Below are 42237 nucleotides of genomic sequence, written 5' to 3' on the forward strand. Positions count from 1 at the left end.
ATTTGTTATTTTTAATCTATTTATTCTTCGAATTCTAAATCATCAAACATTAAATCATCATCATTTTTATAGTTATTTTGATTTGCATCTTCTTGAGAGTTTAGATGTCTGTATCTTCTTATTACAAAAATTACTACCGAGAGTGCTATGAATATGATTACTATGTATGTTGTAAGACTTAATCCTTCTTCAGGTTCAATTGTTGAGATTTTCAAAGGAATTTTTTTGACATAATCTTCTTCTCCTTTAATTACTATATATGAGTTTGAAGTGTTTGCATATGTAAATAATATTTCTTCATTTGTTATTGAGAAGTATATTTCTCTTGTTTCATTTTTTGCTATAACTTTACTAGGTTCAGAAGGAATCACAATACCTTCTAGATCTCCTTCTATTGAAATTTCAATTACTTGTCTATCTGGATTTATATTTAGCACATTTATTGAAAAATCATTACTTCCAAAAATTATTTTTTCAGATTCTATAACTTCAAGAGTCTTATTAGTTTTTATTACTTCTAAATCAAATTCTGTTTTGAATTTATCTTTATCATTGTATATGCATTCAAATTCTAATAGGAATTCTCCTGGAGTTTGCAGAGGATTAGAAATTAATATTTCATTTAATGGAAATAAGAGTAATGCTTCTTCTTGTGTATTTGTAAAAGGGTTCTCGTATAAACATTTGAAATTGTAATTTGGTATTGTTGAGCTAATTTCTAATCTTATTACAGTTTCATCATCTGATAAAGCTATATTTTCTTGAGTTATTGTGAAGAGTTCTTTTCCAACGACATTTATTGGTGCATTAACTAATTCAATTTCGTTATTTTTTCCATCAATACCCGTAATTATAATTTCTCCACTTTTTGTTCCAAATAATTCTTCATCAACATTAACACTAAATTCCATTTTTTCTTCTCCTTTTAGATCTCCTAGACTTTGGGTGTATGACAAGTATTTGTTAATGTCTTCACTAAATATAACTCTTAAATTTCTTAATTCATAGATTGTAGGATTTTCTATTTCAAAACTTGTTGTATTTTTTATTTCGTTTGTAGATGAAATTTTAAGATATGGTTTTAGACTGTCTTTTATTGCAATATATGCAAGTGAGTTCTTTTCAATACTTCCCCATCCTGAATAGGGTTCATTGTAATAAATCCAATTTTTACCATCAGTTACATATTCAGAAGTAGACATTGAAGTTTGTAAACCAATTATTGCCCAAGCTGTAGAAATTATTTTATCATAATTAGAATCTTCTCCCCATGAACCATCATTATTTTGTGTGTATTTGATATAATTTTCTAATTCATCATTTTTTTTGTAATATAAGTATTTACTTGAATCAACTATTCTGTCTTCATAGTTTATGAAACTTTCTCCATCAAATTTTAGTATTAGTGTGTTTGCATAGTTTTCGATTAGTTGTGAGTCTTTTATGGTAGCTTTATATATTGCAAGAGCATTTATTGAGGCGTAATAATTACACTCACTCTCACCATTACAGGAGAATGGTTCTAATTTATAAGTGAATGAACTTATGTCATCATGGTCTTCGTTAATGTTAATATCATCATCAATATTATATAATTTGAAATTAATTGTGTCAATTGTTGTATTACATTCAAAGCTAATGTCAGTGGATGCTTCTTTGCTAATTATAAATCCTTCATCATCTAAATCTTCATCAAATTCATAAGTTCGTTCTTCATCTTCATCAATTATTAGGTCACAAGAAATTTCTTCATTTGATTCGAAAGTATGTTCAATTTCTATTTCAAATTTTTGAGGATTGTTTTCATTGTTTATTAAATTTTTTTCTAGATAATTTTTACCATCTTCAAGCATTCTTGTATTTAGATCATAGTTTGAAAATTTTAGATTGTTTAATATGTTTGTAGTTGTTTCAATTTCACAGTCATTTTCTGGCCAACATTTGTCTTCATTATCTCTATCATTTTTTAATTTTTCATATATATCATTATTTTCTTTACTGTTTTGATCTTGTATTTCATTTAAGACAATTAGATAATAACTTAAATCTTGTGAGTTTAAGTCTAAGGAATCTTTGCTTAGTATGTGATTAATTAATAGGGATTGTTTTTGACTTTTGAATTCTCGAGAGATTTGCCTTTTTTTATTATTAACATTATAATTTATTTCAAGTTCAAAGTTTGTGCAAGTTAGTTTTTCTAAATCATAATTTGAAAAGTAACATCCATCTTCTGCTTCGAATTTAAAAACTTCTAATTCTTTTGGAATGTTATTGCATGTAATTTCAAATGAGATATTCTTTGATTCTTCTGAAAAAAATTTAAATGATAGTTGTTCATTTGCCAAATAATGGATTTTATCATATATGTTTGTTTGTTCGTTAAAATATTTTGGAGAAAATATCTTTAATTGGTCGTCTACTGCAAAATTTACATTGATTAAGCTAAAAAGTAGCAATAAAAATAAAAGAATTTTCATATTAATCATAGGTTTCATAATATTCTTTAATATTATTTGTTTATGATTGTTTATTATTACTTTAATAAGGTGAATTTAAATTTGACAAGTAAGTTTTTTAAATGAAGTTTGATTGAGATAATCTATGGGTAAAAAAAAAATAAAATCTAATAAGGTTTTAGATAGTACATTTTTAGCATTTTATAAGAGAAATTATAAGAGATTAATTATAGTTCCTGCATTGATTTTTATTGTATCCTTATTTTTTATTTTTCAAGCAGTGATTAATGATGGGACTCCTGTTTATAGGGATGTTTCATTGAAAGGTGGATTAAGTTCTATAGTTGAAGTTGATAGCTTATTTTCAGATGCTGAACTTTTAGATTCGCTTGAGAGAAATTTTAATGATAATTCTTTTGGAGTGTCTGAACTTGTTGATGAGGGTTCAAGAGTTGGATTTATTATTGATACTGATTTGGAAGAGGATTTATTGATTTCATTTTTAGAAGAGTATTTTGGCGAAAATTTAGAATTGGGAGAGAATTATAATTCTAATTTTATTAGTTCTACTCTTTCAGGAACTTTTTTCAAACAAGCAGTTTATATTTTATTTGTAGCTTTTGTTTTAATGTCTATTGTGATTTTTTTATATTTCAAAGAGTTTGTTCCATCTGCTGCAGTTGTTCTTAGTGGAGTTTTTGATGTTGTAGTTACTATTGGAGTTTTGGATGCTTTTGGAATTAAAATTTCAATTGCAGGAATTGGAGCACTTTTAATGCTTATTGGTTATTCAATTGATACTGATGTTTTACTTACGAATAGAGTTGTAGTTGAGAGGGGTGAGAATTATTTTGAGAAGTTAAAATTTGCTTTTAAAACTGGAGTTTTGATGACTGCAACTACTCTTATTGCAGGAATAGGTGCATTAATCTTTACTAATTCTCCAATCATTTTTGAGATTGCATTGATTTTAGTTATTGGTTTATTGGTAGATTTTATCTCAACTTGGTTTCAAAATGCTGGAATCATTTTATGGTGGATTGAGAAGAATAAAAATAATTAATTTAATTTAATTTTCATTTTTAGTACAGATTTTTATTGAGTGAATATTGTTTCACAGTTTGCAAAGTTTTTTTAATTATGAATTACTATTCATAATGTGGTAAGACCAAAAAGATTTAGAGTTGTTAGCGGATTGCCTAAGTTTAATTATTATAAACCAAGTGGAGTTATGCTTAACGAATTAGAGGAAATAATAATTACTGTAGAAGGTTTTGAAGCTTTAAAGTTAAAAGACTATCATAATAAATCGGAGATAGAAGCTTCAGAATTAATGGTAGTTTCACAACCAACTTTTAATAGGCTTTATGTAGATACTAAACAAAAATTAATTAAGGCCTTAGTTGAAGGACTTGCTATTAGAATTGAAGGAGGAAATTATAAAATGCCAAATAGGGATAGAACCGGACCGCAAGGAAAAGGACCTAAAACTGGAAGAGGTTTAGGTCGTTGCAATAAAACAAATGAAGATAATTCTTCGCAAGAAGAAAATGCTAAATCAAATAATGATTTTGTTAGAGGCCAAGGTAGAGGTCAAGGAAGAAATAGAGATTAAAATTATTTTTTTATTTTTTAGAATTTTTCAAAATGGATTAATTCTTTAGGAATACCTTTTTCTTGTAATTTTTGTTCAGTAGTTTCAATCATTGCTGGAAGCCCACACATATAAACTTCTGAGTTTAGTACATCAATCATGTCTAAATTGTCTTGAACATATCCTTTTCTTCCTTCCCAGTTTTCAGTTGGTCTTGATATTATAGGAACATATTTGAAATTTGGATTTTCTTTTTCAATTTTTTCAAATTCTTCTTTGTATAAGATTTTGTCTTCTTGTCTTGTTCCATAGATTAGTATTATTTCTTTTTCTAAATGTTTGTCAATTATTTCTGCAGTCATGCTTCTAAATGGCGCAATTCCTGTGCCTGTTGCAATGAATACAATTTTTTCTTTTTGACATTTTTCGAGTGTAAATAATCCGAAAGGTCCTCTGATTATGACTTCATCTCCTTCAACTTTTTTAAAAAGATGAGGGGTTACTTTTCCTGTATCTATTTTCTTTATACATAATTCAACTTGTTTGTTGTTTGATGAGGATGAAGCAATTGAATAAGGCCTCATAAAATCTTCATCTTTATCGTGGAATGATAAATTTAAGAATTGACCTGCTTTAAAATTGAATTCCTGGTCAAATGTTATTACGAAATGTCTAGCATTATCACCAATGTCTTTAATTTGTGTTAGTTTTCCTTTGTATTCTGTTAGGGGCATAGAAAAAAAAAGATTTATTTTTTTATAAAATTTAGGTATATTTTACTCGAGTTCATTTTCAATTCCTTTTTCTTTTTCTAGTACTTTAAAGTATGTTATTCCATATAAAATGAAGATAAATCCTACGGCTGTACTTATAAAAGTAGAAGGGAGGATTAATAATTGTTGAATATAATAGTTTTTAATAAAAGCTAAAGCAAAGTAAAGAGGGATAAGAAATAATCCTAAAATAAATTGGATTCCTTCAATAATTAAGAGTATTACAAATGAATATCCTACTGTTCTCCACCAATTTTCTTTAATAAGATCTTTACTGTATTTTAATGCTTGAGTGTAATCTTTATCTCTAATTATTACTGCATATAAATATAGTCCCCAATATACTGCAAAAATAATTCCAGGGATTATGAATAATAAACTTAAACCAAATACGAATATTCCAAATATGATTTGAGTTAGAAGTAAAATCCAAATTTTATCTATAGCTTTTAAGAAAGAATCATTTAAGCTTATTTTATTATTTAGGTGATCATTGTTTATATAAAATATTAATGTTGATGTTAACAGCAAATTTACAATTAGACTAACTATAATGATTGTAATGATAAAGAAAATATAACTAACTAATTCACTAATATGTATTCGAAAATATTCTAAAATCTCTGCGGCTTCCATTGAAGCAAAATCAAGATTAGTAAATATTATGTTGTTAATATAGTGAGTTAAAGAATTGATACCTAAACTTAAAATTGTTGATATTAATGCAATTATTAATATTTCTTTGATATATTTTTTTGTTAATTCAACTGTCTTGTTTAATACGAATGAAAAATCGTATTCAGGATTTTGAAGTGTATTTAGTATAGGATTGTTTTCCATAATGAGGATTTATGAAATTATTATTTAAACTTTTGTTTTTATTAGAATAAAAATACTTTATAAAATTTTTAGATTTTAAATATCTAAATCTTTTGCGAATTCAGCATTTTCGATGATGAAGTCTCTTCTTGGTTCTACTTTGTCTCCCATTAACATTGAGAATACCATTTCAGCATCGATTGCATCTTCAATTGAGATTTTCTTAATGAATCTTTTTTCAGGATCTAGAGTCGTGTCCCATAGTTGGTCAGGGTTCATTTCTCCTAAACCTTTATATCTTTGAATTTCAAATTTTTCATCTTTATTTTCTTCTTTGTATTGATCTAACTCAAATTCGTTGTAGAGATATTTTTCTGATCTTCCTTTTTTAACTTTATATAATGGGGGCATTGCCAAATATACATGTCCTCTTAATATTAATTCTTTTAGATGTCTAAAGAATAGAGTTAATAATAAAGTTGCGATATGAGCACCATCAACATCTGCATCCGTCATTATTACAATCTTGTGATATCTTAATTTTTCAGCATCGAAGTTTTCTCCAAATCCAGTTCCCATAGCACTAATTAGTGTTTTGATTTCTTCATTTTCTAAAACTTTTACTAGTCTTGCTTTTTCAACATTGATGATTTTTCCTTTTAGAGGAAGGATTGCTTGTGTTTCTCTTAGTCTTCCTTGTTTAGCGCTTCCACCTGCAGAGTCTCCCTCTACGATGAATATTTCACATTCTTCAGGTTTTTTTGATGAACAGTCTGCAAGTTTTCCAGGTAATGAAGAGAATTCTAAAACATTTTTCCTTCTTACCAAATCTCTTGCTTTTCTTGCAGCTTCTCTTGCTTTTTGTGATTGAGATGCTTTTTCAATTATAGTTTGAGCAGCTTTAGGATTTTCATCTAGGTATGTATAGAATTGTTCAAAGAAAATTGTTGATACAATGTTTTGAACTTCAGGATTACCTAATTTATCTTTTGTCTGACCTTCAAATTGAGGTTCTGGAACTTTTACTGAAACGATTGCAGTGATTCCTTCTCTTATATCGTCTCCACTAAGATTTAATTTTTTATCAGCAGCTTTACCATGTAGAGCTAGATAATCTTTAATTGCTTTAGTGATTCCTAGTTTAAATCCTGACATATGAGTTCCTCCACCAGGAGTTGAGATGTTATTTACAAATCCATCAAGAGTTTCATTGTATGAGTCTGTATATGTTAATGCTACATCTACTTGTACATCTTCTTTTTCTCCAGTAATTGCAATTACATCTTTGATTACTTTTTTATTGCTTCCAATAATGTATTCTACAAATTCACTAAGTCCACCCTCGTAGTGGAATACTTCTTCTTTATTGTTTCTTTCATCTGTGAATACAATTGTTACATTAGAGTTTAAGAATGCAAATTCTCTATACCTCTTTTTCATAGTTTTGTAATCAAATTCAATAGTTTCAAAAATAGATGCATCTGGCCAGAATGTAACTTCGGTTCCACTTTGCTTAGTTTCCCCTATTTGTCTTAAACCTTCTTTGGATTTTTGATTTTCAAAATCGATTTGGTATTCAAATCCATCTTTGTAAATTTTTGCAGTCAAATTTGTTGATAGAGCATTTACAACTGAAGATCCTACTCCATGAAGACCACCTGAGACTTTATATGAGTCTTTATCAAATTTTCCTCCAGCATGAAGAACAGTGAACACAATTTCTACTGCAGATTTCCCTTCTTTGTGTTTATCTACTGGAATTCCTCTTCCATTATCTTTTACAGTTACAGAATTATCTGTATGAATTGTAATGTTAATTTTATCACAATGCCCTGCTAGGGCCTCATCTATTGAATTATCAACTAATTCTTTAACAAGATGATGAAGACCATCAACTCCTGTTCCACCAATATACATACCCGGTCTTTTTCTTACGGCTTCAAGGCCTTTTAGAACTTTAATGTTGCCAGCTCCATAATTACTATTACTCATACTTTTTACTAAATATTTCGCTTTTTAAAGTTTTGTTTTTTCTATGAGTCCTAAAAGTATTTTTTATTTTTATCACTTTGAAAAAGTAAGAAATCTCTAAATAGCTTTTTATAAATAAATTTACTATGTTAGCTAAAAAATTACAAAAAAAAGAGTTTGACTTGCTAGATAGTGCAGTTATTAATCTAATAGTTGAGAAAACTAAGTTGAATAAGGAGAAGTATAGTTTGATACTTTCAAAAACAGTTATTGTTTATATTTTAATTATTGCTCTTGCAATGTATTCTGCAGTTGTTGAGTTTATTTCAAGAGAAATTTTAGCAGTAGCTTTAATTGTTGGAACTTTATTATTGTTTGTTGTTTATTTATATGTTATTGAACATTTTAACAAAATGGATAGAGATATAGATGAAGTTGTCTCACTTTTACAAACTAAAGCAATTGTTCATACTAAAAAAGAATAAAATATAATTTGTTATTTTTTTTTTGTAATGTAAATATCCATTCACACCTTTTCTTTAACGCTCATTTGCAAGTCGCTAAAAGTATGTACAAAAGAATAAAAGTGTTATTTTTTTTGTAATATAAATATATAATCTTTTTCTTCTTTTATTTCTTCTATAATTCTGAAGTTGGATTTTATTTCTTTAATTAAAATGTCTATCCCTTTTGTAAGGTGTAAAAAACTTAATATTAAAATTCCTTCTTTTTTTAGAATTCTTTTTGTTTCTTGTATTGCTTTTTTTTTATCGGGTATGTCTTGAAATACTGTAAATGAGGAAATGTATTTGAACGATTCATTTTTGAATGGGATATTTAGAATTGATCCTTGAATTTTATTTTTATTTTTGTTTATTTTTAGAAGTTCGAAACTTAAATCAAAAGAGATAATTTTTATTTCTTTGTTTAGAAATTGATTTAATATTCCATCACCTGAACCTAAATCAAGGATAGTTCCTTTTTCAGGTAAGAATTGTTTTATTTTGTTTATTTTTAGAATTTGTTCTTCGTGATATAAATTTTTGTATCCTTTAGCTATTGCATTGTAATAGTTGAGTGTTTTAGATTCTTTTTTCACTTTTTATTATTATATATTATCTCCAAAACTTTATAAAATATTTCTTGTTTAAATTATCTATGAAAGATAGTTTTTTTACAAATATTACTGACATTTTAAAGAGTGTTAGATTTTGGATATTGGTTTTTTTTGTTCTTATTAGTGTTTTAACGATTAATTTTAATTTTAAAGATCAAGGAGTTGTAATCAATGGAGTTACCGTTGGTAGTTTAGCAGATAATTCTGGGTTTGAATTTAATTCAAAAGCAAATCCTAGAGATTTTGAAAGAGTACTTAGTGTTAATTCTAATCAAATTATAATTGTTGATGATTATTTTAATGCACTTAATGGTGTTTTAGAAGGAGATTTGGTTGATATTGTGACTGATCAGGGTGAGTATAATTTTCTTTTGTCAGATTTAGGAAATAGAAGTGTTGCAAATTATATTGGTTTGAGTGTTAAAGAAGGTGCCATGTCTAATTTAAGATTAGGTATTGAACTTGAAGGAGGATCAAGATTAATTCTAAAACCTGTAGATGAAATTTCTGAAGAGCAGTTTGATTTACTTGTTTCTAATTTGAAGAATAGATTAGATATATTTGGTGCATCCGGAACTAAGGTCAATAAGCTTGTTGATTCTTTTAGTGGAGAAAAATTTGTTATTGTTGAGAGTATTTCAACTAATAAAAATGATATTTTTGATTTGATTTCTAAACAAGGTGAATTTGATGCTAAAGTTGGAAATGTTACAGTTTTTACTGGAGAAAATGTTTTAATGGTGAAAGATGATCCTTCCCATTTAAGATATGAGCTTGTTTCTGATGATGAGGATGGTTATGTTTACAAAGTTAGTTTTTCTTTAGAGATTGATGAAGAAGGAACAAATAATTTTTTTGATAAGACAAGTCAACTTGATGTTGTTTCAGGTAGTTATCTTAGTGAAGAAGTTGCATTTTTTTTAGATGGACAAGAGATTACTTCGCTTAGTATTTCTTCTGCATTTAAAACTCAAAAGATTTCAACACCTCAAATTTCAGTTGTTGGAGATCCTGGTTCTACACAAGAAAAAGCAATAGATAATGCTAATAAAGAAAAAGATTTACTTAAGACTCTTCTTTTGACTAAATCTCTTCCAACAGAATTAAATGTCGAACAAAGTTATTCTGTTTCAAGTTCTACTGGTAGCAGTTTTTTGAAAAATTCAATTATTGTTGGAGTTCTTGCAGTTCTTTTAGTTTCTTCTGTTGTTGCTTTAAGGTATAGGCATATCGGAATTTTTATTGGAATTATGATTGCTCTTGTTGGAGAAGTTATTATTGTATTTGGTGCGTCTGCACTTTTAGGTCTGAGTATTGATTTAGTTGCAATTGGAGGACTTATTGCTGCAATTGGAACTGGAGTTGATGATCAAATTATTATTACTGATGAGTATTTTAGAGATAGAGATAAGAAATTAACAAGTAAAACTAGAGTTAAGAATGCATTTTATATTATTATGATTGCATATTTTACAACTATTGCAGCAATGGCTCCGTTTTTACTTGCAGCTGGTTCAAAGATTGTAATTTATATGGTTATTACTATACTTAACATTTTGATTAGTGTATTATTTTTGGTTAGATTAAATAGTAAATTTAAATATAAGTTACTTATGATTGTTGCATTTTGGACTTTTACTTTTACCATCACTCCACTTTTCTTTAGTCCTGTTTTATTATTACTTAAAGGGTTTGCATTTGTGATCATTATTGGTGTGACTATTGGTGTGTTTGTTACAAGGCCTGCTTATGCTACAATGCTTAGAATTATTATGACTTCTAGAGAAGAAAGGAAAGAAGAAGCACAAGAAGACGAAGATTAAAGTAGTTTAGTTTTAATTCACATCTTATGGAAAAATTTATATACTTCTTTTTTTGTTCCTATTTATGGGAAGAAATAATCCTTCAGCATATTCGACAAAGAGTCGGCAAGAAATATTAAGCTCTATTATTGATTTAGAGATGTTTGGGAGAGTTCCAAAAAGATTTTATGGATTACCTAATTCTAAATTTAAAGTAGTTCCATCTTTATCTCGAAAAGAGAAAGAAATTAATAAGGCGTACAAATTAAGAGATGCATCAATTTTAAAATATGAAGTTGAGAGTTTTATACAATTAGAAAGAGAAATTAGTGAGAATCCATTTAATAAAATTCAAGATAGTTATTTGTTACCTGTATTTACTTCTAAAAGATTTACTAGAAAATTAGGAGAATTTGGTTTTGATGAAAAATTTGCTTTTGAAGATATTGAGAGATTAAGAAAAGTTAAGAAATTAGAAGATTTAGCTAGTGCGTATGGTGAAGATAGGCATTTATTTACTCAATTTGCTGAGAGTGGAGTAAATTCTGATTCTAAGGATGCATTAGATTTGAAACCAGAATTTTTAGATTATTTGGGAGTTCATCCAAATTCTTTTGAAAAACTCTATAAAAGGTCTGCTTGAGTTTAATATTTACAAATCATAGTTACTCACTATGTTCGTTTGGTACTATTTAATATCTTATTAAATAGTTCAGTCATTAGCAATACTTATTCACAAGTATGTGTACCACATACAAATAAAAATTTGATATTATTAATCAATTTAATCTTCGATTAAATAGTTTTATAAACTTTTTATAACTTTTATTTCTTAGATGGTCTATATAGACACACATGCTCATTTGGATTGGAATAGTTTTGATTCTGATCGAGAGCAGTTAGTTAAAGATATGAAGAGTAATAATGTAATTGCTTTAACTAATACTATTAATTATAAGAATTATATGTATACTAAAGGGCTTTTTGAGTCTAATTCTGATGTAGTTAAAGTGTGTCCTGGACTTTATCCTGAAGATGCTCAAAATATTTCAGATGAGGATTTTGAAGAGTATTTAGGAATTATCAAACAAGAAAAGGACAAGTTTGTTTTAATTGGTGAAGTTGGGCTTGATAAAAAATATGGAGATACTGAGGAATTGTTTGCAAAGCAAGTCTCAAGATTCAGAAGAATTATCGAGCTTGCAATTGAACTGGATAAACCTTTGTCAATTCATACAAGAAAGGCTGAAATTGAAGTATTAAATATACTTAGAGAGTATGTCGAAAAATATAAGTTCACTAAATTTATTTTACACTGCTTTAGTGGGAAGAAAAGATTAATAAGTGAAATTAAAGAGTTAAAGATATATTGTTCAATTCCATTAATTGTTTTAAATACTCAAAGTTTTAGAATGTTAGTTGAGGAAATGCCTATATCAAAGTTATTAGCGGAAACAGATAGTCCTTTTTTGAATCCATCAAAGGAGCGAAATTCGTCGCTTAATATACCTCGAGTTTACGAGGAGATAGCAAATATTAAAGGTCTTGATAAGATTGAGATTGAAAATATTATTTATCGAAATTATGTGAAATTAATTATGTGAGAATGGTGCAGTCATTTACTTTGTTTGTTCGGTACCATTTTAAACAATAACAAATTAAAAATGGTAAAAATTACAACGATTCCTTCCCAGAAGGAAGAATTAAAAGTTAATGAGAAAATTGAGGCTGTTCTTTTGGACAGAAATAAAGTTATTGCTAAAAGATTTGGCGTTGAACCTGAAGTAGTTGATGTAGAGCTTTATTATAATACTTCACAATTGGTTTCAAAAGTTGGTTCTCATGATCAAAGGCTTGGAGTTTTTAGTGGTTATATTGATTATCAAAATTATATTTGTTTAGCACATCCTACTGCAGTTGGACCAATTTTTGGAGAAAATATTGACAAACAAATTAGCATTATGACTGATTATTGTTTAATCAAATTATATTTGTGTAAAAATTATTATCCTAATCCTGTTGATTATAATTTATTTTATAAACATTTTAGTAATGCTCTTTCAAAGATTACTTCTGGAAATTTTCAAAAAGCTGGAATTAATTTTATGATTAAAAATTATTCTGAACATAAAATGTATAAAAAGGATGAAGAGATTTTACTTTCTTTGTATGTTATGTTGGAGAAATCAGGAGTAGATTTTATTTATGAAAATTTGAAAGTTTTTATGGAAGATTGTAATATTAAAAAATCATTGATGAAAGTTTATAAAAAAGAATTTAAGGAATTAGTTGGACTTTACAAGAAAGAACTTGATGATGTTGAAAAGAAAATGAAGAAAGTTTAAAGTTTTTATTTTTTCGGATTTATTTTTGCACTCATTGAAAATGTTTATAAACTTAAATTGTTAGTAACTTTTTAGTTACGAATGAAGTCTTCAGAGAATTTGGATGAAGTATTGAAAAGATACCCTGAGTATCAAAGTTTTATTGATTCTATTGAACATGGAGTAGATTGGATTTATTCTATAGTAAATGATTTTTCTAAAGAGGAAAATATTAATATTGTGTCTCATTTGGCTGATGCAGATGGATTTGGTTCTCAAATTGTTTTTCAAAAAGGACTTGAGAGAGTTTTAGGATTTCTAGGTAATACTACTAAAACTGTTCAATCTGAGAGAATTATGAGTTTTTCTAAGGATGAAAATAGTTTGTCTAGTTTGAAAGGTTTGCAAGATAATTGGTTTGGAGAGGGAGGTAAGTGGATTATTTCGGATTTAGCATCTTTTGAACCTAGTGATGCTAATAAATATTTAGAAGATGCACTAGTTGTTGATCATCATAAACCTAAGGAAGGTTTAGATAGTAAGTTTAAGATTGTTAATCCGCATTTACAAGGAATTGATGGTGGAAAAGAACTTTCTGCATCTATGATTTCAACTTTTATTGTTAATAGATTGTATGAGAGAATTGAAGATGATACTCAATTGGATATTGAAAATGGTGTTTACAAAGGTAATGAAGTTAAAACTAATTTAGTTTCTTTGAGAAAAGATTTGGATTATATTTCTATGTTTGGAATTGCTGGTTCAAAAGCAGATATGCAAGAAGATACTGGTTTGAATCGAGCTGCTTATGAGTATTTTGAAAATAGAGGAGTTTTGAAAAAAATTGATTCTCCATTTTTCGGATATTATACTAAAACTTCAGGGAAAGTTTTTGCTCAATCAGGCCCAACATTTAATTTTAAGTATCAAATTCCTGATATTAATCAATTAAATGGTGGTTTTGTTAATTCTTTTAAAGAAATTTCAGATAAACGAGCAGATTTGATTGTTGATATATATAATGATTTTAGATATGCTTTTACTAAAGAGGCAAAAGGTTTTTGTGTTAATGCTCATTATTTGGAGAGTTTACCTGATAAAGAAATTTCTAGATTAAATGATAAAGTTTCAAGTTTAGTTGGTAGGCCTGTTGTAAATATTACTTATGAAGATGAAGAGAGAATATTGGAAGTTGTAGATGGATTTGCTAAATCAGGTTTTGAAATTTTTGATGATGTTAAAGTTATGGAGAAAAGGGTCCAGGCAGCAGAAGGTTTAATTAGGGATTTAGGGCATGATCCTAAAAATCCTTTAGCATATGAGAGTAGTCTTAATTCTAGTTTAATTAGTAGATTTAGGGATTCAACAATTGCGTTTGGAGATAGAGAAGATTTGGAAAGAAATATTGACAAATTATCTCAAGGACAATATGTCCCAATTAATGGAAAAGAGCTAGCAAATACTTCGATTCCTGAGATTGCAAATCTTATGACTTCTATGTCTAAACTTAGAGTTGGAGATATTTTTTTAGATGCAGTTGATGAAGTTTTTAGGGGACAACCCGGAGATAATGTTTCAGCTGTTCATAGTAAATGGGCAGAGTATAAATTATATGTTCATAAAGGAATGAGCGCTCTTGAGGGTGAGATTTTATCTAGAAAAAAATTAGTTGAACTTTCAAAGGGAGTATATTTTATGAATGTTGATTTCTTAAAACCAGTTGGGGAAGATTTTGAAATTGATTTAAGACAGATGAATGGAGTTTTTGCAGGAATTGCTTGTGAAACAAATTTATTACCTTCAGGAAAAGCAATATTTTTGACAGGAACTACGTATTCTGAAGATGGAAAAGGCTTTGGAAAAATTTCCGGAAGAGCTACAGGTAGCGTAAGGTATGATAATATTAGAATTGATAAGTTTATGAGTTATTATGGAGGTGGAGGACATAAAGCTGCAGCTGCAGTAAACACACTTCCAATTAAAAAGCTTGACGATTTTATTGAATCTATTGGAAAATTTGATTTTTATAAAGGTGAATTTTGATGTCTAAAAAGAATAAAGAAAAAAGATCTCGTGTTTCTGAGTCTAAAGATTTAGAGAGGAAAGTTTTTGAAGCTTTTTCGAAAACTAATTCTAGTATTGATCCAATTTTTGTAGATAAGAGAGTTTATTTGAGTGTGAATAAACCTTCATCTAATCAAGTAATTGTATCTAATGAGTTGCTTTTGAATCCCTTTTTTTCTTCTTTTAAAAACGGTATGATTGTACCGTTTGATTATGCAGAGATTCCAAGAGAGGATTTTGTAGGATCTCAAGGAAGAGGTGATGAGTATCAAAAATATATTGCAAGACCTGATTTTTTGTATATAGAGTCTTTAGAAGGGAAAGCTCATATTTTTCCAATAGATGTTAAGACTGGCAGAGGTGAAAATAGGGGGATTAGTAAAGTTAATCAAATAAGTATGTTGAATTTAGCAATGTTACATTTTCATTCAAAATATATGAGAAAGATTGTAGATTATTTAAGAAAAGACAATGAAAAAGTTGTTTTTGAGAATGGTTTCTTTTTGTTTGGCGAAACTCCTGATTCTTGCAGAACTTCATTAGAAGATTATATTGGAAAAAATTTACCTAATTCTGTAAAGAAAAGGGATAGAGACCAAAATAGATTAAGAGTAGAAATTGTTAATGAGAGACCAGTTATGAAAATTGGAGAAGGAAACTATTTTGATTCTAATATGGAGTTTAATTTCAAATTAATTTCTGAACCTGAGCTTATTAATCATTTTAGTTTTGTTAAAAATAGATTTGGAGAAAAGGTTACCTATCCTAATGTTATTTTGTCTATTGATGGATTTAATGGTGGAAGACGACCAGTTTATAGGCTAGATTATGATCCTTCTTCCCATATTAGAACTTTTAATCCGATGATTGAGATGATTGAGAGAGATATTTCAGATTTAGTTGAATTGAATGATGAAGATATATTTGAATTTTCTTCAGTTTTAGAAGGATATTCTAATAAAAGAAATCTTAAAAAACTTGAACTTGAAGTAGAATCGAAAATAATTGGAAGAGATTATTTGATTGAAAATAGGTGTGCAGCATTATCTTCTGAAGATATTAGAGATAGATATGCTAAGGCTAGACATGATAGATTTGTTAAAAAATTACAAAGTGTTGATTTGGAGATTGAGAGTAAAGAAGAAAAACTTAGGACTTTGAAAAATAGTATAGTAATTAGAGAGAATAGAGAATATTTTTCAAGATTAAAAGTTGGTTCGAGAGAATGGAAGACTGAGGCTTTGAAAATAAAGGATGGATTAGTTACAAAACTTAAATTTGAACTTACTGAATTAGTTAAAAAGGAAATTGTTTGGGAAAAAGAAGATTCTAGTAATAGAGAGACTATTTTGAATTTTTATTTGAAATCTCTTAATGGAAATCCAAATTTCACTTTAGCTGTTAATCCAAGATATTCTCTACCAATAGAACTCTACATGCAATTTAGAACTAAGGATGTTGGGAAAGTTTTGTTATATAATTCTTTTAGTTTGAAGGATTAAAAAGCAAAAGATTGCTTTTTAATTCTAGAATATGTTTTGTAATCAAGATTTTGTTTTCTTTTTTCATAAAATTTTCCTCGAATCCAACCACCTTCAATTTCTGGCATCTTTTCTTTAATTTCAGGTAAGATCTTCTGACTTTCCTGTATTTTTTTAATTAATTCTGATTTTGACATTATTGAAGAATCTTTATACATACTTATCTCATTTTTATCAAATAGTCTTAAAGTATATGATTCATGTTTGTTTTCCATATGTGTTAATTGAAGAGTATATTCTTCATCTTGATGTGGAAAGGTGACATAGATTTCTAGTTTTTCAGGAACATCTAATGGAACATCTAACATAATCTCTAATTTTTCTTTAGGGATATTTAAAGTTTGTTGTATCAAAGGAAGAGCATCTTCTAAAGGTAACTTTTTCATTATTAATATTTCATATTTGAAGTATATAAACTTTTGTTATAGGTTCCAATATTATTACTTTTAAAATCAATTTTTTTTAACAATTTTTCAAATTCTTAAACTTTCACTGAAAGTAAAATTTATAAATGATTCTTAAGTTCTATTAGTATTGATGCACTTGTGGCTTAGTGGCTATAGCGGCGGTCTTGTAAACCGCAGGTCGAGGGTTCAACTCCCTCCAAGTGCTTACTTCTTAAAGATGAATTATTTTTAGATACTTTTTTAAATTCTCAATGTATGATTGTCTATGGCAAAAATTGTAATTTATACTAAAATTGGATCTTCTTTTTGCGAGATGTCTAAATCTATGTTTAATAATTTAAGTGAAGTTTTTGAGGAGATTATTGTTAATGGTAAGCAAGAAGTCATAGCTGAACTTTTTAGTCGAACCAAGTCAATGACATTTCCTCAAATCTTTATTTCTGGAGAATTTATTGGTGGTTATGAGGAATTAAGAATACTTTATGATTCTGGGGAACTTTTTGCAAAATTGAAGAAGTAAAATATAATTTATTTAATTGTTTTTATTTCGTTCACATTAAATTTTTGATCTTTAATTCTTTGTTTGATTAAATAATCTCTTAATTTTTTTGGATCTTCAAATACTTCGTATTTTTTTAGAGCAATTTTCGAATCTTCTTTTAATTCATTAGCTTCACCATCAAAAATGTCTGTTTTTGATAAGTATAGTACGATTGGTTTTTCTGAAGCTTTAGTTTCTTTTAATAATTTTAATTGTTGACTTATTGAAAATCCACAAGTTTCAGTAAAGTCTAGCACAAATACTATGGAGTCAGAGTATTGTGTTAGAATTATTTGAGCTCTTTTTTCAATGTTATTTGATTTGTTTTCTCTTCCTAGAAGACCTGGAGTGTCAATTAATTGAATTATTTTATTATCATTAACTTTGATGTAACTAAACATTAAACCTTTTGTTGTGAATGGATAATTTTGAATTTCAACTTTTGAACCTGTTAATTTGTTCATTAAAGTTGATTTTCCTACATTTGGGAATCCTCCAATTGAAGTTGTGTATAAGTCTTCAAAAGTTGGCATTTTATTCATAAATCTTCTGGATTCTTCTAATATTTTAAAGAATTCTTTGTTTTTTGAAAATAATGAATTAACTCTTCCAAGGTATTTTTTCATTAAGAAGCCAGTTGTTTCTTGAGTTCTTGCTTTTTTAATTTTTTCTTCAGTTTTTTGAGTAAGTTCATCTACTGTTGAAGCAATCCAATTTAATCTTTTAAGTGCATCTTCAATTGTTGCTACGCTGTGCTCATTAGTGTCGATTAGTTTTTTGTAGATGTCTTCTACTCTTCTAAATTTAGGATATTTCAGAATTATTTTTTTTAAGGCAATATTTACTTTGTCATTTAAATGCCTGATTTTTTGAAGTTCTAAGGCTTTTCTTTTATTTAGTCTTATTTCTTCTCCAGATTTTTCTTTTTGTTTAGGATTTTTATTCTTTTCATATCTTTCTTCAATATTATTTCTTTCTTTTTGAGCATATTGTTGCATATCATTCATTGCTTGATCGATATAGAAAGTAGGTTTTTCGATTCTTGGTATATTAAACATAGTAAAAAGAATAGATTTTTATTAATAAAGCTATTTATAAATTAATGATTTGGAGAGAGTCTTGTTATAATGATTTCTGAAATGATTTTTTTATCATTACTTACTTGAGTTATATTGGTGAATCTTCGTATTGGGTTTTTCTTTTTATCAATTTTTTTTGTTGTTATTGTATAATTTGTTGTTGGCATTTTCGCAATTTTTATTTCATTTTCTAGAGTTTGATTTAAAATTAATAGATTTACTGTAGGTAATTTTTTAGTGTATAATATTTGTGATACATTATTTTCTAATTCAAATATTTGTAATTCAATTTCGAAAAATATCGTACTTATACTGTTTTGCGATATTTCTTTAATGTTTAAATTTGTTATGTTCATAATATTTTTTTGAGATTTATTATTTATAAATTTTAGTTGATTTGAGTTACTTTTGCTTAAAGTTTAGTGTCTTTGCTTAAATATAACACAAAGTTTTTTAAATGGTTAATGCAGAAATCTTACTAACATGGCAAATTTTAGTGAAACACCGCTAATGGAAATGACTTTGAGAAGGTATGAAGCCCCTCATAATTTGAATGAAAGAGATACATTAAAGAAGATTTGTCTATCTTTGGGTTTGTTACAACCTGGAGATTCAAGAGATGTTATCGTTGACATCCTTCTTGTTTTGGAGAGAGCGAAAGCTCTTAGAAAAGAACTTCTTGCAACTGAAATTAAAGATGAGTTACTCTCAATTAGACAAGAGAATGGACTTTCTTTAAATGGTACTGCTGATTCGAATATTAGAAGACAACTTAAGAGATTAAGAGATGTTTTTTTAGTTGAGAAGGTAAAGAATAGTTATAGAATTTTAGAGTTTATGGACTTACATCAAATTTTTGATGAAAAAATTAAAAAAATTATTTTAGATGCAGTTCTTATGAGAAATGATGAGTATTTTAAGTATTATAATAAGTATGAAAAAAATGGAGGAAAAAAAGAAAAATGAATAGGATTTTAGTTATTGGTTTAGTTAGTTTGATGATTTTGTTTGCAGGATGTTCTGCGGATACTGGAGATGCTCAAACTAGTGGTTTTTTGGGTTCAGGTTCATCATCTAAAGGTGGAGTTGGAGTAGGACTTAGTTTTGCTGAAGGTAATCCTAAATCTGAGATGATTAAGGAACAACCAGGAACTTTTGCGTTTGTTTTCACGAATTATCAAGAGCATGAGATTTCAGATTTAGTAGTTAGAAGTAAAGGTTTTGATTGGAATTATGTTAATGGGTTAGATGAAGAATTTTCAATTGATACTATTCCAAAAGCTACTACTCAAACAGGACCTGGAATTTATGCAGGATATATTGTTTCAGGTGTTAGTGTTTCAGGTTTTACTGGAGATTATAATTTTAATCCTAAGTTTGATTATTGTTATAGCGCTAAAACTTTATACAGGGAACAAATTTGTGTTCCTTCAGTAAATAATCAATGTGATACTGATGTTACAAAGTCTTTAGTACAAAATGGTCCGCTTAGTGTTAAGTATGACAGGATTAATTCAATTGAAGATGAAATTAGAATTGATTTTACTGTGAATGATAATGGTGGTGGTAAAGTTGTTAATGAGTGTTTTAATGATGAGGATTATGCGAATTCATATGAACTTGTAGCGACTCTTGGTTCTGATCAAGGTTCTTGTGAAGCAGTTTCAGGACAAAATATGATTAATGGTAAGTCTAAATTTTATTGTACTTTTTCAAGGTCAGGAGATGACTCTTATGCTTCTCAAATTGTTGTAGAATTAGATTACAAATATCAACAAACAAAAGAGCAAAAAATTACAGTTAAAGATTTGAATCAAGGATATAATTAATTCTTCTAGAATTAATAGACACTTTTTACAAAGAGTATAATTAATTTTCTATGAAAATTAATGGACTTTTTCTTATTAGTCGAATAATCCTTTTTTAGAAATTATATTTTTTTATTTTAAATAATTATTGTGAGAGATTATATTTTTTTCTATCTTCTTCTGGAGAAACTAACATAGTTTTATTTGTATCAAATAAGCCCATAAATCTATAATTCTCAACATCTACTCCTTCAAAGAAAATATTTTCTTCTCCGATTTTTTTTACTAATGATTGATATTGTTCATGGTTAAGAACTTCATCGATTGAATTGTATAATTTCATACTTTTTGGCATATGTGCTATATCTTCTTTTTTTGTAGTTAATGAATACATTATAGTTCTAATACTTCCATCTTCTTTTTTATTGTTAAAAGTTAGCATATACATTATACCATCTTCATCAGAATTGTTACAAGTGTAAAATTTAGAAATTAATTCAAACAAATCTTTCTCAGTTCTAAAATTTGCTTGAGTTCCAACTCCTTGACTGTGTTGATAGGGGTTAATTCCTAATTTTTCTTTATCTTGTTCAGTAACACATTCGTTTTGCTCCAGTCTTTTTGGAGTGTATGATTTGTCTACTAAAAGAGCAGATTGTGCAGGTGTTGTTAGAGATAAACCAGCTAATAAAAGAACTGAAGTTAGTGTTAATTTTGGCTTTTTCATAGTTTATAAAGTATAAGATTATTTATAAATTTAACTTATGTTATTACTTAGGTCTAGTAACAATTTAATTTAAACAATTATTTTAGTAAAATCTATATGTTAAATGCGATAAAGAGAGTTTTTAGTTTATTTCTAATTTTAATTTTATTTTTTAGTTTATTTGGATCCGTTTTTGGAGAGGATTTAATTAATACTGGTAGGTACGATAATACTTATTTGGAGATGATTCCAGGGGAAACTGAAGGTATATTTACGATGCCAACAGATTATTATAGTAGGTTTTATGATGAAACTACAGGCACTCAATTTACTAAAGCATCTGAAGGTGAAACTACAACTTTATCTAATGTTCGTGAATCTTTATCTATCATAGAAAATAGTGGTATGTTGATTAATTCTCAAAGTTTTGAATTTGAGACTGTTGATGGAGATAAATATAAATATTCTCCAGTTAAAATTGGTGATAATGAAGATATAGTTTTTAATGTTGAAAAGGTAAATTCGTGGTATATTCCAAATGAAAATTTAGGAACTTATAATGAGAATATTCCTATTTCTGCTGATGAACAGTCACTTTCTTGGAATATTTATAAGGCAACTACTGGTTTTTTTGTTTCAAATGCAGAGGCTAGTGAGTTTGATACAACTAAACATTATGTTCCTCCAATTAGTCCAGAGATTAAAATTTCAGATGGTGAGGATGAATGGACAAATACTGGAGAATTTGCAGATATGGAAAATAATGATGAAAAAACTGAAACTGTTGCAGGAATAGATAAAATTGTCGTAGATAGTCCTGGAAGAGATTTTGATGTTGATTACAAATATAATGAGGAAAATGGAGAGTGGGAGTATAGTAGTGGAATTGCCTGGTGGTGGACCTCTGTGTCTGAAATGCCCGATTCTGCAACGGAGACTAATAAAGCAATTGCAACAAATTTAGATAATGCAGACAGAGAAGAAGGATTGAAAGTTTTTGAAGAGTTAGGTGAAAAAGATTTAGAAGCAATGTATTATCATTTAAATTCTGATGAAGAAGGACAGTCTGTTGTTAAAAAATCATTTGAAAATGGAGAAGAGGAATTAATAGTAACTAAAGGGACTCAAGAGTTATTGGGAGGAGTTGCTAGTATTGATGAAAAAACTGGAGAAGTATCAATTAGTGGAGATAATGAAAAAGTACTTGTTTCTACAGATAAATCATTGATTCTAACTAACTCTCAGGCTGCAAGAGTTTTAGATGAATTTGAAAAGAATGATATTGTGAAAGTTGAACCTAAATCTAGAGCTTCAAATCTAGAAGATGAAAATTTAGTTCAAGAAACTAATTCACAACAATCAGCAGCAGAACTTAAAGCAGAAGAAAAAACATCTTTAACAAAACAATTAGAGACTTGTGCTAAAACTCAAAAAAATTGTCCTAATGGGTATTCTTATGATCCTAAATCTGAATCAAGATTAAGTCAAATAGTTGAATATAAGGACAAGTCAGGAATAGTTATAGGTACTTATTTAGTTCCGGTGAAATTAGATGGTTCTGCACTACCTGATTATGATCCTAAAGTTTTAGAAGCTAAAATTAAAACTTATAGTAATATCTTATTAAATAAACCAAGTTTTGAAATAGATGATAAGTTGCCTGAAGAAGATAAATTAGTATTTAATGCTTTGAAAGGAAAAGATATTAGTGATCAAATAGGAAATTTACCAACTGAGTCTTTATTGATTTTTGGAAATATAGAAAATTTGCCTCAAAGTTCTATAGAATCTATTGCAACTAAATTGATAGAGAATAATTTAATATTTGATGATTTAAGTACAATTTACAAAGGCGTGACAAATAAAGTTTTGGCTGATGCAATGATGGGACAAGCTTTGAAATATACGCAAGATGCCCTTAATGTAGGAATAATGGAAACTGATTATTCCAAGATTGAAGCTTTATGTAAAGGAGATTCTGAAAAATGTGGTCAATCTTTATTTGATGTTGCTTTAGCTGAAAGCACAAAGACTCAGCCTTTAACATCAGAACAAGAGACAGCGAAACAATTGGCACAAGATTTAGCTTTTAGTTTAATTAATGATGGAACTGTTAAATGGACTGTGGGAGATATTTCAAATTTTGGTTATCAATCAGGAGAAGCTTTAGCTGATGCTGAAAATTATAGAGAAGCACTTACAAAAATTCAAAAGACTGATTGTGATGGTTTTTTTGGTTCTATGTGGTGTTCAGTCTCAGATGGACAAAATACTAAAGAGAATTATTTGAATGGATTAAAAACTAGTATTGATAAAATTAAATCGGATTTTGTAGTTATGCCTAGTGATGGTATTGTTATAGGCTCAGAATCTAAAACATTAGGTTATTTTGGTAAAGATGTCGAAGGCGTAACATTTGATTGTAATTCAGTGACTGTAAAAACTTGTATTGATAACAATAAAGTAAATATTGAGAATTATTGTACAAAAAATAAGATTAAAGGAGATTGTAATGAGTTTTTTACTTCTGAGCTAGAGAAGCTTGCAGTTATTAAAGATGGGACTGGACTTCAATCTGAGGGTAAAGCTTTGGATAAAGATGGTTATAATGATGCTTTATATAATAATTTTTTGGGAACTTTAGATGCTGAAAGTTGTAAAGGATTAGTAGATTGCCAAGAAAAAGCAGATGCAGCAGTTGAGGCTGCTTGTCCTGATGGGGCATTTATGGATCCAACTTGCATAAAAGCAATAGCTGGTCAAAAAGCAATTGAGCAATATGAACAACATACATATAGTGTTGGTATGGTTTCTCTTATGGGCGCTTTAACACAGTCTGATCCTAAAGCACTTGATGCAGCTAAAACCTTGTTTGGTGCAGAGGCTGATTATTCTGGTTTAGGTAAATTAGGTCAAGAAATTCCTGCTGGAATTTGTGAAGCAAAAATTGAAGGATATTTAGATAAGACAATTGAGAGTGCTGGTACTGCAACAAAGTATGGTTGTTTGGATAATCCTGATTTTGAAGAGAATGATCCTTCAAATCCTTGTCTTAATGTTATTGTAGATTTGAGAGCAAAAAGGACAGAAGTTACTCCTGATAATTTTACTGCGGTTTCTTTTTCATATTATATTCATGCTCCTGAGGATGAAGCAATTAAATTTGTAGTTGCTATGTCTTATGTTGCTAATGGAAAGAAAGAAAAAGAATTATTGTTAAATGTTACTAATGTTGATGAAAATGGAGTTGGGGCTGATTTTCATAATTTTGATATTGAATTGACAAATAAAGATGCAACAGATTTTAGAATAGCTATTGCTGCATTTTACTCTGATGATAGTGTTTATGAGAATGTTGGAGCTACAATAATTTTAGCAACTCCTGGCGCGTATTATTCTGAGGAAGGAAATACTCATGGTAATGAAGAAGAACAGTCATCAAATCCCTCTCAGGACTTGTCTCCACAAGAGATGCTTGATTTAGCAAATATCTAAAATGGTACAGTCAAAAATTCAACAATCAAAGATTTTTTGTACCCAAGGAATTAAAAATAATTTCTTCGGAACAATTTTAAAAAATATAAGGAGATTTTGTTAAAATGGTAAAAAAAAAAGAGAGGTTGGTGATTGGTCTTGTTGAGACAGTTATTTTAGAAGGTAAGAAGTATAAAGCAAAGATTGATACTGGTGCGGATTCTTCTTCAATTGATGAGAGTATAGCTTTTAAATTGGGTTCTAAGGAGATAGTATCTCATAAAATAATTAGGTCTGCTTTAGGGAGAGTTAGAAGGCCTACAGTTATGATTGATATTGAGTTTCAAGGTAAAATTTTTCATGAGAAGATTACAATTGCTAATCGGACTAATCTTAAATATAAAATTTTAATTGGACAAGATATTTTGAAGAGAGAAGGATTTTTGATTGATCCAAATAAATAATAAATTGTATTAAAATTCAATTTATAGTCATTGTTTTTTTAAGAACAATAAATAATAAATTTTCATTTTCAATAGTTTTTTAAAGGATTAAAGATATAATTTAATATTAAAGATGGTACAGTCAAGAATTATGATTCTTTCGGTACGATTTTAAAATTTGGTATGTCAAATTTATAAAATGGGATTAAAATTTGGTCTAATTAGTTTGGGAAGTGTTTCTTCTAAGATGCTTTTAGAGGAGGCTAAAAATTATTTTGATGTTGTTGATCATATTGATTTGAGAAAGATTGAAATCAAACTTGATACGAAAACTACTGTATTGTGTGATGGAGAACCATTAAAGGAGTATGACTGTTTGTATATGAAAGGGAGTTATAGGTATTCTACTCTTTTGTATGGTTTAAGTGAAGTTTTTAAGGATAAATGTTTTGTTCCTCTTGATTCTAATGCACATATTATTGCTCATAATAAATTTATGACTCAGTTATTTTTTGCAAAGAATAAGAATTTAAAAATGCCTGGAACTTATTTTGCTGCAAAGGTTTCTGAGACTAAACAATTTTTGAAGACTCTTAATTATCCAATGATTTTAAAATTCCCTACAGGAACGCATGGAAAAGGAGTAATTTTTACTGAGAGTTATCAGTCTGCTTCTTCAATGATTGATGCATTAGATATATTTAAGCAACCTGCAATTATTCAAGATTATATTGATATTAGATCTGACATTAGAGTTATTGTTGCTGGTGATAAGATTATTGGTTCTATGAGGAGAATTGCAAAGGATGGTGAGATTAGGGCAAATGCTCATCAAGGTGGGAATGCAGAACCTTATGTTGTGACTAGTCAAATTAAGAGTATGTGTTTAGAGTCTGCAAAGATGATTAAAGCAGGAATTTGCGCAGTAGATATTATTGAGAGTGATTATGGTCCACTTATTTTAGAGATTAATACTTCTCCTGGTCTTCAAAAAATTACTGAAGTTACAAAAAAAAATATTGCTGGTGAGATGGCAAAATATTTGTTTGAGGAAACTGAGAAGTTAAAGACTGGAAAAGATAAAGTTAAAACTAAGGATATGATGTCAGATTTGGGTGTTTCAGAGATTGGTTCTAGAGATATTGAGACTGAACTAATTATTAGGAATAATAAAATTGTACTCCCTGAATTTGTGTATAAGATGTCTAAATTTATGGAAGGAGAAGATGTTACTATTAGAATTTCTAATGATAAAATAGAGATTCTCAGAAATTGAAAATATTTTTTGTTTTTATTCTTTAGTTTATTTCTCAACACCTTTTAGAGTTCCAGAGATTCTTATTATTTCAAGTTTTATCTCATCATTGTCTATTTTGTTTATTAGTGTAAGTGCAGCTAGAGTTTTGTCCTTAAATTTTGTTGATACTTTAATTATTGCAGTTTGGTCTTCAAAATTGAATTTGTCTTTTAGTATCCAAACTCCTCCTTTTCCAAAATCAATTGCACCAAGATAATATAATATTTGGTTGTTTAGTGAGTATGATAATGTTTTAAAATCATATTTTTTTTTTGATTCAAGTTTTATTTTAATGAATCTTTTTTTCTCTCTGAGTACTGGTAGAATTGGTTTAAGTTTTGTTTCTTTTATTTGAGAAGGTTTACCTTGTTTCATTTTTCTACTATATATAAAAATGAAGAAATTTTTAAAAATTTCTAAACAACGCAATACTTAGTATTTTACCTTGTTTCATTTTCTATACTAATGAGTATTTGTTGTTTATTATAAATTTTTACATAATTAATATGAAATAATTCTCAGTCATTGTTTTGTTTATTCCAAAACAATAAAATAAAAGTTTATAAAGATTTATTGTAGTATTTTTATTATGATTTTTGACTATGTTAGATTTAAAATTGAAGAGTTGAGAGATTTATTGATTATTAATTTAGTTTTAGCACTTTTGTTTTCTTTAACTTTTGCAAGATTTAGTTTTGAACAAATTTCATTTTTTAGGGTTTTTGTTTCATTTTTTAGTTTTTTGATTATATTATTTATGTTGAGACTTCTTTTTATGAAATATATTGCTTATCGAAATGGTTTTGAGCTAAGTTTAAAACTTACATATTTTGATAGGTATCATTTGAGAAATTATGATAAATTGTCTTATACTACGGATTCAGCGCAAAAATTTGTAGGTCTTAAAGAGATTAAAAAAATAAAAGGTATTCCTATGCCAGTTATGGGTATTATTTTATATATCTTGACACTTGGTCTTTTGATTTTTCCTTCATATTGGATTTATGATAAAAAAAAGATACAGCACAGACATTTAGGTGTTAAAAAATTTTATGAGAGTCAGGCCTTTTTTAATATTACTGATTATAGGTATGCTAAGGTTTTATTTGCAGGATTTTTATTTTATTTTATATTTGGACTTTTCCTTAAGGCTTTTTATAGCTTAATTGGTGCTAGTTTTTATAATGGGTTTATTTTTGCATTGTACTGGATTGCATTTTTCACAATTATTCCAATTTTAGGAACTGAGGGATATGAACTTTTTACAAGGCATTGGTTTATGTGGATTAATGTTTTAACAATATTGATTTTGGGAATGGTTGCACTTCTTGTTTTTGAGAGTATTGAGTATATTTTAATTGTAACAGCAGTTAGTTTTGTTATGGTTTTTATAGTTATTGTATATAAGGAGTTGATGAAGTAGAGTGGAAAAAACTAAGAAATCGGAGATAGGAATTGAGACATTATTTTATGTTTTTATGGCTATAATTTTTGTTTGGATTTTAATTTTTGGTTTTCAAAAGATTTTTCTTGTTCAAGATGTATTGAATGAAAACGATAGAATTGAAATAATGAATGATATTAAGGATTCAATTGAGTATTGTGATGATCCTCTCAATAAAGGTACGGTTAAAGTTATTGATTTTAAAAATAATTTTTTTAATAGTATGTGTCTTGTTGATGTAAATTTTGAGTTTGGAGATTTAGCAATAATTCCAAGTGATGATTTTGTTGAGGACATTAATTTGATAATGGAGAATACTGGTTCAAAGAGTACTATTTTACTTTTGAAGACTTCATTTATCAATAATGATTCACTTGAAGATTATGTAATTATTGATGCTGAAGAGGTTGAGACTAATGTTTTGCCTTTTTGTAGTTTTGATTTTGGTGGACAAGGTGAATTTAAAGCTGAAATTGTTTGTTGATAGATAAAATAATAGTGTTGAATATAAGTGTGATTTTATTAATTAATATATTTAATATATTCTAAAGGTTTTTAAATAAATTATTCTTTATTTTTTTATGGTCGATAAAGAAGAGATTAAAAAAGAAGCAAAACAAATTATGGATAATTTTATGCAAGCTTTGTTTGATATTGACGTAGAGGAAGATTTTTTATTAGAAAGAAAGAGTTGTTATCGTGAAGAAAAGAATGGTGATTTACCTGATAATGATTTTAAACAAAGGTTTTTATCTAATGCTAGAAAAACTTCTGGAGATGCAGTTTTAGCAAATAAGGGTGAGTGGGTATAAAAAAATGAGTAAAAATAATAAAGAAATTGTAAAAGGTAGAATTGAGAAGAAAGAGAAGAATAAAGTTTTAATTCCAAGTATTGTTCTTTTAGTTATCATGGTTTTTTCCATGTTTGGATTTGCCCTTAGTGGGTCTGGTGGAAGTTCAAGTTCTGGAGATGGTAGCGATATTGCTTTTGGACAAAATTTTCAAAATCCTCAAACAGGAGAGCTTTATTATGGTACAGTTAAAAATGGAGAACAGTTTGTTTATAACACAATTGATGGTTATGATGCTGCTTTAGTTGAAGCAGGAATTGCAAGAAAATTAAAAGAACTTAGTTATGTTAATCTTTATGTAGATTCAGATTTTAATTCATCAAATGCTAGATATTTAATTGAAAAAAGTTTAAGAGCTAATGATATTGTTTATAATCAAGTTTTTGATGGTGAATGTAGTGAGAACACATTAGTTTTAACAATTAATCCTTTGTACAATGGAAGTGAGTGTATTAAATTCATTGCTTCTAATAAAGATGCAGAAGAGAGAGCAAAGATATTATCCTACCATTTAGTTAAATAAAATTTTATTTTTTATTCTTTTTTAGATTTAGTTTCTTTAGCAGGCGCTTTTTTCTTTGCTGGTTCCTTTTTCTTAGCAGGAGCTTTTTTAGGTTTAGGACTAATTGGAGTTGTGTCCACTGAACCATGAGTTATTTTCATCATTGTTTTACATTCAGGATAATTATTACATCCTAAAAATTCACCATAGAAACTTTTTCTAAGAGCCATTTGACCCTTTTCACATGTTGGACAAGTCATTCCTTCTTCTTTGTAAGTTTTTGGCATATTGGCAAGATCTTCAGGTTTAGGATTAATTAATACTTTTCTCATTTTCCCTTCAGATTTTCCTGCAAATACAAAGATATTTCCCTCTTCATCAGGTTGGTCTGTTAAAGTTTTAACTACAGGCACTTGAGGGAGTTTGAATATTGTTTTACATTCTGGATACCCATTACATCCAACAAATTTTTGTCCTGTTTTTTTTGCAGATCTGATCATTAGGATTCCATTTTCACAATTAGGACATTTTCCAACTGTTGCTCTTTCAACTTCTACAATCTTTGAAGCTTTGGCAAGTTTTTGTCCAATATCAACTTCATTTTTTTTAATGTCGCCAAGAACTTTTTCTAATTTAGTTCTAGCAATCTTTAAAATATTTTCTGGAGTTGCTTTTCCTTCTCTGATTGCTTCCATTTCTTCATCGAATTGTCTGGTAAGTTTCTCATCAATTAGATCAGGAGTCTCTTTTTTTAGCACATCGTCCATCTCAAGCCCCAATTCAGTTACTTTTATGGATTTGTCAACAACATACCCTCTATCTCTTAAACTTGACAGGATTTCAGCTCTGGTTGCTTTTGTTCCTAAACCTCTTTTCTCTAGTTCTTTAATGATTGATGCGTCAGTATATCTTTTTGGAGGAGAAGTTTCTTTGTCAACTTTGTCAATTCCTTTATTGATTACTTGAGCTCCATTTTCTAGTGTTGGAAGTTCTACTTCTTCAAATTTTAAATATGGCTCGTATAAGTCATGCCAGTTTCTTTCAAGAGTTCTTGTTCCTTTTAGCATGAATTGGTGAGAATTTACATCGATTTTAACAGTATTAGTTTCTCTTACTGCAGGTTTACCAAATATTGAGAAGAATCTTTTAACAATTAAATCGTATAATTTTGCTTCTTGTCCTTCTAATTTCTTAGGAACTTCTCCAGTTGGATGAATTGCAGGATGGGCTGGGTCTGTTTTCTTACCTTCATTTGGTTTGATTTGAGGATTTATTTCAAGAACAATTTTTGCTTTTTCTCTATATATAGGTTGGGCAGCTAATTTTTCAATTACTTTCTTTAATTCTAATTCAGCAGGAAGTTTTTGGGAAGATGTTCTAGGGTATGATGTAATTCCTTCGATATATAACTTTTGAGCAATCTCAAGAGTTCTTTTAGGAGAATATCCAAGCATTGTGGATGCTTCCATTTGAAGTGAGGTCAAATCAAAAGGAGTTGGTACTGCTTGCGTAAATTTTTTAGCCTCAATTGCAGTAATTTTACCATCCTTTCCAGTTGTTTCTTGAGCAACTTTCTTTGCAAATTCTTCATCAAAGATTTTACTTTTTTCTACTTTTTTAGTTTTATTCGAAATTGTAGTATTTTTTTCATCTTCATATTGAGCTTTAATAGGAGTATCTTTACAAAGTCCATCTAAATATATTTCAGAATATGCTTCAGGAATGAATTTAGCAATATCTCTTTCTCTATTGGCTAGGAAATGAAGTGCTGGAGCTTGTACTCTTCCAGTTGAGAGAACTTTAAATTGGTTTGTTCCTTTCTTGATACTTTGAGTGAAAGCTCTTGATAGATTGATACCATAGAACCAATCAAGGTTATGTCTAGTTTCTCCTGCTTTTGCTTGACCCCATTCTAAATGGTCTTGTTTTTCTTCATAGGATTTAACTAATGCATCTTTTGTTAGAGATGAAAATTTCATTCTATTTGCATCCTTTCTTCCTAATGCGAATCTTACTACATTTAAACCAATAACTTCTCCTTCGATATCAAAGTCGGCAGCTACTGTTACTTCATTAGCTTCTTTTCCTAAGTCAGTAAGTAGTCTTATGTAGTCTGCAGTGTATCCAGCTGATTTGTTTACTTTGAATATAGGTTTCCATTCTGTATCAAAAATAGGATATTCCCAAGATTCTCCGCCCTTTTCTCCAAGGATGTATAAGTGGCCTACTGCTGAGGCTACTCTAATCTCTTTACCTTTGTGTGTTAGGGAAAAATAGTTTACATTGTGTTCTCTTATTTTCTTAGGAGAAGAGTCTGCAAGTGCTTTTGCAATCTTTTCTGCTGCCTGTGGTTTTTCAGAAATAATTAATTCATACATTTTTTATTAATAATATATATAATTTCCTATATAGATTTTATAAAGTTTTGTTTGATTGACTTTTAGTAATTCTTTTAAAACGAAGATTATTCTTTGTTACTATGAATAAGGATGAAACTAAAGTTTTAATCAGGAATTTAATTAATAAAATTTACAATTCTGCAGATATAACTAATGATATTTTAGATGAAATTGAAGAAGATCTGAAAATTATTTCAGAGTACTTACAAGAAACTAGATTTTCAAGAGAATTGGGAGTTTTCATTAGTTCTGCTAGAGAACAGAAGAACCAAATTGGGAAAAATAGTTTTAAATTTTTATTTTTGTCTAATTTAGAAAAGAGATATCAAAGACTTTGTAGAGAAGAATAAAAATTATCACATAATTTTTAACCACTTTGAATAAATCAAAGAGGAATAATTATTTAAATTCTAAATTTTAAGGTATAATATGATTATTGATGATAAAATTAAAATTTTTAGGGAAGAAGGGATTTCTAAAATTAAAATTGTATCTGATTTTGATGGAACTCTGACAAAACAATATAGAGATGTAGATACTCGTGAGAACAATTCAGTCTCTGTATTTAGAAATGAAGGATATTTAGATGAGAGATATTCAGATGAAGCAAAACAATTATTTTCAAAATACCATAAAATTGAACTAGATGATACTATTTCTAAAGAAGAGAAAGCAAAATACATGGAAGAGTGGTGGACGTCTCATTGGGAAATTATGAAAGTGTATGGGATGAATAGAGAAGTAGTCGATGATGTTGTTAAAAGAAATTTAATTAAAATTAGAAGTTGTTTTGATGAATTTGTTAAGTTATTAAATAAGAATCGTATGCCACTTTTTATTTTTTCTTCTGGTACTGGAAACTTGATTGAGGAGTACTTGGTTTCAAGAGAGTTGAATTTCTCTTTAGTTAAAGTAATATCAAATATTTGGAAATTTGATTCTAAAGGAAATTTTATAGGAATTAAGAATAAAATTATTCATGCACAAAATAAGGATGTAAGTGTTTTAAAGGATTGGTTTAAATCTCCTTATGAAGGTGCGGAGTGTTTAGTGGATTATTCAGAGGATGTTTTTGATGGTATTGAGAAGAAGAGTAATGTTATTTTAATTGGTGATAGTTTGCATGATATTAATATGTGTAATAATTATGATAATGTTATTAAGATAGGATATATATCTAAGGTTTTAGGAGAAGAGAAAAGAAAAGAATTTGAAAATGTTTTTGATCTAGTTATTGATGATTCAGAAGGACTTGAAAAAGTTATAGATATTCTTAAAAAAATTATTGAATAGTTTTTAGTTTAATGTTAAATATAGATTACCTTTGTTATATTCTCTTTTAGTTATTGTAAAATCAGCTTCTTTGCATAACTCAATTAATTCAGTTTCTTTAAACAAATAATAATACCTATCATGTTTCTTATTTTCAGAAATGAAAAATACTTTGACTATTTGCTTATTTTCATTCTCGAATAAAAATTTGCCTTTTTGTATTTGCTGGTCTACAAAATCTTTTTCTGGAAACCAATTTGCCAATAAGATTTTCCCATCTTCATTTAGGATTCTTTTCATCTCTTTTAGAGATTGTAGTTGTGTTTTTTTTTCTAATAAATGGTGGTGCGCTGCAATGCAAACTATTGAGTCAAATTCTTTATCTTTTATTTCTAGATTTTGCATATCAGAGAGAATTGTTTGAAATCCTTTTTGTTTTACAACTTCTAATTGTCCTTTAGAATAGTCTGATCCGAATATGTTTTCTTTTTTAAAGCCTTTTTTTTGAGCAAGTTCTAAATGTCTTCCTGTTCCACACCCAAGGTCTAAAAATTTTAAATCATTTTTATTTTCAAAACTTTCAATAAATTCTACAACTGGTTTCCAATAATATTGTCTTTTTTTATCCCAATTCTCTGCTACAGTGTTGTATGTTTTTTTTGTTATTTCTTGAAAGTCTTTCATTTTTAGGCAAAGTTGTAGAGTGGAGTTCTTGTTTTTTCTTTCTCTTTTAGATAATATTCTAAAAGGAATTTTAAGTTTACAATATCTTCTTTATTATAGATTAATAATTTTCTTAGAGCATTTTCATCTCCTTTTTTATATCTTCTCCATAGCCTTACTGCTTCGAATCCATCAACTCCTTGGACTTCATCATCTCTTGTAATCCCTAAAGCTATTTCAATTTTTTTTAATCCTCCTGCAAGTCCTAATTCTTTTAGCATAAATCTTAGATCTAGATGTATTTTATCATATTTAATTTTAGATTTGTATTCTATGAAAGGCATGTCAAATGTTTTCCCATTAAATGTTACAATAATGTCAAATTCTTTTAATTTTTCATAAGCTTCTTCTAAGTCTTGGCCTGATACATATGATTTAGCAGTTTCTCCATCGAAGATTCCAATCATAGTAATCTCATCAGTATACTTGGAGAGTCCAGTTGTTTCAATATCGACATATGCGATTTTCCCATAATTTGCAAGTCTGTGGTGTTCTTTTGGAATAAGTTTTTCTTGGAAGTATTTCAAATTATTATTTTCTAGATGTTCTCTTGAGAATATTATTTCCGTTTTTATTTTTTCTAATTTTGATTGAGGTATACAAGATATACTCTCAAAGTTTTCTAGGAATTCTTCCCATGTTCCAATTCCATTTTCCCATAGGACTTTCTCAGTTTCATTAGAGATTCCTTGTGTATGACAGAATGTTTTTTTAAGCATAGTTAATGTTAAGAAAAATACTTTTATAATATTTAGGTGTTATTTTGGGTGGTAAAAAATGACCAAAAATTGAAGTTTTAATCTCTAATTTCTTTTGTCTCTCTTTCTTTTTTGATATCTTTCAAAAATTCTTTAATTGTTGTTGTGAATTCTTCGTTCTTACCATCAACAAATTTTCTTGTTCTTACACTTACAGTTTTATTCTCAATATCTTTGTCACCTAATATTAACATGTAATTAGGTTTGTCAAATTCTCTTGCCATTGCAATTTTTTTACCAACGCCTTCATTAGAATAATCAGTTTCTACTCTGAAGTCTTCTTCTTCTAATTGAGTTTTAATTTCATCACAATAGTCTTGATGTCTGTCTGCAACATTAATTATTTTAACTTGAACTGGTGCAAGCCATAGAGGGAATTTTCCTGCAAAATTTTCAATTAGAATTCCTAAGAATCTTTCAAATGATCCATATATTACTCTGTGAATCATTATAGGTCTAACTTTTTCATCTTTCTCATTAATGTAATTCATATCAAATCTTTCAGGAAGATTCATATCTAGTTGAATTGTTCCACATTGATGTGTTCTTCCAATTGCATCTTTTAGATGGATGTCAATTTTTGGTCCATAAAATGCTCCGTCACCAGGATTCATTTTGTATCCTTTTTTGAATTCTTCTAAAGCTATTTTTAATCCAGTTTCCGCCTTTTCCCAATTCTCATCAGTTCCAATTGAACCTTCCTCAGGCCTAGTTGATAATTCTAGATGGTAATCTAATCCAAGCATACTATATGTTTTTTCTACAAGATTTAATACTCCAAGTATTTGCTCAGTTATTTGATCTTCTCTCATGAAAATATGAGCATCATCTTGATGAAAACATCTTACTCTGAATAATCCAGTTAATGCTCCTGATAATTCATGTCTATGAACTAATCCAACTTCTCCTGATTTTAATGGTAAGTCTTTGTATGAGTGAGATTTTGTTTTGTATACTAAGATTCCACCTGGACAATTCATTGGTTTAATTGCGTATTCAACATTGTCAATATTTGTTTCATACATGTTTTCTCTGTAATGTTCCCAGTGCCCTGAAGTTTCCCATAAGGATTTATTCAACATGATAGGAGTTTTAATAATTTCATAACTATCTTTTTTATGGATTGTTTCCCAGTAATTCATAAGTTCATTCCATAAAACCATTCCTCTGTTGTGAAAGAAAGGCATACCTGGAGCAAAGTCTGAGATTGAGTACAAATCCATTTTCTTTCCAATGATTCTGTGGTCTCTTTTCTTTGCTTCTTCTATCATAGTATAGTATTCATCCATCTCGGACTTTTTCCAAAATGCACTTCCATAGACTCTATTTAGTTGTTTATTGTTTGCATCCGCTCTCCAGTATGCTTTTGTTACTTTCTCTAGCTTGAAGGCTTTTATTAGTCCAGTATTTGTTAAATGTGGCCCAGTACATATGTCTTCGAATTCTCCTTGTTTGTAAAATTTGAATTTTCCATCTTCTAGGTCTGCTTCACCTTTTTCATCTTCGTGCGCCTTTCCTTGAGAGATTGCCTCAATTATTTCTTGTTTGTAGTGATTATCATAAAAGAATTTTAATGCTTCTTCTTTTGTTTTGTAGTTGATTGAGATTTCAAGTTTTTCCTTAATTATTTTTTGCATTTCATCTTCGATTTTAGGAAGTTCTTCATCATTTAATTTTTCACAGTCAACATCATAATAAAAACCATGTTCAATTGCAGGACCTATAGTTATTTTTGCTTCAGGGTGTAGTCTTAATATTGCTTGAGCAAATACATGTCCAGTTGTGTGTCTTAGAACATCTAAACTTTCTTCAGATTTAGGTGTAATAATTTCAAGATTAGAATTTTTAGTGATGGTAGTCGTTAAATCGGATAGTTTTCCGTCAATTTTTGCAGCTATTGCCAATCTTGCTAATCCTTCAGAGATAGATTTAGCTATGTCTAGGACTGATATGCCCGCTTTAAATTCTTTTATGCTACCATCGCTTAAAGTAATTTTAATCATAGTACTTTATATTAAAGGAGAATATTTTATAAAGTTTTAGATATAAATCATAGATATGAAGTTTAAATTTGCCCACCTTGCCGATTTACATTTAGGTTCTTTTCGTGAGAAAAGACTTAATCAACTTAACTTTTTAGCCTTTAGAAAAGCAACAGATAAAATTCTTGAAGAGAAAGTAGAATTTGTTTTAATTTGTGGAGATATTTTTAATAATGCCATGCCTCCAATTGAACTTGTAACATTAGTTGTAGAACAAATAATGAGACTTAAAAAAGAAGGAATTAGAATTTATGTTATTGGTGGAAGTCATGATTATTCTGATTCTGGAAAAAGTTTTTTAGAATTACTAGAGGCTTCAGGAGTTTTTGTTAATACTTGTAAATATGATTTAGTTGGAAAAGAAAAATATAAATTAAATCCAACTTATGATGAGAAAACTAAAACTTGTATTTATGGTATTTTAGGGAAGAGAAGAGAACTTGAAAAAGATTTATATAAAAATTTAGAGAAGATTACTTTGAAGAGTGATTATTTTAATGTGTTTATGTTTCATTCAACTCTTAACGATTTGAAGCCTGATTTTATGAGAGCAGTCGAGGCTGAGATTAATTCTTCTTTTTTGCCAAAGGGTTTTAATTTTTATGCTGGAGGTCATGTTCATAGTGTAATTAATGCTAGTTATGATAAAGGTAAAATTTCTTATCCTGGTGCTATGTTTCCAAATAATTTTTCTGAATTAAAAAGAGAGACTCCAGGGTTTAATTTATGTGAATTTGATTCTGAAAATTTTGAATTAAAGATTAGGAGATTTGATTTAAATATTTTTGAGAAAGAGTATATTAAAATTGATGTTGATGGCTTGAATCCTATTGATGCAAAAAATAAAATTTTGGAAGATGTTGATAAATATGATTTGAATGAAAAATTAGTATTACTTGAAATTGTTGGGATAATTGAAGGTAGAGTTTTAGATGTTAAATTAAATGAAATTGTTTCTTCAATTTATGATAAAGGTTCTTTTCAAGTGTTGAAAAATACTTACAAATTAAATAGTTGTGAAGTTGAAATTCGTGAATCTTTGGTTGGAGATAATGTTTCAGAATTGGAAGATAGAATTATTAATGAGAATTTAGAGGGAACTGAAGAATTTGAGAAAAAAGTCAAATTGATTAAGGATTTATTAATGTTTGATTTTTCTAAAAATGAAGAAGAAAAGAATGCACCCTATGAACAAAGAGTTATAGAATTATTAGAAAAAAATTTAAATTAATTTTTTTTAGAATATTCTAGATAGTCTTCAAGTACTTGTTTATTGTCAAGAGCTAAATCTAAACTAGGTATTACTGTTTTTGAAAACCACTTTATTGTGGAATCTTCAATTATTTGATTTTTTTTGAGATTTGCAGTGAATATTAATGATATAGAATTTTTATTTATATGTCTTCCAATTTTATCATAATATTTTCCAGTAAATTCTATATTTTTTAGTTCTTTTGTTCCAATTTTTCTTTCTGTAACCCTAATTAAAGCATCGTTTAGTGTTTCTTCAGGATGTACATATCCTGCGATTATTTCCCATTTCCTTTTATCTGGTTCCTTTGTTCTAATTTTTAGCAGGATTTCATCTTCTTCATTTGTTATGATTGCATCAACAGCTAGAATTTTAGGGAATAATTCATATCCTGGTTTCTTGAAGAATTTTTTTAACATGATTATATATTAAAATTAAAATTTATAAACTTATTTGTATTTGTAATTTTAGAATGTTGAAAAGTGAAAGGATGATTTTTGATGAAAAAAAACAAAAAGAAGTCAAAATTATTGATGCACGAGATCTTTTTAAGGAAAAGTATGGTGTTTTTCCAGTAAGAGCTTCAAGAGATTATATTTTAAATGAAGTATTACGAAATAATAATAATTTTGCTTTAATTCACCCTGATTCTGCTATTTCTGATTTTTTAGGTAAAGATATTCCAAATGTTGAAGATTTAATAAGGTCTCAAGAAAAAGAAGTATTTTTGAATAATTTAAGATTTAATGAAGATTTGAAAACAGAGTATAATCTTGAAATTAAAGAAGATGTAGTAGAGGATAAAAAAATTGTTGATTTGCAAAGCTTTCAAGATACAAGAGAAGTTACTTATTTAAAACCAGAGATTACAACTAAAAATTTTGCACCAGTTAATTATTCTACTCCTAATTTACCTATAAATAGGTATTCTCCTAATAATTATGTTGGCTTGAGAGGGCTTGAGTATATGGCTTTTGAGAATAGAAGACCTTTACCTAATATGGGTAAGTATGCATATAATATTGCCTCAAAAGAATTTGAAATTAATTATCGGAGAGCTAGTTAAATTTAAAAACTAGTAAATTAAAAATTATTATAATGATTAAAAAGATATTTATTTTATTTTTGTTTTCTTTAATGATTCAAAATATTTTCTCATTGAATCCACAAATTTTAATTGAAGAAAATTCTACTTTTATTGAACAGAGTTCAAATAAATATGAGGTTATGACTTTTGGTAAAATTACTATTTTGAATCCTTCTCTTGTTAATCAAATTTATCAGATGAGTGTTCCTTTAAATAATACAAACAAATTGACAATTAAATTAATAAATTCTTCAAATATTAGCCTTAATGAAAATCAAATTTTTAGTAATAAATTTAGTTTAAATACTAATCTTTCTTTTGAATATGAAATTTATGGAGTTTTGACACAGTTTGAATATAAATTTATTAAAGATAATTTAAGTTCTATTTTTGAATTTGAAACAATTTATGCAGATTTGAAACCTCTTAGGGACGCGAAACTTAACAAATTAGAAAGGGAAAATCAACTTACAACTAATTTTTCACGAAGAAATATTATTGTTGAAATAACTAATCCTACTGAATTTGAAGTTAATCTTAAATATTTGAGACTTTTTAAGACAGTTTCTAATGCGAGTGCAATAATTAATGATAGTATAACTCTTAGTGAAATTAAAGGAATTTATTTAGACCCTAATCAAAAATATATTTTAAATGAGATTGATTTTATTAGTGATGATAAATTGATTTATTGGATAGAGTATGAAGTTATAACTATAAATAATATTGTTAGGGATTTGGAGTCTGTAACTATTTCAAGACCTGGTTCAAATAGAGGTAATGATGATGAAGATGAGGATATAGATTCAGAGGATAGTGTTTTGATTGAAGAGATTGTATTTAAAAAAACAGCATCTAGGACATCAATGGGATTAAATGATAGCATAATAATAAATTTAGAGTTTAGAAATCCTAACGAAGATATGAAAAATGTTTTATTGACTGATTTTTTGCCAGAGCAATTTATTTCAATTTCGGATTTAGTATTGGATATTGGAGATGTTGATAAAGATGAGAGTATATTGTTTGAATATTTTGCTAATTTAACTTTGCCATTTGATTCAGATATAATTTATTTAGAACCTGCTATACTTGAGTATGATAGTAGTATATATTTATTTTCAAATTCTTTAAATATTTTTTATAATGATGAGGGTGAGATTAGAAAAATTATTGTTGAAAAAGAATTACTACCTCAAGAAAATAGTACTAAAGTTATAATTAGAATTAAAAATATTGGAAATGTAGATATTTTAGATATAATTGTGATTGAAACAAATGATGATACAGTATTTATTGATTCAGGTTTTGAAGATGTAAAATACAGGTGGGATATTCTAAATCTTAGCGTTGATGAAGAATGGCAGGTTTCATATGAAATCCCGAAAGATATTTTTGATAGTTCTTTGCCTGAAGTTTATATTCCTGAGGATACAATTATCTATAAAACTTTAGTTTTAAATGAAATTGTTGAGAGTAATTATGATGCTCCAATTTCTCCTATGATTACAATTGTTATTGCAACAGCAGTACTTTTGTTATTAGTTGATGTGATTTTTTAAGAATTTTTGGTCGGAAGAAGAATTTTTAAATCTTGAACTGCTTTAAAAATTCTTCTTCCATTTCGTGCATGTCTCCAGGAATTATTATACAAAGTGGTTCTTTTAATATTTCTTTTTTATCGTATTCAATTAATTCTTTAATTGTTCCATATAATATTATTTCATCCTCAAAGCCTAATCTAGAGCATATTATTGCATCATCAATCTCATCTATTACTTGGGATTCTTTCTCTTCAATTTCTTCGTTCTCAAGCATCAATTTAGGTATATCTAGTAGAAACTGTAGCGCTTTGTTTGCTTCGAGGTATTTATCGTGTCCTTTATATGCGATATCATTTGAAGGATTTAAGTCAAGAAGAAATAATGAGTGTGCGCCAATTCTGTGATTGTCTATAAATACTAGATATGGAGTTCTTGGCATAAATTTTTCTGAAAAGAAGGGGATTGAAGTTATTTTTCCAAATTTGTAAAATTGAAGTCCAGTTCTTGTTATATAGTTTCCAATTGATACATTGTTGTAAACTTTTGTTTTAATATTCATGTCCTTTGCTCTTAGAAGTAAATCTGTATGAGTTGTTGCAATTAGTGGGTCGCCTAATATTAGAAGAGCAATGTCTGTTTTTTTTGCAGGTTCAAGAATCTGTTCTTCAATTTGACTCTCAATTAAGTCTCTATCTGCAATAGTTAGTTCTTTTCCTAAATATTTTGATAAGTCTTCAAATGTTGTTTGATAAAATGAAGTGTAATATTCTAGAAATACTTTTTCTGATTTTTTTATGGCTTCTAGCATTTCTGGATTGATATGCTCTTTTTTTGCGCCAATTCCAATTAAGTGTAACATTTTTCTACTAAGTGTAAAAATGGAGAAATTTTTTAAAATTTCTAGACTAAGTGATGCTATGCATTTTACTTAGTAACATTTTTCTATATATTTGGAAGTAATTGTTGTTTTATAAGATTTGTTTTTTATGTGTGCGAGAGTAGTAACATTTTATGTGTGTTTATAAAGTGGTTTTTATTAGCTAATTTTAGATTTATGGGCAAAAATAATGTTCGAGAAGTAATAGGGATTACATATAAGTTAGGTTTAGTGTTACAAAAACACTTTCCTAATTTGGGAATGGGGTATAAGGGTAGCTTATTTGATGTAGCAAAAAATTTACAAGAAAGGGTTGGAGATAAGGTTGCATTTAGAGTTGATGGTAAGTCAATAACTTATGGTGAAATTAATTTGAGCATTTTGAAAACTGGAGTTAGAAATTCGTTAGGTGGTGTTGAAGAAAATGAGTTTCATGATGGGTATTCGGGATTATTGGGAGATTCTTATTCTGAAAAGAAAGGTAATGGTGGGATTACGACTAGAGATAGAGGTGTTGGGTGTTTTGCTATTTCGATTGAAGAAAAGAAGAAATTAGGTAAGAAGAATATTCATAAATTACATAAAATTAATGGCACTACTGTTTGGCAACCATGGGAGAGAGTTAGTTTTTTTAAATATTTTAAAGATCCAGAGTTTCAATATGGATCAAGACCAAATTATGCTTTAATTGCAGAACAATTAAATGATGAGTTTCATGAAGGATTTCCGACTCGAAGTTCAAAGTCTTTAGAGATAGAACTGCAAAGGATAAAAAATAAATTAGGTATTGAGAAGAAAAAATTGATAAATTGGAATAAGGAGTTAGTTTATTCTAGTCAAAATGATGTGATGCCACTTATTGATTTTGTTGTTTATTGTTCTAAAGCAAGTAAATTTAAACAAAAATATCGAGATGGTTTTAGAGTCAAAACTAAAATTCTTGCAAATTATTTAAATGAAAAATTTTCAAGGGAAGATTTTACTACATACAATGTTGGAAAAGCTTTGAAAAGATATGATTCTACTTCAGAGAATTTAGAAGAAAGGATTGCTTCATAATTTTTCAGATTTATTTATTAGAATTTTTATAACGGCAGAACTGGGATTTGAACCCAGAATTCCATAGGAACTAGATTTCAAGTGGTAAGCGTAATTCCGTATAATGGTATTGTGCTTTATCTTAATCTAGTTCCTTTTTGTTATCGAAAATCAAGTTTGTAAGTTTGATTTCATTACATTAAATACAAATCTCCATTTATTTATAAATTTA

Annotated in this window: 41 protein-coding genes and 1 tRNA gene; 26 read left to right on the forward strand and 16 right to left on the reverse strand. The window is 28.1% G+C overall.

Translation table 11 applies throughout. The annotated features are described in order from the left end of the window. Positions 1 to 20: 20 nt before the first annotated feature. Positions 21 to 2495, reverse strand: a complete 2475-nt coding sequence (locus tag PF569_06085) for a hypothetical protein (GenBank protein MDA3855806.1) — start codon at positions 2493 to 2495, stop codon at positions 21 to 23. A 106-nt stretch (positions 2496 to 2601) separates the two neighbouring features. On the opposite strand from PF569_06085, the gene PF569_06090 reads away from it, so the two are divergent. Further along, positions 2602 to 3519: a hypothetical protein gene (locus PF569_06090; protein ID MDA3855807.1), complete on the forward strand. Its 918-nt coding sequence runs from the start codon at positions 2602 to 2604 to the stop codon at positions 3517 to 3519. Between the two features lie 96 nt (positions 3520 to 3615). Continuing rightward, a complete protein-coding gene (locus tag PF569_06095) occupies positions 3616 to 4071 on the forward strand; it encodes a DUF134 domain-containing protein (protein MDA3855808.1) in 456 nt (151 codons plus the stop codon). Between the two features lie 17 nt (positions 4072 to 4088). Here PF569_06095 and PF569_06100 read toward each other — a convergent pair whose 3' ends face one another. The 3 genes from PF569_06100 to gyrB all read right to left on the reverse strand — a co-directional run bounded on the left by PF569_06100 (position 4089) and on the right by gyrB (position 7634). Further along, positions 4089 to 4784 (reverse strand): FAD-dependent oxidoreductase, encoded by a 696-nt coding sequence (locus PF569_06100; protein ID MDA3855809.1) that lies wholly within the window; start codon positions 4782 to 4784, stop codon positions 4089 to 4091. Positions 4785 to 4826: 42 nt separating this feature from the next. Continuing rightward, entirely contained in the window at positions 4827 to 5663 is an 837-nt protein-coding gene (locus PF569_06105) for a hypothetical protein (protein ID MDA3855810.1), read from the reverse strand. Between the two features lie 75 nt (positions 5664 to 5738). Continuing rightward, on the reverse strand, positions 5739 to 7634 hold the full coding sequence (gene gyrB, locus PF569_06110; protein MDA3855811.1) for a DNA topoisomerase (ATP-hydrolyzing) subunit B: 1896 nt from the start codon (positions 7632 to 7634) through the stop codon (positions 5739 to 5741). 125 nt (positions 7635 to 7759) lie between these two features. Here gyrB and PF569_06115 point away from each other — a divergent pair, with 125 nt between their 5' ends. Next, complete coding sequence (locus PF569_06115; protein ID MDA3855812.1) at positions 7760 to 8098, forward strand: hypothetical protein; 339 nt, start codon at positions 7760 to 7762, stop codon at positions 8096 to 8098. A gap of 104 nt (positions 8099 to 8202) precedes the next feature. On the opposite strand, the gene PF569_06120 is transcribed toward PF569_06115, so the two are convergent. Further along, positions 8203 to 8712 (reverse strand): class I SAM-dependent methyltransferase, encoded by a 510-nt coding sequence (locus PF569_06120; GenBank protein ID MDA3855813.1) that lies wholly within the window; start codon positions 8710 to 8712, stop codon positions 8203 to 8205. 59 nt (positions 8713 to 8771) lie between these two features. Here PF569_06120 and PF569_06125 point away from each other — a divergent pair, with 59 nt between their 5' ends. From PF569_06125 to PF569_06150, 6 genes are all read left to right on the forward strand, one after another. Then, positions 8772 to 10553, forward strand: a complete 1782-nt coding sequence (locus PF569_06125; protein MDA3855814.1) for a hypothetical protein — start codon at positions 8772 to 8774, stop codon at positions 10551 to 10553. Positions 10554 to 10617: 64 nt separating this feature from the next. Then, positions 10618 to 11175, forward strand: a complete 558-nt coding sequence (locus PF569_06130; protein MDA3855815.1) for a hypothetical protein — start codon at positions 10618 to 10620, stop codon at positions 11173 to 11175. Between the two features lie 193 nt (positions 11176 to 11368). Then, positions 11369 to 12136, forward strand: a complete 768-nt coding sequence (locus PF569_06135) for a TatD family hydrolase (protein ID MDA3855816.1) — start codon at positions 11369 to 11371, stop codon at positions 12134 to 12136. A 60-nt stretch (positions 12137 to 12196) separates the two neighbouring features. Continuing rightward, entirely contained in the window at positions 12197 to 12877 is a 681-nt protein-coding gene (locus PF569_06140; protein MDA3855817.1) for a hypothetical protein, read from the forward strand. Between the two features lie 81 nt (positions 12878 to 12958). Beyond that, on the forward strand, positions 12959 to 14899 hold the full coding sequence (locus PF569_06145) for a hypothetical protein (protein MDA3855818.1): 1941 nt from the start codon (positions 12959 to 12961) through the stop codon (positions 14897 to 14899). Further along, positions 14899 to 16422 (forward strand): hypothetical protein, encoded by a 1524-nt coding sequence (locus tag PF569_06150; GenBank protein ID MDA3855819.1) that lies wholly within the window; start codon positions 14899 to 14901, stop codon positions 16420 to 16422. The genes PF569_06145 and PF569_06150 overlap by 1 nt, the downstream gene beginning before the upstream one ends. Here PF569_06150 and PF569_06155 read toward each other — a convergent pair. Beyond that, positions 16419 to 16847, reverse strand: coding sequence for a hypothetical protein (locus PF569_06155; GenBank protein MDA3855820.1), 429 nt, complete (start codon positions 16845 to 16847; stop codon positions 16419 to 16421). The genes PF569_06150 and PF569_06155 overlap by 4 nt on opposite strands. A 153-nt stretch (positions 16848 to 17000) precedes the next feature. Here PF569_06155 and PF569_06160 point away from each other — a divergent pair. Together PF569_06160 and PF569_06165 are read left to right on the forward strand one after the other, a co-directional pair. Continuing rightward, positions 17001 to 17073, forward strand: a tRNA-Thr gene (locus tag PF569_06160). A 60-nt stretch (positions 17074 to 17133) separates the two neighbouring features. After that, complete coding sequence (locus PF569_06165; protein MDA3855821.1) at positions 17134 to 17388, forward strand: glutaredoxin; 255 nt, start codon at positions 17134 to 17136, stop codon at positions 17386 to 17388. An 8-nt stretch (positions 17389 to 17396) separates the two neighbouring features. Here the strand turns inward: PF569_06165 and PF569_06170 are convergent, their stop codons facing one another. Then, on the reverse strand, positions 17397 to 18467 hold the full coding sequence (locus tag PF569_06170; protein ID MDA3855822.1) for a 50S ribosome-binding GTPase: 1071 nt from the start codon (positions 18465 to 18467) through the stop codon (positions 17397 to 17399). 41 nt (positions 18468 to 18508) lie between these two features. Then, positions 18509 to 18844: a hypothetical protein gene (locus PF569_06175; protein ID MDA3855823.1), complete on the reverse strand. Its 336-nt coding sequence runs from the start codon at positions 18842 to 18844 to the stop codon at positions 18509 to 18511. A 127-nt stretch (positions 18845 to 18971) separates the two neighbouring features. Here PF569_06175 and PF569_06180 point away from each other — a divergent pair, with 127 nt between their 5' ends. Both PF569_06180 and PF569_06185 read left to right on the forward strand, forming a co-directional pair. Further along, entirely contained in the window at positions 18972 to 19454 is a 483-nt protein-coding gene (locus PF569_06180; protein MDA3855824.1) for a hypothetical protein, read from the forward strand. Beyond that, positions 19451 to 20317 (forward strand): hypothetical protein, encoded by an 867-nt coding sequence (locus tag PF569_06185; protein MDA3855825.1) that lies wholly within the window; start codon positions 19451 to 19453, stop codon positions 20315 to 20317. Before PF569_06180 ends, PF569_06185 begins: the two co-directional genes overlap by 4 nt. 124 nt (positions 20318 to 20441) lie before the next feature. Here PF569_06185 and PF569_06190 read toward each other — a convergent pair whose 3' ends face one another. Continuing rightward, positions 20442 to 21023 (reverse strand): hypothetical protein, encoded by a 582-nt coding sequence (locus PF569_06190; GenBank protein MDA3855826.1) that lies wholly within the window; start codon positions 21021 to 21023, stop codon positions 20442 to 20444. Positions 21024 to 21119: 96 nt separating this feature from the next. Between PF569_06190 and PF569_06195 the strand changes: the two genes are divergently transcribed. The 3 genes from PF569_06195 (at position 21120) to PF569_06205 (ending at position 26195) form a co-directional block, all read left to right on the forward strand. Next, positions 21120 to 24497, forward strand: a complete 3378-nt coding sequence (locus PF569_06195; protein MDA3855827.1) for a hypothetical protein — start codon at positions 21120 to 21122, stop codon at positions 24495 to 24497. A 104-nt stretch (positions 24498 to 24601) separates the two neighbouring features. Continuing rightward, positions 24602 to 24940 (forward strand): RimK/LysX family protein, encoded by a 339-nt coding sequence (locus PF569_06200; GenBank protein MDA3855828.1) that lies wholly within the window; start codon positions 24602 to 24604, stop codon positions 24938 to 24940. A gap of 178 nt (positions 24941 to 25118) precedes the next feature. After that, positions 25119 to 26195: a RimK family alpha-L-glutamate ligase gene (locus PF569_06205; protein MDA3855829.1), complete on the forward strand. Its 1077-nt coding sequence runs from the start codon at positions 25119 to 25121 to the stop codon at positions 26193 to 26195. Positions 26196 to 26222: 27 nt separating this feature from the next. Here PF569_06205 and PF569_06210 read toward each other — a convergent pair whose 3' ends face one another. Further along, on the reverse strand, positions 26223 to 26591 hold the full coding sequence (locus tag PF569_06210; protein MDA3855830.1) for a hypothetical protein: 369 nt from the start codon (positions 26589 to 26591) through the stop codon (positions 26223 to 26225). 214 nt (positions 26592 to 26805) lie between these two features. Between PF569_06210 and PF569_06215 the strand changes: the two genes are divergently transcribed. The 4 genes from PF569_06215 to PF569_06230 all read left to right on the forward strand — a co-directional run bounded on the left by PF569_06215 (position 26806) and on the right by PF569_06230 (position 29034). Continuing rightward, positions 26806 to 27639, forward strand: coding sequence for a hypothetical protein (locus PF569_06215; protein MDA3855831.1), 834 nt, complete (start codon positions 26806 to 26808; stop codon positions 27637 to 27639). 1 nt (position 27640) lies between these two features. Then, positions 27641 to 28144 (forward strand): hypothetical protein, encoded by a 504-nt coding sequence (locus PF569_06220; protein ID MDA3855832.1) that lies wholly within the window; start codon positions 27641 to 27643, stop codon positions 28142 to 28144. Positions 28145 to 28241: 97 nt separating this feature from the next. Continuing rightward, the gene (locus PF569_06225) at positions 28242 to 28472 is read left to right on the forward strand and encodes a hypothetical protein (protein MDA3855833.1); all 231 of its coding nucleotides are present in this window, start codon (positions 28242 to 28244) and stop codon (positions 28470 to 28472) included. 4 nt (positions 28473 to 28476) lie between these two features. After that, positions 28477 to 29034 (forward strand): hypothetical protein, encoded by a 558-nt coding sequence (locus PF569_06230; protein ID MDA3855834.1) that lies wholly within the window; start codon positions 28477 to 28479, stop codon positions 29032 to 29034. A gap of 11 nt (positions 29035 to 29045) precedes the next feature. Here PF569_06230 and topA read toward each other — a convergent pair whose 3' ends face one another. Then, complete coding sequence (gene topA, locus PF569_06235; protein MDA3855835.1) at positions 29046 to 31391, reverse strand: DNA topoisomerase I; 2346 nt, start codon at positions 31389 to 31391, stop codon at positions 29046 to 29048. 101 nt (positions 31392 to 31492) lie between these two features. Between topA and PF569_06240 the strand changes: the two genes are divergently transcribed. Beyond that, a complete protein-coding gene (locus PF569_06240; protein MDA3855836.1) occupies positions 31493 to 31762 on the forward strand; it encodes a hypothetical protein in 270 nt (89 codons plus the stop codon). Between the two features lie 79 nt (positions 31763 to 31841). Continuing rightward, positions 31842 to 32705, forward strand: coding sequence for a hypothetical protein (locus PF569_06245; protein MDA3855837.1), 864 nt, complete (start codon positions 31842 to 31844; stop codon positions 32703 to 32705). Between the two features lie 3 nt (positions 32706 to 32708). Here PF569_06245 and PF569_06250 read toward each other — a convergent pair whose 3' ends face one another. From PF569_06250 to thrS, 3 genes are all read right to left on the reverse strand, one after another. Next, positions 32709 to 33368 (reverse strand): methyltransferase domain-containing protein, encoded by a 660-nt coding sequence (locus tag PF569_06250; protein MDA3855838.1) that lies wholly within the window; start codon positions 33366 to 33368, stop codon positions 32709 to 32711. A gap of 2 nt (positions 33369 to 33370) precedes the next feature. Next, a complete protein-coding gene (locus tag PF569_06255; protein ID MDA3855839.1) occupies positions 33371 to 34126 on the reverse strand; it encodes a ribonuclease H-like domain-containing protein in 756 nt (251 codons plus the stop codon). A gap of 77 nt (positions 34127 to 34203) precedes the next feature. Continuing rightward, positions 34204 to 36168 carry a threonine--tRNA ligase gene (gene thrS / locus PF569_06260; protein MDA3855840.1) on the reverse strand — a complete coding sequence of 655 codons (1965 nt, stop codon included), beginning with the start codon at positions 36166 to 36168 and terminating at the stop codon, positions 34204 to 34206. A gap of 55 nt (positions 36169 to 36223) precedes the next feature. On the opposite strand from thrS, the gene PF569_06265 reads away from it, so the two are divergent. Then, on the forward strand, positions 36224 to 37438 hold the full coding sequence (locus PF569_06265) for a DNA repair exonuclease (protein MDA3855841.1): 1215 nt from the start codon (positions 36224 to 36226) through the stop codon (positions 37436 to 37438). On the opposite strand, the gene PF569_06270 is transcribed toward PF569_06265, so the two are convergent. After that, a complete protein-coding gene (locus PF569_06270) occupies positions 37435 to 37878 on the reverse strand; it encodes an NUDIX hydrolase (GenBank protein MDA3855842.1) in 444 nt (147 codons plus the stop codon). The two genes, PF569_06265 and PF569_06270, sit on opposite strands and share 4 nt — an antisense overlap. Positions 37879 to 37931: 53 nt before the next feature. Between PF569_06270 and PF569_06275 the strand changes: the two genes are divergently transcribed. Next, positions 37932 to 38525: a hypothetical protein gene (locus tag PF569_06275; protein ID MDA3855843.1), complete on the forward strand. Its 594-nt coding sequence runs from the start codon at positions 37932 to 37934 to the stop codon at positions 38523 to 38525. Positions 38526 to 38557: 32 nt separating this feature from the next. Continuing rightward, positions 38558 to 40108, forward strand: a complete 1551-nt coding sequence (locus PF569_06280; protein MDA3855844.1) for a hypothetical protein — start codon at positions 38558 to 38560, stop codon at positions 40106 to 40108. Between the two features lie 25 nt (positions 40109 to 40133). Here PF569_06280 and dph5 read toward each other — a convergent pair whose 3' ends face one another. Next, positions 40134 to 40949: a diphthine synthase gene (gene dph5, locus PF569_06285; GenBank protein MDA3855845.1), complete on the reverse strand. Its 816-nt coding sequence runs from the start codon at positions 40947 to 40949 to the stop codon at positions 40134 to 40136. A gap of 195 nt (positions 40950 to 41144) precedes the next feature. On the opposite strand from dph5, the gene PF569_06290 reads away from it, so the two are divergent. Further along, the gene (locus tag PF569_06290; protein ID MDA3855846.1) at positions 41145 to 42026 is read left to right on the forward strand and encodes a hypothetical protein; all 882 of its coding nucleotides are present in this window, start codon (positions 41145 to 41147) and stop codon (positions 42024 to 42026) included. Positions 42027 to 42237 lie beyond the last annotated feature (211 nt).

Source organism: Candidatus Woesearchaeota archaeon (assembly GCA_027858315.1).
Taxonomy (GTDB): Archaea; Nanobdellota; Nanobdellia; order Woesearchaeales; family UBA583; genus UBA583.

What these genes read in the sequence shown, in the direction of transcription:
- PF569_06290 (MDA3855846.1), top strand. Translation starts at nt 41,145, where the DNA reads ATGGGCAAAAATAATGTTCGAGAAGTAATAGGGATTACATATAAGTTA.
- gyrB (MDA3855811.1), bottom strand. Translation starts at nt 7,634, where the DNA reads ATGAGTAATAGTAATTATGGAGCTGGCAACATTAAAGTTCTAAAAGGC.
- PF569_06130 (MDA3855815.1), top strand. Translation starts at nt 10,618, where the DNA reads ATGGGAAGAAATAATCCTTCAGCATATTCGACAAAGAGTCGGCAAGAA.
- PF569_06190 (MDA3855826.1), bottom strand. Translation starts at nt 21,023, where the DNA reads ATGAAAAAGCCAAAATTAACACTAACTTCAGTTCTTTTATTAGCTGGT.
- PF569_06105 (MDA3855810.1), bottom strand. Translation starts at nt 5,663, where the DNA reads ATGGAAAACAATCCTATACTAAATACACTTCAAAATCCTGAATACGAT.
- PF569_06175 (MDA3855823.1), bottom strand. Translation starts at nt 18,844, where the DNA reads ATGAACATAACAAATTTAAACATTAAAGAAATATCGCAAAACAGTATA.
- topA (MDA3855835.1), bottom strand. Translation starts at nt 31,391, where the DNA reads ATGTATGAATTAATTATTTCTGAAAAACCACAGGCAGCAGAAAAGATT.
- PF569_06195 (MDA3855827.1), top strand. Translation starts at nt 21,120, where the DNA reads ATGTTAAATGCGATAAAGAGAGTTTTTAGTTTATTTCTAATTTTAATT.
- PF569_06250 (MDA3855838.1), bottom strand. Translation starts at nt 33,368, where the DNA reads ATGAAAGACTTTCAAGAAATAACAAAAAAAACATACAACACTGTAGCA.
- PF569_06155 (MDA3855820.1), bottom strand. Translation starts at nt 16,847, where the DNA reads ATGAAAAAGTTACCTTTAGAAGATGCTCTTCCTTTGATACAACAAACT.
- PF569_06215 (MDA3855831.1), top strand. Translation starts at nt 26,806, where the DNA reads ATGATTTTTGACTATGTTAGATTTAAAATTGAAGAGTTGAGAGATTTA.
- PF569_06240 (MDA3855836.1), top strand. Translation starts at nt 31,493, where the DNA reads ATGAATAAGGATGAAACTAAAGTTTTAATCAGGAATTTAATTAATAAA.
- PF569_06265 (MDA3855841.1), top strand. Translation starts at nt 36,224, where the DNA reads ATGAAGTTTAAATTTGCCCACCTTGCCGATTTACATTTAGGTTCTTTT.
- PF569_06255 (MDA3855839.1), bottom strand. Translation starts at nt 34,126, where the DNA reads ATGCTTAAAAAAACATTCTGTCATACACAAGGAATCTCTAATGAAACT.
- PF569_06170 (MDA3855822.1), bottom strand. Translation starts at nt 18,467, where the DNA reads ATGTTTAATATACCAAGAATCGAAAAACCTACTTTCTATATCGATCAA.
- PF569_06245 (MDA3855837.1), top strand. Translation starts at nt 31,842, where the DNA reads ATGATTATTGATGATAAAATTAAAATTTTTAGGGAAGAAGGGATTTCT.
- PF569_06200 (MDA3855828.1), top strand. Translation starts at nt 24,602, where the DNA reads ATGGTAAAAAAAAAAGAGAGGTTGGTGATTGGTCTTGTTGAGACAGTT.
- PF569_06145 (MDA3855818.1), top strand. Translation starts at nt 12,959, where the DNA reads ATGAAGTCTTCAGAGAATTTGGATGAAGTATTGAAAAGATACCCTGAG.
- PF569_06225 (MDA3855833.1), top strand. Translation starts at nt 28,242, where the DNA reads ATGGTCGATAAAGAAGAGATTAAAAAAGAAGCAAAACAAATTATGGAT.
- PF569_06150 (MDA3855819.1), top strand. Translation starts at nt 14,899, where the DNA reads ATGTCTAAAAAGAATAAAGAAAAAAGATCTCGTGTTTCTGAGTCTAAA.
- PF569_06210 (MDA3855830.1), bottom strand. Translation starts at nt 26,591, where the DNA reads ATGAAACAAGGTAAACCTTCTCAAATAAAAGAAACAAAACTTAAACCA.
- PF569_06090 (MDA3855807.1), top strand. Translation starts at nt 2,602, where the DNA reads ATGGGTAAAAAAAAAATAAAATCTAATAAGGTTTTAGATAGTACATTT.
- PF569_06275 (MDA3855843.1), top strand. Translation starts at nt 37,932, where the DNA reads ATGTTGAAAAGTGAAAGGATGATTTTTGATGAAAAAAAACAAAAAGAA.
- PF569_06135 (MDA3855816.1), top strand. Translation starts at nt 11,369, where the DNA reads ATGGTCTATATAGACACACATGCTCATTTGGATTGGAATAGTTTTGAT.
- PF569_06085 (MDA3855806.1), bottom strand. Translation starts at nt 2,495, where the DNA reads ATGAAACCTATGATTAATATGAAAATTCTTTTATTTTTATTGCTACTT.
- PF569_06205 (MDA3855829.1), top strand. Translation starts at nt 25,119, where the DNA reads ATGGGATTAAAATTTGGTCTAATTAGTTTGGGAAGTGTTTCTTCTAAG.
- dph5 (MDA3855845.1), bottom strand. Translation starts at nt 40,949, where the DNA reads ATGTTACACTTAATTGGAATTGGCGCAAAAAAAGAGCATATCAATCCA.
- PF569_06185 (MDA3855825.1), top strand. Translation starts at nt 19,451, where the DNA reads ATGAATAGGATTTTAGTTATTGGTTTAGTTAGTTTGATGATTTTGTTT.
- PF569_06115 (MDA3855812.1), top strand. Translation starts at nt 7,760, where the DNA reads ATGTTAGCTAAAAAATTACAAAAAAAAGAGTTTGACTTGCTAGATAGT.
- PF569_06270 (MDA3855842.1), bottom strand. Translation starts at nt 37,878, where the DNA reads ATGTTAAAAAAATTCTTCAAGAAACCAGGATATGAATTATTCCCTAAA.
- PF569_06100 (MDA3855809.1), bottom strand. Translation starts at nt 4,784, where the DNA reads ATGCCCCTAACAGAATACAAAGGAAAACTAACACAAATTAAAGACATT.
- PF569_06230 (MDA3855834.1), top strand. Translation starts at nt 28,477, where the DNA reads ATGAGTAAAAATAATAAAGAAATTGTAAAAGGTAGAATTGAGAAGAAA.
- PF569_06165 (MDA3855821.1), top strand. Translation starts at nt 17,134, where the DNA reads ATGGCAAAAATTGTAATTTATACTAAAATTGGATCTTCTTTTTGCGAG.
- PF569_06140 (MDA3855817.1), top strand. Translation starts at nt 12,197, where the DNA reads ATGGTAAAAATTACAACGATTCCTTCCCAGAAGGAAGAATTAAAAGTT.
- PF569_06280 (MDA3855844.1), top strand. Translation starts at nt 38,558, where the DNA reads ATGATTAAAAAGATATTTATTTTATTTTTGTTTTCTTTAATGATTCAA.
- thrS (MDA3855840.1), bottom strand. Translation starts at nt 36,168, where the DNA reads ATGATTAAAATTACTTTAAGCGATGGTAGCATAAAAGAATTTAAAGCG.
- PF569_06180 (MDA3855824.1), top strand. Translation starts at nt 18,972, where the DNA reads ATGGCAAATTTTAGTGAAACACCGCTAATGGAAATGACTTTGAGAAGG.
- PF569_06125 (MDA3855814.1), top strand. Translation starts at nt 8,772, where the DNA reads ATGAAAGATAGTTTTTTTACAAATATTACTGACATTTTAAAGAGTGTT.